Origin of the sequence: Larkinella sp. (assembly GCF_965227735.1) — a bacterium.
Taxonomy (GTDB): domain Bacteria; phylum Bacteroidota; class Bacteroidia; order Cytophagales; family Spirosomataceae; genus Larkinella.
Map to the genome: position 1 here is coordinate 3,402,362 of NZ_OZ245776.1, position 57,671 is coordinate 3,460,032.

55 protein-coding genes and 2 pseudogenes (2 of these 57 running past the window's edge) are annotated in these 57,671 nt (G+C 51.6%); 16 read left to right on the forward strand and 41 right to left on the reverse strand.

The annotated features are described in order from the left end of the window. From ACO064_RS13035 to eno, 5 genes are all read right to left on the reverse strand, one after another. Positions 1–908: the start of a UTP--glucose-1-phosphate uridylyltransferase gene (locus tag ACO064_RS13035; RefSeq protein WP_421827778.1), read on the reverse strand. Its footprint begins 2,431 nt before the window's first position; 908 of the gene's 3,339 nt are visible here — the first part of the coding sequence; it begins with the start codon at positions 906–908; the stop codon falls past the left edge of the window. Positions 909–911: 3 nt separating this feature from the next. Next, complete coding sequence (locus tag ACO064_RS13040; RefSeq protein ID WP_421827779.1) at positions 912–1,862, reverse strand: UTP--glucose-1-phosphate uridylyltransferase; 951 nt, start codon at positions 1,860–1,862, stop codon at positions 912–914. Positions 1,863–1,909: 47 nt separating this feature from the next. Next, positions 1,910–2,416: a low molecular weight protein-tyrosine-phosphatase gene (locus ACO064_RS13045; protein WP_421827780.1), complete on the reverse strand. Its 507-nt coding sequence runs from the start codon at positions 2,414–2,416 to the stop codon at positions 1,910–1,912. 61 nt (positions 2,417–2,477) lie between these two features. Further along, positions 2,478–2,789 (reverse strand): FtsB family cell division protein, encoded by a 312-nt coding sequence (locus ACO064_RS13050; protein ID WP_138993107.1) that lies wholly within the window; start codon positions 2,787–2,789, stop codon positions 2,478–2,480. Positions 2,790–2,876: 87 nt separating this feature from the next. Beyond that, a complete protein-coding gene (gene eno, locus ACO064_RS13055; protein WP_421827781.1) occupies positions 2,877–4,154 on the reverse strand; it encodes a phosphopyruvate hydratase in 1,278 nt (425 codons plus the stop codon). Positions 4,155–4,423: 269 nt separating this feature from the next. Between eno and ACO064_RS13060 the strand changes: the two genes are divergently transcribed. Further along, positions 4,424–7,327 (forward strand): ATP-binding protein, encoded by a 2,904-nt coding sequence (locus ACO064_RS13060; protein ID WP_421827782.1) that lies wholly within the window; start codon positions 4,424–4,426, stop codon positions 7,325–7,327. A gap of 42 nt (positions 7,328–7,369) precedes the next feature. Next, positions 7,370–7,666, forward strand: a complete 297-nt coding sequence (locus tag ACO064_RS13065; RefSeq protein ID WP_421827783.1) for a hypothetical protein — start codon at positions 7,370–7,372, stop codon at positions 7,664–7,666. Here the strand turns inward: ACO064_RS13065 and ACO064_RS13070 are convergent. The 34 genes from ACO064_RS13070 to ACO064_RS13235 form a co-directional block, all read right to left on the reverse strand. After that, on the reverse strand, positions 7,663–8,859 hold the full coding sequence (locus tag ACO064_RS13070; RefSeq protein WP_421827784.1) for a DUF1624 domain-containing protein: 1,197 nt from the start codon (positions 8,857–8,859) through the stop codon (positions 7,663–7,665). The two genes, ACO064_RS13065 and ACO064_RS13070, sit on opposite strands and share 4 nt — an antisense overlap. 110 nt (positions 8,860–8,969) lie before the next feature. Beyond that, complete coding sequence (gene carA / locus ACO064_RS13075; protein WP_421827785.1) at positions 8,970–10,085, reverse strand: glutamine-hydrolyzing carbamoyl-phosphate synthase small subunit; 1,116 nt, start codon at positions 10,083–10,085, stop codon at positions 8,970–8,972. Positions 10,086–10,179: 94 nt separating this feature from the next. Further along, a complete protein-coding gene (rplQ, locus tag ACO064_RS13080; protein WP_421827786.1) occupies positions 10,180–10,947 on the reverse strand; it encodes a 50S ribosomal protein L17 in 768 nt (255 codons plus the stop codon). A 4-nt stretch (positions 10,948–10,951) separates the two neighbouring features. Further along, the gene (locus tag ACO064_RS13085) at positions 10,952–11,941 is read right to left on the reverse strand and encodes a DNA-directed RNA polymerase subunit alpha (RefSeq protein WP_114406365.1); all 990 of its coding nucleotides are present in this window, start codon (positions 11,939–11,941) and stop codon (positions 10,952–10,954) included. A 135-nt stretch (positions 11,942–12,076) separates the two neighbouring features. Continuing rightward, positions 12,077–12,682: a 30S ribosomal protein S4 gene (gene rpsD / locus ACO064_RS13090; RefSeq protein ID WP_114406366.1), complete on the reverse strand. Its 606-nt coding sequence runs from the start codon at positions 12,680–12,682 to the stop codon at positions 12,077–12,079. Between the two features lie 115 nt (positions 12,683–12,797). Continuing rightward, positions 12,798–13,193: a 30S ribosomal protein S11 gene (gene rpsK / locus ACO064_RS13095; RefSeq protein WP_114406367.1), complete on the reverse strand. Its 396-nt coding sequence runs from the start codon at positions 13,191–13,193 to the stop codon at positions 12,798–12,800. Positions 13,194–13,281: 88 nt separating this feature from the next. Further along, positions 13,282–13,659, reverse strand: coding sequence for a 30S ribosomal protein S13 (gene rpsM, locus ACO064_RS13100; RefSeq protein WP_114406368.1), 378 nt, complete (start codon positions 13,657–13,659; stop codon positions 13,282–13,284). A gap of 9 nt (positions 13,660–13,668) precedes the next feature. Next, entirely contained in the window at positions 13,669–13,785 is a 117-nt protein-coding gene (gene rpmJ / locus ACO064_RS13105; protein WP_091512700.1) for a 50S ribosomal protein L36, read from the reverse strand. A gap of 117 nt (positions 13,786–13,902) precedes the next feature. After that, positions 13,903–14,121, reverse strand: a complete 219-nt coding sequence (gene infA, locus ACO064_RS13110; protein ID WP_114406369.1) for a translation initiation factor IF-1 — start codon at positions 14,119–14,121, stop codon at positions 13,903–13,905. 3 nt (positions 14,122–14,124) lie between these two features. Continuing rightward, on the reverse strand, positions 14,125–14,937 hold the full coding sequence (map, locus tag ACO064_RS13115; protein ID WP_421827787.1) for a type I methionyl aminopeptidase: 813 nt from the start codon (positions 14,935–14,937) through the stop codon (positions 14,125–14,127). Positions 14,938–14,941: 4 nt separating this feature from the next. Further along, a complete protein-coding gene (secY, locus tag ACO064_RS13120) occupies positions 14,942–16,255 on the reverse strand; it encodes a preprotein translocase subunit SecY (RefSeq protein ID WP_421827788.1) in 1,314 nt (437 codons plus the stop codon). An 85-nt stretch (positions 16,256–16,340) separates the two neighbouring features. Continuing rightward, positions 16,341–16,787, reverse strand: coding sequence for a 50S ribosomal protein L15 (rplO, locus tag ACO064_RS13125; protein ID WP_114406372.1), 447 nt, complete (start codon positions 16,785–16,787; stop codon positions 16,341–16,343). A gap of 4 nt (positions 16,788–16,791) precedes the next feature. Further along, a complete protein-coding gene (rpmD, locus tag ACO064_RS13130; RefSeq protein WP_114406373.1) occupies positions 16,792–16,971 on the reverse strand; it encodes a 50S ribosomal protein L30 in 180 nt (59 codons plus the stop codon). 23 nt (positions 16,972–16,994) lie between these two features. Further along, the gene (rpsE, locus tag ACO064_RS13135; protein WP_114406374.1) at positions 16,995–17,510 is read right to left on the reverse strand and encodes a 30S ribosomal protein S5; all 516 of its coding nucleotides are present in this window, start codon (positions 17,508–17,510) and stop codon (positions 16,995–16,997) included. Between the two features lie 8 nt (positions 17,511–17,518). Then, positions 17,519–17,875, reverse strand: a complete 357-nt coding sequence (rplR, locus tag ACO064_RS13140) for a 50S ribosomal protein L18 (protein ID WP_114406375.1) — start codon at positions 17,873–17,875, stop codon at positions 17,519–17,521. A 31-nt stretch (positions 17,876–17,906) separates the two neighbouring features. Next, complete coding sequence (rplF, locus tag ACO064_RS13145) at positions 17,907–18,464, reverse strand: 50S ribosomal protein L6 (RefSeq protein WP_421827789.1); 558 nt, start codon at positions 18,462–18,464, stop codon at positions 17,907–17,909. A 9-nt stretch (positions 18,465–18,473) separates the two neighbouring features. Continuing rightward, positions 18,474–18,872 (reverse strand): 30S ribosomal protein S8, encoded by a 399-nt coding sequence (gene rpsH / locus ACO064_RS13150; protein WP_421827790.1) that lies wholly within the window; start codon positions 18,870–18,872, stop codon positions 18,474–18,476. A gap of 104 nt (positions 18,873–18,976) precedes the next feature. Continuing rightward, positions 18,977–19,246 carry a 30S ribosomal protein S14 gene (rpsN, locus tag ACO064_RS13155; protein ID WP_114406378.1) on the reverse strand — a complete coding sequence of 90 codons (270 nt, stop codon included), beginning with the start codon at positions 19,244–19,246 and terminating at the stop codon, positions 18,977–18,979. 20 nt (positions 19,247–19,266) lie between these two features. Next, positions 19,267–19,821 carry a 50S ribosomal protein L5 gene (gene rplE, locus ACO064_RS13160; protein WP_310588217.1) on the reverse strand — a complete coding sequence of 185 codons (555 nt, stop codon included), beginning with the start codon at positions 19,819–19,821 and terminating at the stop codon, positions 19,267–19,269. Positions 19,822–19,859: 38 nt separating this feature from the next. Then, positions 19,860–20,198 carry a 50S ribosomal protein L24 gene (gene rplX / locus ACO064_RS13165; RefSeq protein WP_114406380.1) on the reverse strand — a complete coding sequence of 113 codons (339 nt, stop codon included), beginning with the start codon at positions 20,196–20,198 and terminating at the stop codon, positions 19,860–19,862. 3 nt (positions 20,199–20,201) lie between these two features. Next, a complete protein-coding gene (rplN, locus tag ACO064_RS13170) occupies positions 20,202–20,570 on the reverse strand; it encodes a 50S ribosomal protein L14 (RefSeq protein WP_111626186.1) in 369 nt (122 codons plus the stop codon). A gap of 2 nt (positions 20,571–20,572) precedes the next feature. Further along, positions 20,573–20,836 carry a 30S ribosomal protein S17 gene (gene rpsQ, locus ACO064_RS13175; protein ID WP_421827791.1) on the reverse strand — a complete coding sequence of 88 codons (264 nt, stop codon included), beginning with the start codon at positions 20,834–20,836 and terminating at the stop codon, positions 20,573–20,575. A gap of 17 nt (positions 20,837–20,853) precedes the next feature. Continuing rightward, positions 20,854–21,048: a 50S ribosomal protein L29 gene (rpmC, locus tag ACO064_RS13180; protein WP_114406382.1), complete on the reverse strand. Its 195-nt coding sequence runs from the start codon at positions 21,046–21,048 to the stop codon at positions 20,854–20,856. A 6-nt stretch (positions 21,049–21,054) separates the two neighbouring features. Next, entirely contained in the window at positions 21,055–21,483 is a 429-nt protein-coding gene (rplP, locus tag ACO064_RS13185) for a 50S ribosomal protein L16 (RefSeq protein ID WP_114406383.1), read from the reverse strand. Between the two features lie 49 nt (positions 21,484–21,532). After that, a complete protein-coding gene (gene rpsC, locus ACO064_RS13190) occupies positions 21,533–22,471 on the reverse strand; it encodes a 30S ribosomal protein S3 (protein WP_138993096.1) in 939 nt (312 codons plus the stop codon). 12 nt (positions 22,472–22,483) lie between these two features. Continuing rightward, positions 22,484–22,873 carry a 50S ribosomal protein L22 gene (gene rplV / locus ACO064_RS13195; RefSeq protein ID WP_114406385.1) on the reverse strand — a complete coding sequence of 130 codons (390 nt, stop codon included), beginning with the start codon at positions 22,871–22,873 and terminating at the stop codon, positions 22,484–22,486. Positions 22,874–22,949: 76 nt separating this feature from the next. After that, the gene (gene rpsS / locus ACO064_RS13200) at positions 22,950–23,228 is read right to left on the reverse strand and encodes a 30S ribosomal protein S19 (protein ID WP_114406386.1); all 279 of its coding nucleotides are present in this window, start codon (positions 23,226–23,228) and stop codon (positions 22,950–22,952) included. Positions 23,229–23,235: 7 nt separating this feature from the next. Continuing rightward, the gene (gene rplB, locus ACO064_RS13205) at positions 23,236–24,060 is read right to left on the reverse strand and encodes a 50S ribosomal protein L2 (RefSeq protein ID WP_114406387.1); all 825 of its coding nucleotides are present in this window, start codon (positions 24,058–24,060) and stop codon (positions 23,236–23,238) included. Between the two features lie 42 nt (positions 24,061–24,102). After that, entirely contained in the window at positions 24,103–24,396 is a 294-nt protein-coding gene (gene rplW, locus ACO064_RS13210) for a 50S ribosomal protein L23 (protein WP_114406388.1), read from the reverse strand. A gap of 6 nt (positions 24,397–24,402) precedes the next feature. Further along, entirely contained in the window at positions 24,403–25,029 is a 627-nt protein-coding gene (rplD, locus tag ACO064_RS13215; protein WP_421827792.1) for a 50S ribosomal protein L4, read from the reverse strand. A 3-nt stretch (positions 25,030–25,032) separates the two neighbouring features. Next, on the reverse strand, positions 25,033–25,653 hold the full coding sequence (rplC, locus tag ACO064_RS13220; RefSeq protein WP_421827793.1) for a 50S ribosomal protein L3: 621 nt from the start codon (positions 25,651–25,653) through the stop codon (positions 25,033–25,035). A 339-nt stretch (positions 25,654–25,992) separates the two neighbouring features. Next, entirely contained in the window at positions 25,993–26,298 is a 306-nt protein-coding gene (gene rpsJ / locus ACO064_RS13225; protein WP_114406391.1) for a 30S ribosomal protein S10, read from the reverse strand. Between the two features lie 145 nt (positions 26,299–26,443). Then, positions 26,444–28,546, reverse strand: a complete 2,103-nt coding sequence (gene fusA, locus ACO064_RS13230) for an elongation factor G (protein WP_421827794.1) — start codon at positions 28,544–28,546, stop codon at positions 26,444–26,446. A gap of 184 nt (positions 28,547–28,730) precedes the next feature. Further along, positions 28,731–29,801, reverse strand: coding sequence for a helix-turn-helix transcriptional regulator (locus tag ACO064_RS13235; protein WP_421827795.1), 1,071 nt, complete (start codon positions 29,799–29,801; stop codon positions 28,731–28,733). Positions 29,802–29,923: 122 nt separating this feature from the next. Between ACO064_RS13235 and ACO064_RS13240 the strand changes: the two genes are divergently transcribed. From ACO064_RS13240 to ACO064_RS13265, 6 genes are all read left to right on the forward strand, one after another. Then, the gene (locus tag ACO064_RS13240; RefSeq protein ID WP_421827796.1) at positions 29,924–31,450 is read left to right on the forward strand and encodes an RtcB family protein; all 1,527 of its coding nucleotides are present in this window, start codon (positions 29,924–29,926) and stop codon (positions 31,448–31,450) included. Between the two features lie 142 nt (positions 31,451–31,592). Continuing rightward, positions 31,593–32,003 (forward strand): hypothetical protein, encoded by a 411-nt coding sequence (locus ACO064_RS13245; RefSeq protein WP_421827797.1) that lies wholly within the window; start codon positions 31,593–31,595, stop codon positions 32,001–32,003. Positions 32,004–32,201: 198 nt separating this feature from the next. Next, complete coding sequence (locus ACO064_RS13250) at positions 32,202–33,452, forward strand: TolC family protein (RefSeq protein WP_421827798.1); 1,251 nt, start codon at positions 32,202–32,204, stop codon at positions 33,450–33,452. Between the two features lie 4 nt (positions 33,453–33,456). Beyond that, the gene (locus tag ACO064_RS13255) at positions 33,457–34,542 is read left to right on the forward strand and encodes an efflux RND transporter periplasmic adaptor subunit (protein WP_421827799.1); all 1,086 of its coding nucleotides are present in this window, start codon (positions 33,457–33,459) and stop codon (positions 34,540–34,542) included. A 3-nt stretch (positions 34,543–34,545) separates the two neighbouring features. Further along, positions 34,546–37,659, forward strand: a complete 3,114-nt coding sequence (locus ACO064_RS13260) for an efflux RND transporter permease subunit (RefSeq protein ID WP_421827800.1) — start codon at positions 34,546–34,548, stop codon at positions 37,657–37,659. 58 nt (positions 37,660–37,717) lie between these two features. Beyond that, the gene (locus ACO064_RS13265) at positions 37,718–38,215 is read left to right on the forward strand and encodes a hypothetical protein (protein WP_421827801.1); all 498 of its coding nucleotides are present in this window, start codon (positions 37,718–37,720) and stop codon (positions 38,213–38,215) included. Positions 38,216–38,231: 16 nt separating this feature from the next. Here the strand turns inward: ACO064_RS13265 and ACO064_RS13270 are convergent, their stop codons facing one another. Both ACO064_RS13270 and ACO064_RS13275 read right to left on the reverse strand, forming a co-directional pair. Next, the gene (locus tag ACO064_RS13270) at positions 38,232–40,547 is read right to left on the reverse strand and encodes a BamA/TamA family outer membrane protein (protein WP_421827802.1); all 2,316 of its coding nucleotides are present in this window, start codon (positions 40,545–40,547) and stop codon (positions 38,232–38,234) included. After that, positions 40,544–45,553: a translocation/assembly module TamB domain-containing protein gene (locus ACO064_RS13275; protein WP_421827803.1), complete on the reverse strand. Its 5,010-nt coding sequence runs from the start codon at positions 45,551–45,553 to the stop codon at positions 40,544–40,546. The genes ACO064_RS13270 and ACO064_RS13275 overlap by 4 nt, the downstream gene beginning before the upstream one ends. Positions 45,554–46,170: 617 nt before the next feature. On the opposite strand from ACO064_RS13275, the gene ACO064_RS13280 reads away from it, so the two are divergent. The 8 genes and pseudogenes from ACO064_RS13280 to ACO064_RS13315 all read left to right on the forward strand — a co-directional run. Further along, complete coding sequence (locus tag ACO064_RS13280; protein ID WP_421827804.1) at positions 46,171–46,779, forward strand: RNA polymerase sigma factor; 609 nt, start codon at positions 46,171–46,173, stop codon at positions 46,777–46,779. Between the two features lie 497 nt (positions 46,780–47,276). After that, positions 47,277–48,392 (forward strand): FecR family protein, encoded by a 1,116-nt coding sequence (locus tag ACO064_RS13285; protein ID WP_421827805.1) that lies wholly within the window; start codon positions 47,277–47,279, stop codon positions 48,390–48,392. A 219-nt stretch (positions 48,393–48,611) separates the two neighbouring features. Continuing rightward, entirely contained in the window at positions 48,612–52,061 is a 3,450-nt protein-coding gene (locus tag ACO064_RS13290) for a TonB-dependent receptor (RefSeq protein ID WP_421827806.1), read from the forward strand. A gap of 72 nt (positions 52,062–52,133) precedes the next feature. Next, a pseudogene (locus ACO064_RS13295) lies at positions 52,134–52,817 on the forward strand (RagB/SusD family nutrient uptake outer membrane protein); the annotation flags it as partial. Between the two features lie 189 nt (positions 52,818–53,006). Beyond that, positions 53,007–53,837 (forward strand): annotated as a pseudogene (locus ACO064_RS13300) (RagB/SusD family nutrient uptake outer membrane protein); the annotation flags it as partial. 243 nt (positions 53,838–54,080) lie between these two features. Next, positions 54,081–55,067 (forward strand): hypothetical protein, encoded by a 987-nt coding sequence (locus tag ACO064_RS13305; RefSeq protein ID WP_421827807.1) that lies wholly within the window; start codon positions 54,081–54,083, stop codon positions 55,065–55,067. Positions 55,068–55,091: 24 nt separating this feature from the next. Next, entirely contained in the window at positions 55,092–57,311 is a 2,220-nt protein-coding gene (locus tag ACO064_RS13310; protein ID WP_421827808.1) for a PQQ-binding-like beta-propeller repeat protein, read from the forward strand. Positions 57,312–57,349: 38 nt separating this feature from the next. Then, positions 57,350–57,671, forward strand: the beginning of a protein-coding gene (locus tag ACO064_RS13315; RefSeq protein ID WP_229317402.1) for an enolase C-terminal domain-like protein. It continues 1,049 nt past the right edge of the window; only the first 322 of its 1,371 coding nucleotides appear in the window; the start codon lies at positions 57,350–57,352; its stop codon lies off the right edge, out of view.

Genomic DNA, 57,671 nt, shown 5'->3' on the forward strand with positions numbered 1-57,671 from the left:
ATACCCATGCCCGGTGCCACGATTCGGGACAGAATATCCGGCAACGACTGGTTCGTATTTTCGAACGAAGGCGGAATGAGACCAGAGGCAATAACACCGGCTTTCACCAGGCTCAGGTAGTCATTCCCGAAATTGAACAAATCGGCGAGATCGGCAATGTCTTTCGTGGTGTTTAAGTCGATGCTCGTCAGCCGTAAAACCGGGTCCGGTATCACGCGAACGTAGCAGTTCAGCGGGGGGCGAATGTCGGCATCGCGGCCGAAAACGCCCAAATCAATGGAGATATTGACCACGCGTGCGCCTTCCGGATAATCCATTCCGAGGAAGAAAATATCCGACCAGCCGCTGTGCGTCAAGTCCATCCGCACGGACGTCTGTTCGTGCAGGATGGGATAAAAGAGTGAATTCTCCGGGCGTTTCAGCAATGCCGGATGAACCCGGATCGGGTGTTCTTCGCGGTGACCGACCCGAAACATCCACTGGTTTCCTTTGCTGGAACGCACGCTTTTCCGAACCTGCCCCGCCAGAATCTGGAATGATAGATGGTGGTAGCTTTCGGCCAGGGCGCTGAACAAGGCCGCATTCGGACCTTGTTTTTCCAGTTCGTGTAGAAAGGTAGCGATGGCCTGTTCAAACCGGCGGGCGAGTAAATCCTCAAAACCGGCGTAGGGCACTTTCCCGGTTGCTGGTGTTTCGGACGTTTCCATCAGGAAAAACCGGAAGCCCGCATACAGGAACAGAATGGCTCTTACCTTATCGTATAAACTCGGTGTCGATTTCCGAAATTCATCCAATTCGCGCAACAGAACCAGCAACTCTTTCCCCGACAACCGGCGACTTATTTCGTAAAAAGAACGGTTGCGTTTGGCGGGATCTGTCGAAGTAATCGTTTCTATGAAAACGTTCATATATCAGACAGTTCTGCTGTTTGCTTCGGCCAGTAATTCCACCATTGTCGACAGGATATCACTGTGGGCATCGCCCGCTAATCCCAACGCAATCTGAGCGCGTAACAAACCGTGTTTCCGGCTTAAATCGTAGCGATTGCCTTTTACTTCCAGTGCCAGATAGTTTTCCGTTTCGGCCAGTTCCTGCAGGGCAGGCGTCAGCAAAATATTGCTGCTGTTCTGGTCGATGTATTTCTGCAAAATGGAGAAAATGGCGGGCGTAAAAACGTGCATTCCGAAGAAACAGAGGTAATACCCGGCCCGTAAACCCGGCGTCTGAAGTTCGAGTTCGGCCACACTCAGGGGCGGTTTTTCAATAATTTTCTCAATCTGATAGACGCCCGAACGATTGGCGGCCTGTTTGCCGGTCAGTGTTCCATAGCGACCGATCTGGTGTTCGATGGTCGGATTGACGGCCGAAACCGAGCAGTTTTCCTGCGAAGCCAGTTCCAAAAGCTGGGCCGCGCAGCTTTTCAGTTTGAGATTGGAAACATAAAGATAATCTCCCAAAAGCAGCAGAAAGGGCTCATCGTTCACAAAATCCCGGGCGCAGTAGACGGCATGGCCGTAGCCGAGTGGTTCTTTTTGTTCGGCAAACTGAACCCGATCCAGCAAATGATCGATTTTCTCGGCTTCTTTCTTTGCCCAGTCGACGCCCTTGAATGAATTGAACAAATTATCCCGCAGAGAAGCAAAGGCTTTGAGATAGCGGTCACCGTCGCCGGGCGCACAAACCACACACAATTCTTCGATTCCGCTGGCAAACGCTTCTTCAGCAATAATCTGGATCACCGGTTTATGCAAACCGTCGGTGTCGATCACCGGAAGCATGGCTTTCTGAATGGTATCCGCAACCGGATAGAGCCTTTCGCCACGGGCGGCCGCCGTAATCACCGCTTTTTTAATTCTCATCATTTACGAAGCTAATTTTAAGATGGTATATCGTTGAGTAGTTTTCAATTTTACTCCGGTTTTAGCGCATGTTGCTCTACCAGGTAATTCAGTAAATTTTCGCAGCAACGGGACACAATCTGATAGACTTGTTCAAAAACCGCAGCATCTTCATAATACGGGTCTGGTACACTCAACCCATTCGGCCCGGAATCCGGCTGGGGATCGAATTCACGCAGTAAAACCGTGTTTTCTTCGCTGTAAAGTCCGGTGCTCCGGTGGCTGAAATACTGAATGGCATCATAATTCGCTTCGTCCATCGCCACGAGATAGTCGAACTGCGACAAATCTTCGCCCGACAGCTTACGGGCGCGGTGGGTCAGTTTAATGCCGTGTTCGAGGGCGTTTTCACGGGTCCGGCGGTCGGGCAGGTCGCCAATGTGGTAGGAGGAGGTGCCGGCTGAGTCGCACTGAATCGACGCTTCCAAACCGCGTTCTTTGATCAACTGCTGAAAGACGCCTTCCGCCACCGGCGACCGACAAATATTTCCCAGACAGACAAAGAGAACGTTAAGCATGATGATGGGTAATGGACGATGGGCCATTGTCAATCGTCAATGGCCGATGGTCACTAAAGGTCTACTTTTCAATCGGTTCATTTTTCTCATTCACCAGCACATAAACATCCTCATTGGGCTTTTTCATGAGGTAGTTTTCGCGGGCGTATTTTTCCTGCAAACGGGGATTGCCCAGAATGGACTGGCGCTGAATTTCTACTTCCTTAATTTTTTCGTCGTAATAGACCAGATCCGTCTCCAGATCGCCCAGTTTCAGGCTGTTGCGGACCTGAGAAATGATGTCGTTGGCGTCAAAAAACAGCATCCAGATCAACAATCCCACACCCGTTGCGAAATAGAAGTTTTTGACGACTCGGAGGATTTTGGTCAGCATGGGATTTTGAAATAAATGCCCCCAACCACCTAAAGGGAGCTTTCAGCATCTGGCTTTTTTAGCTCCCTTTAGGCGGTTGAGGTAGTATTACATTTTGATTCCGGGGAAATACGCGATTTCGCCCAGTTCTTCTTCAATGCGAAGCAACTGGTTGTATTTCGCCATCCGATCCGAACGGGACGCCGAGCCGGTTTTGATCTGACCCGTATTCAGGGCCACGGCCAAATCAGCAATCGTTGCATCTTCCGTTTCACCGGAGCGGTGCGACATGATGTTTTTATACGAATTGCGTTTCGCCAGGTTAACCGTGTTGATGGTTTCCGTCAGCGAACCGATTTGGTTTACTTTCACCAGAACGGCGTTAGCGATGCCCTGATCGATGCCCTGCTGCAGACGCGTAACGTTCGTCACAAACAAGTCATCCCCAACGAGTTGGGTTTTCTTGCCGATCAGTTCGGTTTGCTCTTTCCAGCCACTCCAGTCGTCTTCGGCCATGCCGTCTTCGATGGAGATAATCGGATATTTGTCAACCCACTCTTTCCAGTAGTTCGCCATTTCGGATGAGCTGAGTTTGTCGCCCGTCGATTTTTTGAAATGGTACGTTCCGGATTCGGCATCGTAAAACTCCGACGCAGCGGCATCCATGGCAATGTAAATATCCTGACCGGCACGATACCCGGCTTTGTCGATGGCCTGCAGAATGATCTGGATAGCCTCTTCGTTCGAGGGGATGTTGGGAGCAAAACCGCCTTCGTCGCCCACGTTGGTCGACATGCCTTTGCTCTTCAGTACTTTTTTCAGCGAGTGGAACACTTCCGTTCCCCAACGCAGGGCTTCCGAGAAACTGGGTGCGCCAACCGGCATCACCATAAATTCCTGGAAATCAATCGAATTATCCGCGTGGCTACCACCGTTCAGAATGTTCATCATTGGCACGGGCAGCGTGTTGGCGTTGACACCACCGATGTAGCGGTACAGCGGCAAACCGGCTTCCTGAGCAGCCGCTTTGGCTATCGCCATCGATACGCCCAGAATGGCATTGGCTCCCAAACGACCTTTGTTCGACGTACCATCCAGTTCAATCATAATCCGGTCGATCATGCTCTGATCGAACACCGACGATCCTACCAGTTCCGGGAAGATCAGTTCATTAACGTTCTGAACCGCTCTCAATACGCCTTTGCCGACGTACCGCTTCGGATCATCGTCGCGCAATTCGACGGCTTCGTGTGAACCGGTCGAGGCACCCGATGGAACGGCCGCACGGCCCAAAAAACCGTTTTCGGTACGAACATCGACTTCCACGGTCGGATTGCCTCTCGAATCCAGAATCTGTCTGGCATGAATGGACTGAATAATACTCATTGTGTCTGAAAAAGTTAGTTAGTATTCTGTAAACGAAAAGGAACAAGTGCGCAGAAAATTCCCTGAGGATTCTTAAATGGCACTGTTACCATTTGCTAACAATCGGTTATAGCACGATTTTTGCCATACAAAGTAAGTGATTTTTTCGGTTTGTAGGGAATGCCCGATGAATTAAGCCATTCGGTATTACGCAATTATTACCCGACGATTTAACCATCCGGCCCACGTATTCGTGGTGTCTCAGCGGGAAATGAGGTATGCAGATTTTTATGACGCCCCTACGAAGCCCACGGGTCTTGCTGCTGGTGTTTTATTTGAGTAGCCAAACCCTGGTTGGTCTGGCTCAGAAAAACCGTGTCTACACGGCCCGGGCCGGCGTCATGGACCTTTCTTCCTACTCCTATGGTGCTTCGGAACCGGTAGCTCTCGTGGGCGACTGGTTTTTTAAATGGGATCAATTTGTCGATTCAGCCCGCGTCGTCACGAACCAAACCCTGATACCAGTACCCGGAAACTGGCATTCGTATACCGGCAGTTCCACCTTATTTCCCCAGGATTTGGGCCACTGCACCTACGGGTTGCGGATTATCCTTCCTGATTCAGGAAAAGTATGGTCGCTGCGCCTTCCACCAATCCGAACCGCGTATACGTTATATGTCAATGGTCAGTTGGTGACCCAGACCGGCCGGGTGGCAACCGACCGGAGCATGAAACCGGAGATCAACGCGAAAGTCGTTTCGTTTCTGGTACCGGGCAAAGAAGCGTTCCTGTTGCTGCACGTTTCCAACTATTACTTTGCCTACGGTGGCATCTGGAAAAGCCTGGAGTTGGGCAACCCGGTGGTTATTGCGCAAAGCCGGGAACGAAGCCTGTTGCTTTCTTCCTTCATCGTGGGCGCTCTATTCATCATTGGCCTGTACCACTTTGTGCTCTATGCGCTTCGTCGAAAAGACCGGGCGCCCTTGCTGTTTGGCATCCTCTGTGTACTGGCCGCGTTTCGGGAGAATTTCAATTCGGAGAGTCTTTTTTTTCTGGTTTTTCCCGAAGCAGACTGGGTGCTGGCCAACAAGGCACTCTATGGCGCCTTTCCAATTGGGATCATCGGCATCACGCTTTACCTGCAATGCCTGTTTCCGGGTACTATTTCGGCTTTGGCCCGGAAAAGCATTTTTGCTCTGAACGTGGGCTTTCTGGCGCTGGTGCTTCTCACACCACCCCCGATCTACGCAGCCTGGGGTACCCTCATCAGTCCCCTCGCGACGGTCGAATGCGGTTATTTTTTCTGGATTGCGTTTCAGGCTTCCCGGCAAAAGAAAGAAGGCGGTTTCATCCTTTTTTGTGATATGATCCTGCTGACGGCCTGTGTGATCAACGACACCCTGTATCAGGCCGGTCTCATTCACACCTATTTCCTGCTTTCCAGTGCCGTGGTCGTTTTTACCCTCTGTCAGTCGCTGTTGCTGGCAATCCGTTTTTCTACGGCTTTCAAGCGAACGGAAGCATTGACGGTGGAATTGAAAACGGCGAACCAGCTCATTGAGCAAATGGCCCTGAAACGGCAGGAAGCCGACCGGCGCAAGGAGGTGGAAGAAGTAAAAAACCGTTTTTTCTCCAACATTACCCACGAATTCCGGACGCCACTCACGCTGATTATCTCCCCCATCGAGCAACTGCTGCCCCCACAGGGGAAAGGGTTTTCTGTTGAAAATTCCGTTCTCCAAAATACGCTGACCACCATCCACCGCAATGCGCGCCAGTTGCTTCAACTGATCAATCAATTGCTGGATCTGTCAAAGCTGGAATCCGGCAGTCTGACCATTCAGGAATCGCAGGGCGATGTGGTTCATTTCCTGAATGATCTGGTCAACTCATTCCGGATAACCGCCGAAACCAAACGGATTCAATTGACGTATCAACCCGGTCCCCTGCCAGACCAACTGCTGTTCGATGACGACAAATGGGGAAAAATCAGTTACAATCTGCTTTCGAACGCCTTGAAGTATACGCCCGGCGGAGGCTCGGTTGAGGTCAAATTGACCGCTGAGCCAATGCAGGCGACTGGGTATCTGATTTTGCGGCTGTCGGTTTCTGATACCGGAATCGGTATTGCTTCGGACCAGCTTCCCCACATTTTCGACCGCTTCTATCAGATCGATGCTTCCCGGACCCGCTCTTTCGGCGGAACCGGCATCGGGTTGGCGCTGGTGAGAGAATTGACGGATCTGCTCAATGGCACAGTTAGCGTGGAAAGCGAAGTTGGCAAAGGCACAACCGTAACCGTGGAGTGTCCCGTTCGTCTTCCCTTCGCCGATCATCCAACACTGAACCCGGTTACCTCCCAGACCCTCTGGCCGGAAATTTCGCCCCCCTTCGTAGCTCCGTTACCCGATAAAATCGCTTCTATCAACGAAACGCTCCCGCTCATTCTGGTCGTGGAGGATAACCCTGCCCTGCGCCACCTGATCGCAGCCGGACTTGCCAATACCTACCGGGTGATTGCAGCCGCTGATGGGCAGGAAGGATGGAAATTCTGCCAGGCGGAATTGCCCGATCTGGTGCTGAGCGACATCATGATGCCGGAAATGGACGGGCTTCAACTCTGTCGGCTTATCAAGCAAACGAGCCAAACGAGCCACATTGCCGTTATTCTGCTGACCGCCAAAACCGCTTCCGAAAGCAAGCTGGAAGGCCTTTCGGTGGGAGCCAACGATTATTTAACCAAACCCTTCGATCAGCGGGAATTGCAACTTCGCGTGGCTAACCTGCTCCACTATCAATCGACGTTGCGTAAATTTTACAACCTCCAGTTCAGCAAACCCCAAACGACTGCGCTGCCAGCCTACGAAAACGCTTTCCTAAGTCAACTCTACCAGGCCCTTGAAAAGCACATCGACGATGCCAAACTCTCCGTCGACGACCTTGCCGTGGAGGTGTCGATGAGTTCCCGAACCCTCAATCGCAAACTGACGACCATGCTGGGCATGACGGTCAGTGAGTTTATCCGCAATTACCGCCTTCGCAAAGCCGCCGATTTGTTAAAAGCTGGTTATCCGGTTTCGGAAACCGCCTATATGGTTGGTTTTGAGAGCCCTTCCTATTTTGGTCAATGCTTCAAAGACCTCTTCACTTTATCACCTTCTGAGTACATCCGGAGTATACTGTCTGAAAATTGAGTGTAATTGTCCGAAAATTGCGAGTCTGTTTGGGGCAAAATCATGAATATTGCAGCCTACTATTTTCTCTGTTCTGATCATGCATTTGTGTACGAGCCATCCAACAATGGCTCGTACCTGCCATTTTTTTCTTTTTATATGGAGCATTTATTCGCTGAATCGAACACGTGGGATATAGGCATCGATCCATCCCTGGACATCCCTTCCGAGGAAACCTACCAACGTTATCTAGTCAATTTGCATTACCAGACCATCGAATACCAAAATTATTCGGCGCGGTTTTCACCCAAGCAAACGGCTAAACTTCAGTGGTTTTCAACCGACATTGCCCTGGCTTAAAGATAGCTCCAGATCGGGCTTCGACTCTGGTTTTTGATTCGGCCATACCATCTGCAGAGTGGATACATGACCAATACGACCAGTATCCACACGCCGTAGGTCAAACCAAGTGACAAACCGTGGTTTGGCATCATGCCAGCGGTCTTATTCTGAAAATCAATAGCCGACCACGGAATACCATCTGACAACAGAAGCACAATCGCCAGGACGTGAATGATGAAGAAGTGAACTACGAAGTAGAAGAGAGGAACACGGCCATAGACCACCAAAAACGGCATCCAGTTGGTCCGCTTGCCCTCCAGCCAGCTCAGCAGCAAAATGGCCGGTCCCAGCGTAATCAGGGTGTATAGCAACGATGGCGGATATTTGGTAAGGTTGATAAATGAAAAGAACGTAAATAACGGCGTTTTCTGTATAGTCCACGGAACAGGATCACCGTAAACATTCAGGGTGCGAATCAGAATAAAAACCGTTACAGCACCGAGTCCGATCCACTTAAGCATTCTCCGGCGCTTCTCAGGCCCAAAATCAGGGCTAAACAATTCCCCTAAACAATAGCCCAGCAGTATAATGCCGATCCACGGAAGCACCGGGTAACTCGTAAAGGCGATCCGACCCGAACCGAGGGGAATGGCATTGCGCTGGTGCAACATCGACCAGATGAGGTCCATCACGGTGCCGGGTTGGAAGGAAACGCCGTCCAGCGCATTATGCCCGAATAAAATCAGCAGACCAATGGCTAAAAGGATTCTTTGGGGCAAAAATAGCAACCCACTCAAAACCACCATGCCGAAGCCCGTTGCCCAGACGACCTCCAGAGCGGTTACGGAGAACGTTAGGTCGAACCATATTGTCAGGTTGACGACGGTTACATCAAAAACCATCAACCATAGACCGCGCGTCAGCAGAAAAACACTCAGTTGCGATCTGGTCTTTTTGCGGCTCATCAAATAAGCTGATGTTCCCGCCAGAAAGACAAAAGTTGGCGCACAGAAATGCGTTATCCAGCGCGTTATGTAAACGATCGGCGTGATGGTATTCAAATCCGTGGCATCATAGAAAAAACCGTTGTAGTGAATGAAATCACGGGTATGATCCAGTGCCATAATGACCATCACGATGCCTCGCACCGTATCGATGCTCAGAATGCGGGCGGCTACACGATTCAGAGGCAGGGTGGCCGTAACTGACATGGCATGAGGGGATTAATTATTTACTCACAAGTTAGCTTTACAGGCAACCCGGAGCAAACTCCGCCAACAAGAGGCATAAAAAAAACCGGTCATTGACCGGTTTTTCATTCTTATCGTGCTTCGACCTCGATCAGTTTCACAAAGTCATCGAATAAATACCGGGAATCGTGGGGACCGGGCGAAGCTTCCGGGTGATATTGTACCGAGAAGGCCGGGCGGTCTTTCCGACGAATCCCTTCGATCGTTTTATCGTTCAGGTTAACGTGCGTCAGCTCAATATCCCGGTTTTCCATCACCTCATCTGCCCGCACGGCGAAACCGTGGTTCTGTGACGTCACTTCACACAGGCCCGTGATCAGGTTTTTGACCGGATGGTTCAAACCCCGGTGACCATTGTGCATTTTATAAGTCGTAATGCCACTGGCCAGCGACAGAATCTGGTGTCCGAGACAAATGCCGAACAGCGGTTTATCGGTTTCCAGCGCCTGCTTTACAGTCTGAACGGCGTAAGGCATGGCGGCCGGGTCGCCGGGGCCATTGGAGATAAAATAACCGTCCGGGTTCCAGGCATTGATTTCTTCAAAAGGCGTTTTGGCCGGAAAAACCCGGCAGTGCGCTCCCCGGCTTGCCAGGTTATTTAGAATGCTTTTCTTGATTCCCAGGTCCAAAACCGCTACTTTAAAATCGGCACGACCGGCATCGCCTGCTTCGTATATCTGTTGGGTACTTACTTCCGACGAAAGCTCCAGGCCTTCCATGTCCGGAATCTGGTGCAGCCGATCGAGCAGAACGGCCGGGTCCAGAATTTCGGAGGAAATAATGCAGTTCATAACGCCTTTATCGCGAATGTGCCGCACTACCTGCCGGGTGTCAATCCCGCTGATCCCCACAATGTTAGCCCTTTCAAAGTATTCCTGCAAGGAGGTATCAGCCGTATGGCGTGAATGAATCTGCGAAAAGAAATTACAGACCATGCCCCGGATTTTTACACTTCCGGACTCCTCCTCATCCCGGTATTGCACCCCGTAATTACCAATGTGAGACGTTGTGTTAACGATCACCTGACCATAATACGAGGGATCGGTATAAATCTCCTGGTAGCCGGTCATGCCCGTGTTGAAGCATATTTCACCACCTGCCGTCCCGATTTTGCCGAGAGCCGTTCCCCTAAACACGGAACCATCTTTCAAAACCAGTAAAGCATCTGGTTGCTGAACCTGTTTCATGAATTACGTTGGAGTTTTTGAGTTAAAAAAAAGGGTTAACCCGTTACGGTTAACCCTCTATTTGGTATTTGAGTTCGCTCTTCACAATGATTAATTAGCTGGGTCGACCGCCGTTCAATTCATCCTGCAAGGTCTTTAACTCGTCGAATTTGCCATCGCGGGCCAGAGCAGCCTGTTGTGGCCATGTTTCCGGCGTGTGTGAAGCAAACTGAGATCCGGCGTTATCAAGGATTTCCTTGATGGCTTCCGGGGTCATGTCGGCCACCTGAGCGAAGGTTGTTACACCAGCGGCTACCAGCACTTCAGCGATCTTCGGGCCAACGCCCTCGATCAGAGCCAGATCATCGGCCGCAGCTTCAGGGGCTGTTTCGACGGCGGGAGCGGCTTCGGTTGTTGCTTCAGCTACCGGTGCGGCTGCAACAGTTTCATCGGCTTTCCGGCCACCCCGACGACCGCGACGGGTCCGGGTTGCTTTTTGCTCATCAACGGCAGTCAACATGGTTTCGTTGAAGTCTACCAGTTCGATGATGCAGGTTTCGGCGTTATCACCCAACCGGTTTCCCAGTTTGATGATCCGGGTGTAGCCCCCCGGGCGGTTCGAGATTTTGTCCGATACAACGTTGAACAGTTCTTTCATCGTCTCCTTGTTCTGGAGGTACGAGAAAACAACCCGGCGGTTCTGATACGAATCGTCTTTGGCGCGGGTCAGCAGGGGTTCAACATATTTCCGCAATTCTTTCGCTTTGGCAACTGTCGTCTCGATGCGCTTGCTCAGAATCAGCGAGGATGCCATGTTCGACAGCATTGCCGTCCGGTGTGAATGGGTCCTGCTAAGGTGATTATTTTTTTTACCGTGTCTCATGGTATCAGTCCTCGTCTAATCTGTATTTGGTAATGTCCATGCCGAAAGTCAGGTTCTTTTCGGCCACCAACTGTTCCAATTCAGTCAGCGACTTCTTACCGAAGTTTCTAAATTTCATCATATCTGAAATCTCCAGTTTCACCAGGTCGCCCAGTGATTTTACATCGGCAGATTTCAAGCAATTGTAAGCCCGTACGGACAAATCAAGATCAGCCAGCGGGGTTTTCAACAATTTCCGCATGTGCAGCATTTCTTCGTCAACGACGTTATCTTCTTCTGCTTTCGCGGTTTCAAACGTCATCGTTTGATCGGAGAACAACATGAAGTGTTGAATCAGAATGGTAGCTGCGCCTTTCAGGGCTTCTTCCGGGTGAATGGAACCGTCGGTTTCGATGTCCAGCAACAACCGCTCGTAGTCGGTCTTTTGCTCAACCCGCGTATTTTCAACGCTGTAACGAACGTTCTTGATCGGCGTGTAAATGGCGTCGATTGGAATGTGTCCGAAAGGCAGTTCGTTGGCACGTGGTTCGTCGGCCGGCACATAGCCCCGGCCTTTCTCCACGTGAATTTCCATTTCCAGTTCACGCGTATCGTCGATGTGACAGATTTCCAATTCAGGATTCAGTACTTCAAACGACGCGCTAAATTTTGATATGTCGCCGGCTTTTAACACCGACTGATTTTTGATCGTAACGGTAATTTTGTTGTCGACCATGTCCGAAACTTTCTTGAACCGAACCATTTTCAGGTTCAGGATAATTTCGGTAACATCTTCAACGACGCCTTCTATGGATGAGAACTCGTGCAGTACGCCAGGGAATCGTACGCTGGCAATGGCATAGCCTTCCAGCGATGACAGCAGAATTCTCCGCAACGCATTCCCTATGGTCACGCCATAGCCCTTTTCGAGTGGCTTGAACTCAAACAACCCGTGAAAGTCGTCAGCTCGCTCCATGACAACTTTATCGGGCATTTGGAACGCTAATATTGACATACGAATTTGTTTTTAACCGTTCAACTAATGAAATACAGTTTACAGTTTTCGGTATACGGTTTGTGCAGGGTAGCTGTTACGGTTGCTTTGCAATCTAACTGAAAACCGAAAACAGTATACCGAAAACCAAAACTGTTACTTAGAATACAATTCAACAACCAGTTGCTCGTTTACGTTCTCAGGAATCTGATCACGTTCCGGGTAGGTGGTAAATACCCCCTGCAATTGTTGTTGATCCCATTCCAACCAGTTGTAGCGCTTCGGATTCCGGGCCGACAGGCTGGTTGTCACGGCTTCGAGTGACTTCGATTTCTCACGAATGCTGATCAGTTGACCGGGTTTCAATGAGTAAGAAGCTATATTGACCACTTCGCCGTCAACGGCAATGTGTTTGTGGGAGACTAATTGGCGGGCAGCCCGGCGGGTTGGAGCGATGCCCAGACGGTAAACCGTGTTATCCAGACGCGCTTCGCAAAGTTTCAGCAGGTTTTCACCGGTGATGCCTTGCTTAACAACGGCCCGGTGGAACAAGCCCCGGAACTGACGTTCCAGAATACCGTAGATGTATTTTACTTTCTGTTTTTCCTGCAACTGAACAGCGTATTCCGACTGTTTCCGTTTCCGGCCGCGTCCGTGTTGTCCGGGAGCGTAGGCTTTCTTTTGCAGGGCTTTGCTGGGGCCGAGAATCGGCTCACCAAACTTGCGGGAAATTTTGGCCTTGGGGCCTGTGTATCTTGCCATTTGTACTGAGAATGAATAACGAAAAACGATGAACAGACACAACCCAATGTCGCCTGCCCGTATTCATTAAGTGAAGCGGGTTGCTTAACGCAATCCGCAGAATTGAAAGTAATGCTTAAACGCGACGGCGTTTCGGCGGGCGGCAGCCGTTGTGGGGTAGTGGCGTAATGTCTTTGATGGACATCACTTCGATACCGGTATTCTGGATCGTCCGGATCGCAGATTCACGACCGGAACCCGGACCTTTCACGAACACTTCTGCTTTGCGCATGCCCAAATCATGGGCTACGGTAGCACAGTTCTGAGCGGCAGTCTGAGCAGCATACGGCGTGTTTTTCTTAGAGCCTTTGAAGCCCATTTTACCGGCCGATGCCCACGAGATTACCTGCCCCGAGCTGTTGGTAATTGAAATGATAATGTTATTGAACGAAGCCCGGATGTGTACCTGACCAACGGGTTCAACTACTACTACCCGTTTTTTCGCTTTGTCTTTGCGTTTTGCCTGAGCCATTTCTAGTTGATCGTTTAACGTTCAACGTTTAAGGTTTAAAGCATTTTGCGAAAAACCTTAAACGTTAAACCCCAAACCTTAAACTCAATTATTTAGTTGCTTTTTTCTTATTTGCTACCGTCTTACGCTTACCTTTCCGCGTACGGGAGTTGTTTTTCGTGTGCTGGCCACGAACCGGCAGGCCTTTCCGGTGACGCAGACCCCGGTAGCAACCAATGTCCATCAATCGTTTGATGTTCAACTGGACTTCCGATTTCAGTGCCCCTTCAACCTTGTGTTCTGCGCTGATGATGGTCCGGATGGCATTCGACTCTTCGTCGTTCCACTCGCTCACCTTTTTATCAACAGATACACCTGCTTTATTCAGAATTCTCTGCGCTGAGCTACGGCCAATGCCAAAAATGTAAGTCAACGAAATTTCACCGCGTTTCCGGTCGGGAATATCAACCCCTGCAATACGTGCCATATTCAGTGATTAACCTTGTCTTTGTTTATACCTAGGATTCTTCTTATTGATCACGTAAAGCTTCCCCTTCCGGCGGATCACCTTACAATCAACACTGCGCTTTTTAATCGACGCCTTGACTTTCATGGTTTTACTCCGTTTATGGTTTTCGGTTTTCGATTTTCGGTTTTCAGTTTTCAGTAGTTGATGTAGAATGCGTCAGCCAACTGAAAACCGTAAACTGTAAATGTAAACTGTAGACCCTTATTTATACCGATAAACAATTCGTGCTTTGGACAGGTCATACGGAGACATTTCCAATTTTACCCGGTCACCGGGCAGAATTTTGATGTAATTCATCCGCATTTTCCCGGAAATGTGAGCAACTACTTCATGCTTGTTCTCGAGCTGTACCCGGAACATGGCATTGGAGAGTGCTTCTACAATGGTACCGTCTTGTTCGATGGATGTCTGTTTTGCCATTCGTTACGCTATGGTCACTTCGTTGACTTCAATCATTAAGCTGGTATTGGCCGTTACTTCTTCAATGTACTGAAACGTCGTCAGAATTTCGGCCTGGCCTTTCCGAACAGCAATTGAGTGTTCGAAATGCGCAGACGGTTTGCGGTCAACTGTTCGAATGGTCCAGCCATCCCGTTCCTGAACAATGCTTTTCTTACCGAGGTTCACCATCGGCTCAATGGCCAGAACCATACCTTCTTTCAGCTTGACGCCCTGTCCACGTTTACCATAATTCGGAACTTCCGGCCCTTCGTGGAGACTCTTTCCGACTCCATGACCGACCAACTCCCGAACCACTGAATACCCGAATTTCTCCACATGACTCTGCACTGCATACCCAATGTCGCCAATCCGGTTTCCCTCCGTTGCTTTTTCAATACCGCAATACAGTGATTGCTTGGTACGGATCAGCAGGTCACGAACTTCCTGGCTAATGTCTCCAATGGGATAGGTATAGGCACTATCACTATGGTATCCGTTCAGTTTTACGCCACAGTCGATCGAAATAATATCACCTTCTTTCAGTTCGTACTTACTCGGAAAACCGTGTACGACCGTCTCATTGACCGAGATACACAAAGCGGCCGGGAAGTTGTTGAATCCCTTGAAAGAAGGAATACCACCGTTGTCGCGAATATATTCTTCAGCCACGCGATCCAGTTCTTTCGTAGTCACACCCGGACGAATCCGTTTGGCTACTTCGGCATGTGCTTTGCCAAGAACCTGTCCACTGATTTTCATCAGCTCTATTTCGGCGTCTGATTTCAGGTAAATCATTTCGTTAAGCTGTTATGCTCTCCGTGCGACCCGTTACCCGCCCTGACTGCATCAGGCCTTCGTAACGACGCATCAGAAGATAACTTTCAACTTGCTGCAACGTATCCAGCACCACGCCCACCATAATCAGGAGTGACGTTCCGCCGAAAAACTGCGAGAAGTTGCGCGTCATTCCCAACAGAGACGCAACAGCCGGCAAAATCGCTACAATAGCCAGCATAAGCGCTCCAGGTAACGTAATCCGGTCCAGAACCTGACCGATGTATTCAGAAGTCATAAAACCGGGTTTAACGCCGGGAATAAAACCTCCGCTTCGTTTCATGTCGTCGGCAATCTGATTCGGGTTTACCGAAATTGCCGTATAGAAAAACGTGAAGACGATAATCAGAACGGCAAACAGCACATTGTACTGCCACGAGGTATAATCGGCGAAAACCGTTTGTACCGAACCGGCGAAATCACTCTTCTCCGCAAACAACGAAGCAACCAGCGATGGAACGAACATCAGCGCCTGGGCAAAGATGATCGGCATAACACCGGCAGCATTCAATTTCAGGGGAAGATACTGACGTTGACCGCCCACGACCTTGTTCCCAACCACCTGCTTGGCATACTGAATTGGAATCCGGCGAACCGCCTGCGTCAGGACAACCGCACCCATTACCACAAAGAACAGGGCAACGATTTCAAGGACGAACAGTAAAGCTCCGCCTGAACCACGGGACAAAGCTTCTCCATATACGGCACCTGGGAACCGCGATACAATACCGATCATGATCAGCATCGAAATCCCGTTCCCGATTCCCTTGTCGGTGATGCGCTCACCCAGCCACATACAAAAAATGGTACCGGCCGTTAAAACAACAACAGACACAATATTGAATGTGGCCTTGCTGATCATAATGGCTTCGCCCGGGATGGTAGTCGTCAAATACGTAATCGCCTGAGCCGCCGTCACGAAAATGGTCAGGATACGGGTGATCTGATTCAATCGCTTCCGACCCGACTCACCTTCTTTCTGCATTTTCTGAAAGTAGGGCAGGGCCAGGGTCAAAAGCTGAATGGCAATCGATGCCGAGATATACGGCATGATTCCCAAAGCAAAAATGGATGCTTTGCTAAAGGCTCCCCCCGAGAAAGTTTCCAGCAACCCCAGGAGTCCCTGCGGATTGAGGTTCAACTTCGTCGGATCAATCCCTGGCAACACAATTTGAGACCCTAGTCTGAAAACCGTCACAAACAACAACGTGTTGAGAATGCGGGTTCTCAGTTCCTCGATCGAAAAGATATTCTGAAGGGTCGTGATGAATCGTTTCATTAGTGTATCAAGCTGCTCGTCCGAAAAAAGTCACCAAATTTACGAAGAAATATTGGCTAAATCTACTCATGGACGAACAAGCCGATTAGAGCTTGATTGCTTTACCGCCTGCTTTCTCAATTGCTTCAATCGCTTTCTGCGAAAAGCCATGTGCTTTCACTTCCACGACTGACGAAATTTCACCCCGGCTCAGAATTTTTATTTTGTCGTTTTTACCGGCCAAACCGTGTTGCATCAATACATCGATATCGATGGACGTAACGCCGGCACTTTCAATTAACTGTTGCAGTGTGTCTAGGTTAATCGGCTTGTATTCAACCCGATTGATATTCTTAAAGCCGAATTTCGGTACACGGCGCTGCAAAGGCATTTGACCGCCTTCGAAGTTTTTCTTGGCGCTGTAACCGGAACGCGACTGGGCACCTTTGTGGCCACGGGTGGATGTTCCACCCATGCCAGAACCCGTACCCCGACCTACTCGCTTGCGCTCCCGGACTGATCCTTCCGCAGGTTTAAGTGTATTCAGACTCATAATTTTAAATTTCTTCTACAGTAACTAAATGTTGAATTTTACGGATAATTCCACCGACGGCGTCATTGTATTCCAATGAAACGCTGCGGTTGATTTTCCCCAGACCAAGCGACTTGATCGCCAGTTTCTGTGTTTTCGGCCGCTTGATAATACTGCGAACCTGTGTTATTTTAACCCGTGCCATGTTCTTGCCGTTGTTAAGGATTCTTATCCGTTAAAAACTTTGCTCAGTTTCACCCCACGCTGGAAAGCGACCTGATGCGGAGCGCGCATTTTCAGCAGCGCGTCGATGGTTGCCTTCACCACGTTGTGCGGATTGGATGAACCCTTCGATTTTGCCAATACGTCGCGGATACCGGCACTTTCCAATACCGCACGCATGGCACCACCGGCGATAACGCCCGTACCAGCAGAAGCGGGTTTCAGCAGCACAAATCCACCGCTGAACTTACCTTCCATCGCATGAGGAACCGTATGCTTCAGCAGCGGAACCTGAACGAGGTTTTTCTTTGCATCTTCGATTCCTTTGGCAATCGCATCCGTTACTTCGTTCGCTTTGCCGAGGCCGTAGCCAACCACACCGTTGCCGTCGCCGACGACGATAATGGCCGCAAAGCTAAAACGCCGACCACCTTTCACCACCTTGGCAACGCGGTTGATAGCAACAACGCGTTCTTTCAGTTCAGACTCGTTAACTTTAGCAGGTCTTGTATTGGTTACCATTGTTTTGCTTAGAATTTAAGGCCTCCTTCTCTGGCGCCGTCGGCCAAAGCTTTCACCTTACCATGATATAAATAACCATTCCGATCAAAAACTACCTTGGAAATACCGCTGGTAGTTGCTTTCTCTGCCAAAGCCTGTCCAACCTGTTTTGCCAGTTCGACGTTAACGCCTTTCTTATCGTTGCCGGTGATTTCGATCGATGAAGCACTGACCAGGGTGTGGCCTTTCTCATCATCAATGATTTGGGCGTAGATACGGGCATTTGACCGGAAGACGGATAGTCTCGGCTGGTCAGCCGTTCCGGAAACTTTATTCCGGATATGATTTTTAATACGCAGTCTTCTGCTTTCTTTCGTGACAGCCATTTTCGCCTGTGCTTATTATATGGTTCACCTATTACTTCTTGGAAGCAGACTTACCAGCTTTCCGACGAATTTTCTCGCCCACAAACCGGATACCCTTCCCTTTGTACGGTTCAACTTTCCGCAACGAACGGATTTTAGCCGCTACATCGCCGATCAGTTGTTTGTCGATTCCTTCCAGAATGACTTTCGGGTTTTGCCCTTTTTCCGTTATGGCACTTACTTTCAATTCCGTTGGGATGGCCACGTAAATGTCGTGTGAATACCCCAGCGTCAATTGCAGAATGTTGTTCGTTGCAACGGCTTTGTAACCAACCCCGACGATTTCGAGTTCCAACTTATAACCGGTGCTGACACCCGTTACCATGTTGTTGACCAGGGCGCGATACAAACCGTGCAAGGCTTTGAAACGCTTCTGGTCGTTCGGACGAACCACCTTCAGTTCTCCGTCGGCGATCTCTAATTTGATATCCGGGTTGATGCTCTGCGACAGTTCCCCTTTCGGGCCTTTCACCGTAACTGTGTTACCGTTCTCGACCGAAACTGACACTTTCTCGGGCAGTGCAATGGATTTATTACCTACGCGTGACATAGTTTCTGATTAATATACGTAACACAACACTTCACCGCCTACGTTCAGCGACCGGGCTTCCTTATCCGTCATCACCCCTTTTGAGGTTGAGACGATGGCGACACCTAAGCCATTCAGAATCCGCGGAATGTCCGTAGCTCCTTTGTACTGACGCAGACCCGGGCGGCTCACACGCTGCAAATCAACGATGGCAGGTTGTTTCGTAACCGGATTGTACTTCAGTGCAATTTTAATACTTCCTTGCGGGCCCGTCTCATCGAACTTGTAGTTCTGGATGAAGCCTTTATCAAAGAGTACCTTAGTGATCTCCTTCTTTATATTGGAAGCAGGAATTTCCACGACCCGGTGCTTGGCGCGGATCGCATTTCTGATGCGAGTCAGATAATCTGCTATGGGATCAGTATTCATTTCCTCCTGATTAGTAACTGCAAACCTCGCTGACGGATTAGCCGTTTTGAACGGGCCTGCAAAATTAGGGAATTGTTTCGATAATCGCTAAGATGGCGTGAAAGTTACCAGCTTGCCTTTGTTACACCCGGAATCTTACCGGCCGATGCCATTTCACGGAACGTCACGCGGGAGATACCAAATTTCCGCATGTACCCGCGAGGGCGGCCCGTTAACTTACACCGATTGTGCAGACGTACCGGCGAAGCATTCTTCGGCAGTTTGTCTAACCCGAGGTAGTCTCCGGCAGCTTTCAGTGCGGCACGCTTGGTAGCGTATTTCGCAACTAAGGCAATCCGCTTACGCTCTCTTGCTTTGATGGATTCTTTTGCCATGTTTTTGTGCGCGTTATGCGTTATTTTTTACCACCGGCGAAGGGCATGCCCAGGGCCTTTAGCAATGCAAAGCTTTCTTCATCCGTGTTCGCCGTCGTGACGAACGTAATATCCATACCTGAAATCCGACTTACTTTGTCAATCGTAATTTCGGGGAAGATAATCTGCTCCTGGACACCGAACGTGTAGTTACCGTTGCCATCGAAGCCTTTGTCACTAATTCCTTTGAAGTCACGAACGCGCGGCAGAGCGACAGCGGTCAGACGATCCAGAAATTCGTACATCTTCTCTCCGCGCAGGGTCACTTTAGCGCCGATCGGCATGCCTTCGCGCAGCTTAAAGTTAGAGACGGCTTTTTTCGCAATGGTTGCCACTGCTTTCTGGCCTGTAATCATCGTCAGTTCTTCGACACCTACATCGACTAACTTTTTGTCAGCGACGGCGGCCCCAATCCCCTTGTTTACAACAATCTTAGAGAGTTTCGGTACTTGCATAATGCTTTTGTACTGAAACTTTTCTTTCAATTGGGCCACGATCTCGTTGGTATATTTCTCTTTCAGCCTCGGTGTTGCCACTTTCGTATCTGTTTAATACGTTCCTGATTTCTAATCAATTAGATAAAATTACCGGTCTTTTTCGAGTACCGTTGCAACTTATCCTTGTCATTCAGTTTGCGGCCGGTCCGGGTCGGTTCGTTGGTGGCGGGATCAATCACCATCAGGTTGCTGATGTGGATCGTTCCTTCGCGTTTCTCCAAACTTCCCTGGGGGTTGGCTGCGGAGGGTTTCACATGTTTGGTGATCATGTTCACTCCTTCAACCACGGCGCGTTGCTTATCGACCAAAACGCGCAGGATGGTGCCGGTTTGGCCCTTCGAGTTACCAGAGAGCACTTTCACAGCGTCTCCCTTTTTGATGTGTAACTTCGCAGGCTTGTCTGCTACTTTCTTCATGGGTTACAATACTTCTGGAGCCAAAGAAACGATTTTCATAAACTGCTTCTCGCGCAATTCGCGGGCAACTGGCCCAAAAATGCGGGTACCGCGCGGCTCGTCATTGTTGTTCAGCAGGACGGCTGCGTTGTCTTCAAACCGGATATAAGAACCGTCTTTCCGACGAATTTCTTTCTTGGTGCGAACGACTACCGCCTTCGAAACAGTACCTTTCTTCATGTTACTTGAAGAAAGCGCCTGCTTAACCGTCACTACAATTTTATCTCCAACCGTAGCGAAACGCTTGCCGGTTCCACCCAGTACCCGAATACAGAGTACTTCTTTGGCACCGCTATTATCGGCTACGCCCAAACGTGATTCTTGCTGGATCATGATTACTTCGCCTTTTCAATGATTTCGACTAATCGCCAACATTTGTTCTTGCTCAGCGGACGGGTTTCCATGATGCGAACCGTATCACCGATTCCACATTCATTCTTTTCGTCATGAGCCATGAACTTCTTCGTACGGTGCATAAATTTTCCATAAATGGGGTGCTGCACTTTCCGATCGACTGCAACCGTGATGGATTTTTCCATCTTGTTGCTTACTACCTTACCAATTCTTTCTTTTCTTAAATTTCTGTCTTGCTGCTCCATGAGTCGATACCGTTTAATTAGCTGGCGTTTTCTTTAACAGTCAGCTCGGTCAGTAATTGAGCAATCAATTTACGCGTGGTGCGAATCCGCATCGGGTTTTCGATGGGCGAAATGGCGTGCGCAAACTTTAATTTTTGCAAGCGATCTTTCTCAGCCGCTACCTGCTCATTCAATTGTTCAACCGTCAGCGACTTGATCTCGTTCTTTTTCATGACTGATTAGTCTTCTGTTTCCTGATAATCCCGACGAACAACGAATCTTGTTTTAATCGGTAACTTTTGAGCCGCCAAACGCAGAGCCTCATTGGCTACGTCCAGGGGAACACCAGTTGCTTCGAACAGAATGGTGCCCGGTTTTACGGCAGCTACCCAATACTCAGGTGCTCCCTTCCCTTTACCCATCCGTACTTCGGCTGGTTTTTTCGTGATCACCTTGTCTGGAAAAATACGGATCCAAACCTGGCCTTCACGTTTCATGGCACGGGTGACGGAAATACGGGCCGCTTCAATCTGACGGGCTGTAATCCAACCGGGTTCCAGCGACTTGATGGCAAACGATCCGAAAGCGATTTGGTGACCCCGTCCGGCAATGCCTTTCACACGGCCTTTCTGCTGCTTACGAAACTTGGTTCTTTTTGGTTGTAACATCTTTAGTCGTATCTAAAGGACGTGCCTGGTATGACGTCCGATGTTCTTACTATCTTTTGCGTGGGCCACCACCTTGGCCTCCGCCACCGCCCGGCCGCGGGCCTCCGCCCTGACCACCACGTTGACCTCCGCCCTGTCCGCCACGTTGACCACCACCGCCTTGTCCGCCCTGACCACGCGGAGCGCCACCACCGGCACCGCCACCACGGTTCTGATCATTGCGTCCCCGGCGACGATCACCCCGGTCGCCTTCACCACCGCGTTCTCCGCGACGGTCTCCGCGATCGTTGCGACGATCACCCCGGTCGTTACCGCGATCCGATTGAGCTGCGGTAATTTGAGCCGCTGGTGACAAATCACGTTTGCCGTAAAGTTCACCTTTGAATACCCAAACTTTGATACCGATTTTTCCGTAGATCGTTTGTGCTTCCGAGATTGCGTAGTCGATATCGGCCCGAAGCGTGTGCAGTGGCACCCGACCTTCTTTGTACTCTTCCGTACGGGCCATTTCAGCACCGCCCAGACGACCTGATACACGAACTTTGATTCCCTGAGCACCAACCCGAATCGCTGAGCTGATCGCCTGTTTCATCGCCCGGCGGTAGGAAATCCGCGCCTGCAATTGTTGGGCAATCGTTTCACCGATCAGTTTAGCATCGATTTCCGGACGTTTGATTTCGAAAATGTTGATCTGAACGTCTTTACCGGTAATTTTCTTTAGCTCTTCCTTGATCTTATCGACTTCGCCACCGCCTTTACCGATCACAATACCCGGACGTGCCGTGTGAATGGTCAATGTAATGCGCTTTAACGTCCGCTCGATAACAACCCGGGCTATCGATCCTTTCGGAATCCGTGCCTGAATATATTTTCTAATTCTTTCGTCTTCAACCAGCTTATCAGGAAACTCTTTGCCGCCATACCAGCTTGAATCCCATCCTTTGACGATACCAAGCCGAAAACCAACGGGGTTTACTTTTTGTCCCATTTTATTGTCTTGTTATTCTGCGTTTTCTGTTGAAACTACTGGTGCAACCGTAAGAGATCCGGCGGCACTCTCAATCACGATCGTGACGTGGTTGGAGCGTTTGCGAATCCGGTGACCACGACCCTGTGGAGCAGGACGCAGACGTTTCAGCATCCGACCGCCGTCGACGAAAATCGTCTTTACGTACAGATCAGCGTCTTCGGCGCGTTCATCTTCATTTTTTTGCTGCCAGTTAGCAACCGCCGAGAGCACCAGCTTTTCCAGCAGCGCTGCACCGGCCTGGGGTTGATAACGCAGAATACCCAATGCTTTGCTAACCTTCTGACCCCGGATCATATCGGCTACCAGCCGCATTTTACGAGGAGACGAAGGCACATTTTTTAGCTTTGCTACTGCTTCCATTTTTTTATGGTTTGTAGTTTATGATTGATAGTTTATGGATGAACTATAAACCGTAAACCAAAAACTGAAAACTGTTTTACCGTTTGCCTTTGTCTTTCTTCGCAACGTGCCCCCGGAAGTTACGGGTAGGCGAAAATTCGCCTAATTTATGACCCACCATATTCTCGGTGACATACACGGGAATGAACTTGTTGCCATTGTGCACGGCGAACGTATGGCCAACGAAATCCGGAGAGATCATTGAACGGCGGGACCAGGTTTTGATTACAGACTTTCTGCCTGCATCGTTCATGGTGTCCACCTTCTTTTCCAGACGAAAATCTATGTAGGGACCCTTTTTGAGTGAGCGTGCCATCTACCTCTTATTTTTTTCGTTTACTAATGATCAGACGATCTGAATATTTGTTCACCGGGCGGGTCTTCTTGCCTTTTGCGTACAGACCGGTACGTGACCGGGGATGACCACCGGAAGCCCGGCCTTCACCACCACCCATTGGGTGATCGACGGGGTTCATGGCAACACCACGGACGCGGGGACGAATCCCTAACCAGCGGTTCCGACCGGCTTTACCCATGCTCACGTTCATGTGATCCGGGTTAGAAACCGAGCCGACCGTGGCCATGCAGGTTCCCAACACCATCCGCTGCTCACCCGAAGGCATCCGCAGAATGGCATATTTGTCTTCACGGGCTACCAACTGGGCGTAGGTTCCGGCGCTGCGAACCATTGCGGCTCCTTTACCAGGCTTCAGCTCCACGTTGTGAACGATCGTACCAATCGGCATGGCCGACAGCGGCAGGGCGTTTCCCACTTCCGGTGGAACGGACGGGCCTGAAATGACCTGCTGTCCAACCGTGATGCCCTGAGGGGCAATGATGTAACGCTTTTCCCCATCAACGTAGAACAACAGAGCGATCCGGGCCGAACGGTTAGGATCATACTCGATCGTTTTAACCGTTGCCGGTACATCAGCCTTATCGCGTTTGAAGTCGATAATCCGATACTGTTTCTTGTGACCGCCACCAATGTAGCGCATTGAACGGTGACCCTGGTTGTTCCGGCCACCTGATCTCTTTATCGATACCAGCAGACTCCGTTCCGGTTTGTCCGTCGTAATCTCGGCAAAGTCCGGGGCCACGCGAAAACGTTGACTCGGGGTTGTTGGTTTCAGTTTCTTAACTCCCATGATTCCTAACTACTTCGTTTAGTCGTTCGTGGTTGGGTTGCCTTATGCTTCAGCGTAAATATCGATGATCTCTCCGTCGGCAACCGTCACGATTGCCTTCTTCCAGGTTGACGTCCGGCCTGCCGTAACGGCGCCTTTCTTCGTGCTCTTCGACTTCATGTGTCCGAAGCAACGCATCGTATTGACTTCCTTCACCGTGACGCCATACAATTTCTCGACAGCCTTTTTGATTTCGATTTTATTGGCATTCATCGACACCTCAAAACCGTATTGTCCCTTCTTATTCTGGGCCGTCACTTTTTCGGTAATGATCGGTCTTTTCAGTACGTTTTCCATAATCAATTACTGGAGAAGAGATTCTAGTTTCGACAAAGCCCCTTCAGCAATCAGCAGACGGTCGGCGTGCATCAGATCATACGTGTTCAGGCTGTCGGCCGTCACGACTTTCGCTTTTTGCAGGTTGCGGCTCGACAGAACCACGTTGGTGTCTACCTCGGGCAGAATCAACAACGTTTTTGTGTTCAAAGCTTCAAAACCGGTCAAAAACTCAATGTATGACTTCGTACGTGGGCCTTCCAGGGTAAAGTTTTCCAGAATGGAAACGCTGTTTCCCTGTGCTTTGGCGGCAAGCGCTGATTTACGGGCCAGTTGCTTTACTTTCTTGTTCAGTTTGAACGAGTAGTCACGCGGACGGGGACCGAAGATGGTTCCACCGCCAACGAATACCGGCGATTTGATGGAACCGGCACGAGCACCACCCGTACCTTTTTGCTTCTTGATTTTACGGGTCGAGTGAGCATTCTCGGCACGTTCTTTTACTTTGTGCGTTCCCTGACGTTGGTTGGCCAGGTATTGTTTCACGTCTAAGTAGATCGCGTGCTCGCTTGGCTCAATTCCGAAGATCTCATCCGACAAGGTGATTTTCTTGCCTGTATCTTCGCCTTTCGAGTTATAAATTGCTACCTCCATGATTTACTTATCTAAAATGAGGAACGAATTCTTGGCGCCCGGAACCGAGCCGCTCACTACGATCAGATTTTGCTCTGACAGTATCTTCAAAACACGAAGGTTCTGAACTTTCACCCGGTTGCCACCCATGCGACCGGCCATCCGGATGCCTTTGAAAACCCGCGAAGGGAATGAACAGGCACCGATAGAACCCGGGTGACGAGCGCGGTTGTGCTGACCGTGGGTTTGTCCACCGACACCACCGAAACCGTGACGTTTCACAACGCCCTGGAATCCGCGACCTTTAACCGTTCCGACGACATCGACGAAATCGCCTTCGGCAAAAACATCCGCAGCTTGCAGGGTTTCTCCCAGGCTCAGCTCTTTCTCGAATGTTTTAAACTCAACTAACTTGCGCTTTGGCGTCGTACCGGCCTTTTTAAAGTGCCCCAGCAATGGCTTGGTTGTACGTTTTTCTTTCTTCTCGCCGTAACCCAACTGAACAGCCTGATAGCCGTCGTTCTCCTGCGTTTTTACGTGTGTAACAACACAGGGACCAGCCTCAATAACTGTACATGCCAGAGCCTGCCCGTCAGCATTGTACAGACTGGTCATCCCAATCTTCTTTCCAATTAAACCAGACATAAATAAGTGGTTGTAAAGCAGGAATTTATAGTTTCAACCCGAAAAAATCGGAGTGCAAAGGTAGGAATTACTAATTTTTATTCCAAACCGTATTTTACTTTATTCCAATGATTCCGAGCAAATTAAAAACAAAAAAGGCCAGGCGTGTTCCACCTGACCTTTTCGCTCGGTTGACACAAATGCATGTGTTACCGTACTAAATTAGTCAGATGCGGTTTCCGTGAAGGACCTTCACCCGAGGTATGTCTTTGTACTTAATTCTAAATTCGGCTTGCAAAGGTACGCTATTTTCTGGCTTCAAAAAACTTTTTCAACAAAAGTTACTGAAGATTCTTAGCGTTATACTTTGATTTCAACGTCGACCCCGCTCGGCAGTTCCAGTTTCATCAGGGCATCGACCGTTTTGGCGCTGGTTGAGTAAATATCCACCAACCGCTTGTAGGTGCAAAGCTGGAATTGCTCCCGTGATTTCTTGTTTACGTGCGGAGAACGGAGAACCGTGAAGATTTCTTTCTCGGTTGGCAGGGGAATCGGGCCGCTCACAATGGCACCCGTTGATTTTACCGCCTTAACAATTTTTTCAGCCGACTTATCGACCAGCATGTGGTCGAAGGACTTCAGTTTAATCCGAATTTTTTGATTCATGACAAGTTGTGGTTCTGGTTATTGCGACCGGCAGTTAACCGACCTGTGATCCCCGGCCGAAAGAACCATTTACTCCGGCAACGGTTTTATTTGATGATCCATGAACGATTCCTTACAGAACCGTTCATGGGTCATTTGATATTAATTAAGCTCTAACAGCTCCTTTAGCCTTCGCTACGATCCCTTCTGCCAGGTTGGTTGGCACCTGTTCGTAGTGCGAGAAGGTCAGGTTGGCCGTGGCACGGCCGGATGACATCGTCCGCAGATCCGTTACGTAACCAAACAGTTCCGACAGCGGAACATCCGCTTTGATGACCTGCGAACCAGCCCGCGAATCCATACCTTTCATGATCCCGCGACGACGGTTCAGGTCACCCGTGATTGGACCGGTATATTCTTCCGGCGTCAACACTTCAACGGCCATGATTGGCTCCAGCAGTTTCGGACCGGCGTTCTTGGCCGCTTCCCGGAAGCCCAGACGGGCTGCCAGTTCGAACGACAGAGAGTCGGAGTCAACATCGTGGAAAGAACCGTGGAACAACCGTACTTTCATTGAATCCAGTGGGTAACCCGCCAGCGGACCCGTTGACATCGCTTCCCGGAATCCTTTTTCGACCGATGGGATAAATTCGCGTGGAATAACCCCGCCCACGATGCCGTTTACAAATTCCAGACCGGTTTTGCCTTCTTCACCCGGCATGATTTCGAACACGATGTCGGCAAATTTACCCCGACCACCCGTTTGCTTCTTGTAAAGTTCGCGGTGTTCGAAGCTCTTCGTCAACGTTTCTTTGTAAGCAACCTGCGGAGCACCCTGGTTGACTTCCACTTTGAATTCACGACGCATCCGGTCGATGATAATTTCAAGGTGCAACTCACCCATACCGCGGATAATCGTCTGACCGGTTTCTTCATCCGTTTCCACTTTCAGGGTCGGATCTTCTTCGATCAGTTTACCAATGGCTTTCGAGAAGTTATCCTGGTCAGCCGTTTTCTTCGGTTCGATGGCGTATCCAATAACCGGATCCGGGAAAATCATGGATTCCAGTACGATCGGATTTTTCTCATCACAAAGCGTATCACCCGTTTTGATGTCTTTGAACCCGACAACCGCCCCAATATCACCAGCCCGCAGTTTGTCGATCTGGTTTTGCTTGTTGGCGTGCATCTGGAAAATCCGCGAAATCCGCTCTTTGTTGCCCGAACGTGTGTTCAGGACATACGAACCGGAATCCAGAATACCCGAATAAACCCGGACAAAACACAGACGACCTACGTAGGGGTCCGTAGCAATTTTAAACCCTAGAGCCGTAAAAGGATCGGTTTCCGTCGGGTGACGAACCACTTCCTGATCGGTGTTTGGGTTGGTTCCTTTGATCTCCGGTTTATCGAGCGGAGAAGGCAGCAACGACATCACGTAGTCGAGCATCGTCTGAACACCTTTGTTCTTGAACGATGAACCACACAGCATCGGCACGATCTTCATTTCAATCGTAGCCTGACGCAGGGCGGTCAGAATTTCGTCTTCTGTAATCGACTCCGGATCTTCAAAATATTTCTCCATCAGCGACTCGTCGTAATCAGCGACGGCTTCGAGGAGTTTTTCGCGCCATTCTTTGGCTTCTTCCAGCATGTCGTCCGGAATCGGAACTTCCTGGAACGTCATGCCTTTATCGTGTTCGTTCCACTGAATACCGCGGAAGTTTACCAGATCGACGACACCTTTGAAGTTATCTTCGGCCCCGATCGGCAATTGCAGCGGCACGGCATTGCTGCCGAGCATATCCTTCACCTGCTGACAAACGTTCAGAAAATCAGCACCGGCGCGGTCCATCTTGTTCACGAAACCCAGACGGGCTACGTTGTAGTTGTTGGCCAAACGCCAGTTGGTTTCCGACTGAGGTTCAACCCCATCTACGGCACTAAACAAAAATACCAGACCATCCAGAACCCGCAGCGAACGGTTCACTTCCACCGTAAAGTCAACGTGACCCGGGGTATCGATGATGTTCACATGGTAGTTCTGGTCGCGGTATTTCCAGTTGACGGTAGTAGCTGCCGACGTAATGGTGATTCCTCGTTCCTGTTCCTGCTCCATCCAGTCCATGGTAGCGGCCCCTTCGTGTACTTCGCCGATTTTGTGGCTGACCCCGGAGTAATAAAGAATCCGCTCGGTGGTAGTCGTTTTACCGGCGTCGATGTGGGCAGCGATACCAATGTTTCGCAGGTATCGAAGATCAGTTGCCATAATGAAGTATAATTACAGAAGTTAATGTACAATTGCAGGGATCCGTAAAAGCCACTTGTTGGTATCAAAAAGGCACGTTTCGCGAATCAGAGCGCAAAGATAGGGAATCGGGGACGTAAAAGCAAAAGTATTGCAAAGACTATTGCAAAAGTTAATAGGCAGGAAATGAAAGCAATACCGGTTTTCAAACCGATTGTCCGGACGGTGCAGGTTCCACCGGCTTCGCTGGGCTTTCGGTGGCAGCGTAGGCATCCAGGCTCGCCCGCAGACGCTGCCGGATAGCCACACGAAGCCGTTCGGGGGCCAGAACGATCATCCCCTCCCCAAAACCCAGAATCTCTTTTTCCAATTCATAATTGTGTTGCACGCGAAGCTGGATGACGATACCCTCTGCCGTTCGTTCCAGCACCCGCTGAGACGGATGAAGCGGTTTGGTTTCCACATAGGGCGCTTGTAGACGGGTAACGAATAATTTTACCGGAATGGCTCTCAAGTTTTCACTAATGGTCACCCCGATCACGTCGCGGTAATACCCATCAGCATCCGTCATCTCATTCGGAATATAATCCGTATCGGGTGCCGGAATGATAGCCACCATGCGATCCAGCGCCAGGTGTATGATCCCTCGTTTATCTTTTCCTTTCTGCACACCGGCCGCAAACCAGCGGTTCTTAAACTCTTTCAACCACCAGACATGAAAGGTAAAGAGCTGCGGAGATCGTGCCACAAACGACTGGTACCGGATCTGAAGGGCCTTTTTCTGAATAACCGCCTGATAAAGTTCTTCTAGGAAATGCAGCCCTTTCAGCCCTTCGTTCTTCTCAAAATCAATAACCGGGGCCGACTTCCGGCCCGTCGAATACACGTGGTCTTCGAGTTTCTGAACCACTTCGTTCAGGGACGAAAAATGCGAAAATCCTTTAAATTGTTTCAGCATCTCAACAGCTTCGTTCATGCGCAGCAAATCGCCATCCGACAGCGGAATGTTGGTAATACTATAGGTAGGGTCTTCGTACGTATAATACTTTTTCTCCAGAACGACGATCGGCGCAAAATAACCGAGTTTGTCACTCCGCATCAGTTGCAGGTCGGCCTGAATGGTGCGTCGGCTGATTCCTTTGTCGATTCCCTCATACTCGTAAAGCGCTTCCGATACCGTCTCGATCAGGTCGTCCAGCGTCCATTTCCGTTGCCGGTTTCGCAGACAGGCATCCAGCGTTTTATAACGAATCAGCGCATTTCGGTTGACGGGCATGGTGCAATCTGATTTTTTTGAGAAAAATCGACAAATATTCTAAACTACGCAAAAACACTGCGCAGAAGCATTGAATCTTTGTCCCAGTCTGGTTCAGGAAGGCACTTTACTTTCTATAACTTATGGAAACCTCCATCTTACTTGAAGATATTCTATCCCTGGGACCCATCCCCGAAACCTTGCATACGCCCTTTCTGCGCGTGGCCAACGGGTTGCTGCAACGTGCGGATTACTCCAAAGAAAAAGTAATGGGTTTGCTGGCGCAAATGCTCCGCAACCCCAAAAAATTCGCTTTTTCCAAAAACAAGGTTACCAACCTGGCCCGGGCGGTTTACGAACTGAACAAACAGGGCATTGCCGTTCCGCTGAGTGAAACCGGTTTTACTTATCTACCGCCTGAACCTGCTCCTTATGCGCTGGATGCCAGCGAAAAGCAGGCAGATCGCATCTTCGATTTGCGCATCAATTCGTTGCCGTATGCGGTTTTTGGTCGTGAACAGATCGAGGAAGGCGCTCTGAAACAGATGGAAACTGCCGCCAGCCTGCCGATTTCGGTAGCCGGGGCCTTGATGCCGGATGCGCACCAGGGCTACGGACTGCCGATCGGGGGCGTTCTGGCGACGGAAGCCCATACCGTTATTCCCTTTGCGGTGGGTGTCGATATTGCCTGCCGGATGTGCCTGTCGGTCTTCGATCTGCCCCCGGCTTTCTTGAAACGCCAACCTGATCTCCTGAAAAAGTCGCTGGTGGAAAAAACCAAATTTGGGATGGGGGGCGAAACCCGCGACAAAATCGACGAAACCGTCATGGATTTGCCGGAATGGCAGGCCACCAAAGTGATCCGCGACCTGAAAGACAAGGCGTACCGGCAATTGGGAAGCTCCGGCACCGGAAATCACTTTGTAGAATGGGGCGTCGTGGAAGTCTACGAACCGGATGACCAACTGAATCTGCCACCGGGCGAATACCTGGCTCTGCTTTCCCATTCCGGGTCGCGCGGTTTTGGGGGAAACGTCGCCAATTACTATTCCAAACTGGCGATGCAAAGAACCCGGTTGCCCAAGCAGGCAGCGCATCTGGCCTGGCTGGATCTGAACACGGAGGAAGGGCAGGAATACTGGATTGCCATGAATCTGGCCGGGGCGTATGCCTCCGCCAATCACCACGAAATTCACCGCAAACTGGCGAAGGCACTGGGTGAAAAACCGCTGACGATGGTCGAGAACCACCACAATTTTGCGTGGAAGGAGCAATTGGCCGACGGTCGCGACGTCATTGTGCATCGGAAAGGAGCCACACCGGCCGGAGCCAATGTGCTGGGCATCATTCCGGGGTCGATGACCCAACCCGGTTTCGTGGTTCGCGGACGGGGTTATGCGGAATCGCTGAATTCGGCCTCGCACGGCGCGGGGCGGTTGATGTCGCGGACGCAGGCCTTCAATACCCTGACGCGCTCCCAATGGAACAAGGCCTTGAAAGAAGCCGATATTCAACTGATTGGTGGCGATCTGGATGAAGCGCCGATGGTGTACAAAAACATTGAAACCGTTATCGATGCCCAACGTGATCTGGTAGAAGTTCTGGCGAAATTTACGCCAAAAATCGTCCGGATGGCCGATGCGAACCGCAAGGAAGGGCGGGAAGACTAAGCAGCGTTGTTGCTTCGTCTTCCCACTTTTCATCCTCCGCTTTTTCACAAAGACAGCCTATTCCCAGGCATCCGCACAGGGGCATTTTGGGTGCAACCTGTTAATTTTCGGCAATTTACCGTACCTTTGTCGTACGGATTTTATGAAAAACCTGCGTCAGCTTCCTTTTCTGCACCGGCTTTTCTGTTTGTTGATGGCCATCAACGTCCTCAACTTCAGCATCGATGCCCCGGATCATCTCACCCTGTCTGCCAGTCAGAATACGGGTGCAGAAGATCTATCGGTCAACAAAATGGAAAGTATTGGCGAGGTTCTGCTTGAAAAAGTGCTGGCCATTCCCGATGCCGTTCCTGAACGGGACGATCCGGATCATCCGATTGCCGTTAAACTCGTCAAGACGGTTTATGACTGGACTGCCCCCACGGTGATGGTTCCGCTGCAGAAAATACCCATTAGTTTTTCCTTACTGATTCCCAGGAAGTATTTCTTCACGGCTTCCTTCTATTCGTCTCACTCTCCTGAGATCGATTCTCCCCCGCCCCAACGGGCCTGATCAATTCCCCTTTTGTGTGAAGAACTGACCGGCTGCCTGCATTCGGGTGTCGACGGTTTTCTTCTGGTTTTCGCATCCGCCGGTTGTCCTCATCCGCTGTTTTGCTGCGTCGGTTCTTCGTGGATCGGTCGCTCGCAGTTCTCCCGGTTCTGGTGATCGTGTGGTCATGCCATTTTTTTCTTACGATACCTTCAGATCATGATCAAATACGTGACCCTGGTGGTCCTGCTTTGGAGCGGGATGGCCCGGGCTCAGGACACATTGTCCATTCATCTCCGGCAGGCTGACAGCCTGTTTGTCGGGAGAAATCTGCTCGCACTGGCCGGGCGTTACCAGATTGAAGCCGCTCAGGCCGAGGTCATTCAGGCGGGTTTATTCGACAACCCTACAGTTACGGCAGAAATCAATGCCTACAACCCGGAACGGCGTCGGGCGCTGGACGTTGGCAGACAGGGGCAAAAATTCGTCGCGATTGAGCAACTGCTGTATACCGCCGGCAAACGCAACAAACGGATTGCGCTGGCGCAGGAATCGGCCCACCTGACCGAGTTGGGGTTTCGCGACCTGCTCCGGGCACTCCGTTTCGAGTTGCACACCCGGTTTTACGAAATGTACTTCCAGCAAAACACCCTGCGGCAATACGACCAGCAACTTGTGATTTTGCAGAATACGGTCAATGCGTTTGAGGAGCAGTACCAGCGTAACAACGTTTCGCTGCTGGAACTCCTGCGGCTCAAGTCCCTGCTCTTCCAGCTTTCGAAAGACCGTACCGAAATACGATCCCAGCTCCTTGATCAACAGCAGTTTTTGCAAACCCTGCTTTCGACCAATCAGCCCATCCAGGCGCTGGCCGATGAGGCCGCTCTGGCGCTGTTTCAGATGCCGGCACTTCCCCTGGATTCACTCCGGACGCTGGCCCTCCAAAACCGCCCGGATGTACAGATCAGCGAATCGCTCACCCGGCAGGCCCAGCTCAACTACAATCTGCAAAAAGCGCTCGCCAGACCGGATGTACGCGTCGGTGGCGTCTATGATCAGTCGTCCAATTACATCCAGAACTATACCGGATTGTCGGTGTCGATGGATTTGCCGCTGTTCAACCGCAACCAGGGAGCCATTCGGGCGGCCAAAAGCCAGATTGGGTACCAGCAGCAACTGCAACAACAGAAAACGATTCAGGTCGAAAACGAAGTAACGGCGGTTTGGCAAAAAATCCGCAACGCCGACCAGATGATCCGGTCGGTTGAAGGTCGTTTTGCGGAGCAATTCGAAGAGCTGAACAAGGGCGTGCTCGCCAATTTCATGAAGCGGAATATCCCCCTGTTGGAATTTGTCGACCTTTTCGAAGCCTATACGGAAAACATTCGGGATCTAAACCGCCTGAAAACCGATCGCATGGCGGCTTACGAGGAATTCAACTACGTCATCGGTACTAATCTGTCAAACTAATCAAATGAACAAAATCATCCGCATCACCTTCCTGCTGGCGGCAGGAATGGGACTATTCAGTTGCGATACGCCACCGGTTGCCGAAGAACCAAAAGCATTTATGCTGTCAGATACGATGCTGAAACGCATTCGGCTGGACTCGGTTGTGAACCAGCCCGTTCGAAACGAATTGACGCTGGTGGGCCGGGTCGTGGCCGACGAAAACAAAGTCATCAAGGTGTTTCCGCTGGTAGGCGGCAACGTCGAAACCGTGCCGGTTGAATTGGGCGATTACGTTCGGAAAGGGCAAACGCTGGCGCTGATCCGTTCCGGCGAAGTGGCCGATCTGGAACGGCAGATGATTCAGGCGCAATCGGGCTTGCTGGTGGCGCAGAAAAACCTGCGCATTGCCCAGGATCTGAACGAAAGCAAACTGAACGCCCAGCGCGACGTGGTTCAGGCGCAAAATGAAGTCAGCCAGGCCGAAGCCGAGCTGGCCCGGTTGCGGGAAGTCTTCCAGATTTATGGTCTGGGCAAAACCAGTAACTACACGGTAAAAGCGCCCATTTCCGGGTTCATCATCGAGAAAAACGTCAATCCCGGCCTGCAGCTCCGGGCCGATAATGCCGACAACCTCTTCACCATTGGCGAAATCAAGGACGTCTGGGTGATGGCCAACGTCAACGAAAGTGACATCGGACGGGTCAGAACCGGGATGGCGGCCCAAATCGAAACGCTGAGTTATCCCGATGCGGTTTTTCGGGGCAAGGTGGACAAAATCTACAGCGTGCTTGATGCCAACACCAAAGCCATGAGCGTCCGGATTCGACTGGCTAATCCCGATTACAAGCTGAAACCGCAGATGCACGCCACCATTCGGCTAACGCTGGAAACGGGCCGGCAACTGGCAACCGTGCCAACCGATGCGGTTATTTTCGATAGATCGAAAAATTACGTCGTCGTCTATCGCAACCGGAGCGATCTGGAAGTCCGGGAGGTGTCTGTTCACAAAACGCTGCGGGCGGTCACCTACCTCGACGCGGGGCTGAAGCCCGGCGAAACCGTGGTTTCCAAAAATCAGATCCTGATTTACAACGCCTTGAACAACTAACTCATGAACCAGTTCATTCGGAATATAGTCGGTTTTTCGCTCAAAAACCGGTTTTTTATCTTTTTCATGACCGCCGGTCTGGTCATCGCCGGGGTGTTCAGTTACCTCAACACGCCCCTGGAAGCCTTTCCCGATGTCACCAATACGCAGATCATCGTGGTGACGGAATGGAACGGCCGGAGCGCCGAAGAAATCGAGCGTTTCGTGACCGTTCCCATCGAAGTTGCCATGAATTCGGTGCAGAAAAAAACCAACGTCCGCTCTGTCACCATGTTTGGGTTATCGGTGATCAAAATCATTTTTGAAGATGAGGTCGAAGACTTTTTTGCCCGGCAACAGGTTAACAATCAATTGCGTAACATCGCGTTGCCAGAGGGAGTGGAACCGGACGTGCAGCCGCCGTATGGCCCGACGGGTGAAATTTACCGATTTACCCTGAAAAGTGACAAACGCGACAGCCGCGAACTGCTGACGGTGCATAACTGGGTGATCGACCGCCAGTTGCGGAGTGTTCCGGGCGTGGCTGATGTCGTGGCGTTTGGCGGCCGTCAGAAAATCTACGAACTGCGCGTCAATCCGACGCAACTGGCCAAATACGACCTGACCCCGCTGGAAGTGTACCAGGCCGTTACCCGCAGCAACATCAACGTCGGGGGCGATGTCATCGAAAAAAGCGGACAAGCCTATGTAGTTCGCGGCATTGGGCTGTTAACGTCCATTCAGGACATCGGCAACATCATCATCGAAGAACTGAACGGCAACCCGGTTCTGGTCAAAAACGTCGCGGAAGTGGCCGAATCGCAGTTGCCACGCGTGGGGCAGGTAGGATTGGATGACGATGACGACGTCGTGCAGGGCATCGTGGTGATGCGGAAGGGCGAAAATCCCAGCGACGTGCTGGGGCGCGTGAAGGCGAAAATCGAACAGTTGAACACGCGGGTGTTGCCGCCGGACGTCAAGATGGTGACTTTCTACGACCGCGACAACCTGATCGAGTTCTGTACGCACACGGTTCTGCACAACTTGACCGAAGGCATTGTGCTGGTAACGGTGATGGTTTTTCTGTTCATGGCCGACTGGCGCACCACGCTCATCGTTTCCATCATTATTCCGCTGGCGTTGCTGTTTGCGTTCATGTGTCTGAAATTGAGGGGTATGTCGGCCAATCTACTGTCGATGGGAGCGGTCGATTTCGGGATCATCATCGACGGGGCCGTGGTAATGGTCGAGGGAATCTTTGTCACCCTCGACCACCAGGCCCACAAAGTCGGCATGCCAAGATTCAACAAACTCGCCAAACTGGGGCTGATCAAAAAAACCGGTGGTGAACTGGGCAAGGCGGTTTTCTTCTCGAAGCTCATCATCATCACGGCCCTGCTGCCCATTTTCGCGTTCCAGAAAGTCGAAGGCAAAATGTTCTCTCCGCTGGCCTGGACGCTCGGTTTTGCCTTGCTGGGCGCGTTGTTGTTTACGCTGACGCTGGTACCGGTTTTGTGTTCCATTTTGCTGAAGAAGAACGTCCGCGAAAAGAATAACCCGATCGTCAATTTCTTCAACCGCATCGTCATGGCGGGTTTTGGCTGGTGCTACGGTCGGAAGAAGTTTAGCATCGTGGTCGCTTTGCTGTTGATGGGCAGCACGTTTTTCTCCGCCCGGTTTCTCGGAACGGAGTTTCTGCCGCAACTGAACGAGGGCGCACTCTGGGTTACGGCCGAATTACCCATGAGTCTGTCGCTGCCCGAAAGTGTGGAAATGGCCGGGCAGATCCGGCGCGATCTGAAGGCGTTTCCGGAAGTCAACCAGGTACTTTCGCAGGTGGGCCGTTCCAACGACGGCACCGATCCAAACGGTTTTTACTTCTGCCAGTTTCAGGTCGATCTGGCCCCCAAAGGCGACTGGAAGCGCAAAATATCGGTAGAAGAACTAACCGATGAAATGGATAAAAAGCTGCGGAATTATCCAGGGATAGTCTACAATTATTCGCAACCCATTATCGACAATGTGGCCGAAGCCGTCGCTGGTTACAAAGCCAGCAACGGCGTAAAAATTTTCGGGCCGGATATTTACAAGCTGGAAAAATACGCCGATCAGGTTCTGAACGCCATGAAAGACGTCGAAGGTGTCCGGGATTTGGGCGTGATCCGCAATGTCGGGCAACCGGAGATCAGCGTGTTGTTTCACGACCACAAAATGGCCTTGTACGGCGTCACCACGGCGGATGCGCAGGCCGTGATCGAGATGGCGATTGGCGGAAAAACCGCATCGGTTTTGTACGAGGGAGAGCGTCGGTTCGACATTCGGGTCCGGTACCAGGATGAATACCGCCAGAGCGAGGAAGACATCATGAGCCTGATGGTTCCGACCCTGAAAGGGGGACTGATTCCGTTGCGGGAAATTGCTTCGCTCAAGAAGCAAACCGGCCCGGCTTTCATCTATCGCGACATCAATCAGCGGTTTATCGGTGTCAAGTTTTCAGTGCGCGGACGTGACCTGGGCAGCACCATTGCCGAAGCTCAGAAAAAAGTCAATGCGGCCCTCAATCCGGGCAAAGATTATTCGATGGAATGGGTTGGGGAGTTTGAAAACCAGGTGCGGGCCACCGAGCGGCTGGCGCAGGTGGTTCCGATCAGTCTGGCAGCCATTTTTGTCATCCTGTTCATCACCTTCGGTAATACCAAAGATGCGGGACTGGTGCTGCTTAACGTTCCGTTCGCACTGATTGGCGGTATTCTGGCGCTCCACGTGACGAGCATGAATTTCGGCATTTCGGCGGGGGTGGGCTTCATTGCCCTTTTCGGGATCTGTGTGCAGAACGGGGTCATTCTGATCTCGGTCTTCAACAAAAATCTGCTGGGCCGGATGTCGCTGGACGAGGCCATTCGGGACGGGGTGCAATCGCGCATACGCCCCGTCGTCATGACAGCGCTGATGGCGGCCATCGGGCTACTCCCGGCTGCCCTTTCCACCGGCATTGGATCGGAAACCCAGAAACCGCTGGCGATTGTCGTCATCGGCGGGCTGATCACCGCCACCGTTTTGACACTGCTGGTTTTCCCCATCATCTACCGGTTTTTCTACCGCCACCGGGTTCACCGGCTCCAGGATCTGGATGAATAATCAGGTTAATCAACCAATAAATAGTCAAGTTTTAATTTTCATTTAAACACATCGAAACATGAAACGCAATCCCATCATTTCCCGTCTAAAAACCCTTTTCAGCATTCTGGTTCTAGCTACAATCAGTTTCAATTGCCAGGACAAAGCCGGTGCGGATTTAATTAATGAGGCTGCTAGTTCGGGGGTATCGCTGGGGGCTTACAGTGGCTTCAAAACGGCGTTTCCCAACGTCCAATCGGTGACCTGGACCCATTTGCAGGAGCGGATTTGGGAAGCCCGTTTTACGGAAGGAACCACCGCGAAAGCGGCTCTCCTCCAAACGGATGGACTGGTGATCGAGCAGGGCGCGCTTCTCAAGCCGGATTCATTACCGGTAGCAACCCGCACGTATATGAGCGGAACCTTTCCCGGAAGCAGTATCCAAACGGTTTTGACAGACGACAATGACGAAGCGAATAAGCCATTTCGGGTTATCCTGCTGGATGCACCGAATGCCCGGATTTTGCGGGTGCTTTTCGACAGCGATGGAACCTTTCATTCCACAACCGAACTCTGACAGACGAATGCCGGGGTTAGAACGGATAGCCCACGGCAACATTGAGGATCAAATTCTCCCGGCGCCAGGCCCGGTTGCCGGGAGCAATTTCGTCCGCAACCCATTGCTGCCCTTCCGGCAACCACGGTTTGCGAAGCGGAAACGCCAGGTCGAACCGAACAACAAAGTAGGATACATCTACCCGGAGACCCACCCCCGTGCCGACGGCCAGCTGTTTGTAAAAATCAGATTTAAACTGTGTTCCAAGCCCGTACAAGGTGTTATCGGAGTACATCCAGACGTTGCCGACATCCAGAAACAAAGCCCCCTGAAGGTATTTACTGAACTTGGGGCGAAGTTCGGTGCTGAACTCCAGCTTAATATCGCCCCCGCCGTCCTGAAGCTGCACCGTACCTTCCAAATTTCGGGTAAAAATCCCGGGACCAACCGCCCGGGGGCGGAAAGCCCGCAAACTGTTGGCTCCCCCGACAAAATACTGCTTCACAAAAGGCAATTCCGTGGAATTGCCGTAGGGAACGCCAAACCCGCCAAAAAACCGGTTGGCCCAGGTCAAATTTTCCGATACTTTAAAAAAATGCCGGCTGTCGACATCCATCCGAAAAAACTGCGAATAGGGTACACCAAAAATCGCTTCCCGCCCTTCTTCGTTGGTTTTGCGCGTCAGCCACGAGGCCAGATTACCGGCGGGTTCAATATTAACACTCAACCGTTGCGTATACGCGGAGGTAGTGCGGGGTGATGAGCTGAGATTATATGTATATAACGTACTCAGAATAAGCTGTTCGGAGCGAAGAATATTGATATACTGTTGCCGCGTGCTGGGGTCGTCTTCCAGGGCGAAGAATTTTTCGGTAAAATTGGATGGCAGAACGTAGTTGATGCTGATGGGCTGAAAAATATGCTCCGTTTGCGGATTGCTCCGCCACGAATAGCCAAATGTTGTCAGGAAAGAATTCAAGTGGTACAATTCACCCCGAACGATCAGATCATAGCCCAACGAAACGATGGTTTGGGGCAGGGCCTGTCCACGCTGGTAATATTTAATGGGAATCGGCGTAACCAGCCGGGGAAACGTCAGACTGGTCTGAATGCCGTAGCGGTAGTTGGCAACACCCTGCCCACGCGCACCCACCTGGAATTCAATCCCGGCATTGGCACTGATGGTAAATAAGTCGGACCGGCCAAATACATTGCGGTTTCGCCAGTTTAGGGAAAGTTGCGATCCTACAAGGTTATTGGAGCGGCTGGTGCCGGCAATTTCCAGCCGGGCCGATTTTTTAGGATAGGGCGTCAGAAAATAATGCACATCCAGCACCGCCGAATCGCCCTGCTGACTGGCTTCAAACCGGTTACGGACAAATTTAAACGAACCTACGTTGATAAACCGTGACAACGTCTGGTCCTGCGCCCGGCTATTGTACCGCTTTCCGGGTTGCAAAGCAATAATGTCCCGAAACAACTTGGGATTGTAGATACCGGCAGGATCGACAATATTCAGTTTACCAAATTTAACCGCCTGGTTTTCTGACGTGTCCGTTTGGGTTGTGTTGGAGGAAAGACTGTAATTGGGATAAACATAAATATCCCGGATCGAATAAGGAAGCAAAGCCGCTGGTGGCGTTTCGGGCTTGATGGCCAGATAAAGGCGGGTCCGGTGTTTTCCCAGGGCACTGTCGGCCAGAACCGCGAGGTAATCGGGCTGAAAATAAAAAAAACCCTGACGCTGTAAAGCCTGCGTGATTCGTTCCCGCTCCAGCTTGATCAACTCGAAGCGGTAGGGGTTGTCTTTCTTGAGCAAACTGCGTTTTCTGACCTCTACCATCGGTTTCCGCAGCGAAGTTGAATCCATCAGAAAAGCCACCGAATCGATGTAATACCGGGGCTGCACCTGCACCTGATAAACCCCCGTAGCCTGATAGCCGTCTTCCTTTAAACTACCCGAAACCGTCGAGCGGAAGTATCCTTCATTTTCCAGAAATCCCATCCAGATCAGTGCATTGGACGACAACGCTTTGGCACTCGCAAAAACCGGTGGCTCTCCGGCTTTCCGCCGAAACCATGCCCGGAACCCCTTCTCTTTTTTGGGTTCGCCCATCAGGTAATACAACCCGACTTTATACGGATAGCCGAACAATCTCTTGTTGGGTTTCGGCCGCGCCATGTCGGCCAGCGCCGTTTCAATCTGGCCTTTTTCAGTTTTGGAAACGGTCGAATCGACCTGAACATTGATTTCCGTATCGACGTACAATTTCTCGCCGGGCGGAATGTGTCTGGCAACGTGGCAACCCGTCAGAATCAGGAAAAAAGATATGTATACTAAACCGTTTCTCATTGATTCACTTTTTCCTCCGGTTTTTTAAAGATTTCACTCAACTGGTTGTAATCGACGGTGATGACAAAGCCAATACCGGTTTCGATCACATAGCCTTCCAGAACCGCCTGGTAATCACTCTTGCGATACCCCCGCATCATATAGCGACCGTCGCGGGAAAGATTATAGTTTAACGACAGGTTATCAAAGACTTCGTTCGGATTTCGGGTAATGGTATTGTTATTTTTTTCCAGCACAAAATTGCGCCCCACCGAAACCGTCAGCCGTCCATTCAGGAAACTGCGGGATACGCCCACGTTTAAATCGGTTCGGGAACCCACCGTGTTGTTAGACTGTGCCGACTGGCTCGACGAAAGCAGGTTGAAATCGACATCGAAACCTTTTAACAGACTGGAAGCGAACCGCTCCAATTGATCCGACAGAATCTTGCTGACGCTGTTCCGGGCAATTTCTTCGGTATTGATGCCGCCACCAGACGAACTGGAGGACGTTTCGGCAATAAAACTCCCCAATACCATCAGCCCGAAAACCTGCTTATTCAACTGGGATGGATCGTTCCGCAACTGCGTCAGCTTGGAATTGACCGCGTCGATCACCGTACGGGAAGCCAGAAAATCTTCCTCCGGCATCACAATGTCGAAACTGATGTCGGGGGCTGCCAGACGGCCTTTCATTTTTAGCAGGACGTTGAACGGTATTTTCTGCTTGGACGCTGTCCGCATTTGCTCGCTGGTTTCGTTGGCAATCAGGTTCGAGGGAACCGCCGTGGTCTGATAAACCGCCGTTATATCTAAATCCGCCCGCAGCGGGTCACCCGTCCAGGTAATAAAACTTCCTTTCTGGATTGAGAAGGTCCGTTTCAATACCTGATAGGTCAACGAATACTCTCCTTCCGTAACGTCATACCGACCGAGCAACGAAATCGCCCCGCTCTGGCTCACACCGACGTTCAGGCGGGCATTGCCTTTGATGCGCAGATTGTCGCCGTTGAGTTCATCGACAACGACGGTAATTTCGGATTTTTCGTTGACTTCCAGGCTCAAATCGATCTGGGCATTGCTCAACTCTTTGAAAGCCCGGCTGCGCAGGGCCGTGTCGGGCCGGGCCATCACCAGGTATTTTCGCAACGCCAGGGTATCATTGTGGTCGATGAAGGTAACAATCTCGCGGGCTTCGTTCGCCGACGCCGTCTGATCGGGCAACACCATCGTCACCTTGCTGTCATCTTCCAGTTTGATCGAACCACCGATGGTGGGGCTGGTTCCGCTCCCGCGAATACTGAGGTCGGCGCTGATAGCGGCATTTCCGTACGCCAGATCGTTATCTTTCCGGGTCGCATTCAACACCTGAAATTTCGTGGCGTTGATGCGCAGGTTGTACGCTACATCGGGCAGTTTACGGAGCGTTATCGTTCCATTGGTGGTCAGACTGCGGTTTAACGCATCCCGCACGTTAAAATCCTGGAACGTGATCACCTTCTCGTTGAAACGAATGGTTTCATTATCGATTTTATACGTAGCATTCAGATACGCTACGTTGAAAGCCAGTGAATCGAACGACATCGAACCGTTCATCCGGGGCTGGTCCGTCGAACCGGACACATCGACCTGCCCCCGCAACCGGCCCGAAGTCTGCCGCAACTGACCAAAGCTGAATGCTTCGATCGTTTGTGCGCTCAACTGTTCCAGATCGATCTTGAAATCCAGGGCATTCGCCGGGTCCGACGCCTTATAAAATCCCGTCACCCGCGCACTATTTCCCGAACCTTTCAGGGCAATATCGGTCGAAATCCGCTGATCCGTCGTGTTTTCAAAACTGGCGGTCAGATTTCCCAGCGGTTTCGCCATCACCTTCAGGCTATCGACTGTTACATTGCCGGTAAACGACAGATTGGTCATCACGTTCCGCAGGATGACATCACCATTCAGCAAACCGCTCGCCATCGTGGTGTCCTGATTGGCGAGTTTCGCCATGTTCGTCAGGTCAATATTTTCCACTTTCACCTCCAGGGGCGCATTGGGTTGCGGAACGATGCTGTTGACCAGTATCTTCTGCGAACCGGTTTGGAGCAGGAATTTATTGGCTAAAATACCGTCCTCGCTGTATTGAATGTACCCCGTCGTGTCGCTCGTCCAACGCTGGTAGTTGGTCATCATCCCGTCCGGATTAAACCGGAACTGATAGGCCCGGTCGGCAACGCCCAGATTTCCGGACAGTGCATACCAGGCCCGGCCCGTGGAATCTTCCGAGATAATATCGAAATGCAGGCGGTTTTTGATGGCTTCCCCGTTGAATCGGGTCACGTTCAGATCGACCTGATCGGTGTGAACCGCATTGACCTGGCTCCGGATCAGCAAACGGTCATTGACTGCCTGAAGGCCCATCGTTACGGTTTGGAACCGCATGGTATCGTACTCGATCGTACCGGTTTTCAGCAAAGCCGACAGAGTGGTATCTTTTGTATTGTCAATGTACGCTTTCAGGGTAACGGGGTCCATTTTGGTCAGGGCTGGCACAAAAGCCATCAGCAGCGGGTGCTGGCTGACCGTCATGTCGATGTTGAACCCGTAAGGCGGATTGACCGGCTTGTATGTCAGGTCGGGCAGTTTGATGTATTTGCTGAATTCACCCACGACAATGTCGTACAGTCGGGTGTAGTCAAACTGGCCGTCGAGCTTCAGAGTTGCAAACGGCAGTTTGGCTTCCACGATTTTCCGAACGCCTTCCGGAGCAGCTTTGACATAAAAAGAATCCAGCGGATACGTTTTGCCATTGAAACGCACAACCGTTTCCCGGGCCGTCAGCGTACCCACCGGATTAACCGGGTCGGTGGAAGCGAAATCAAACCGCATCCGGCCTTCGACGCTGAGCGGATCGTTGTAAAACTTCAGCGCCTTTACGTCCAGTTTCTCAATCACCAAACCGCCTTTCACGCTGGGATAGTCTTCCAGCAAACTGACCACTGAATTCAGGGCCAGCTTGGCGTTCGGATCATCCAGTGTGCTTTTGGCCGTCAGGATGCCTTTGTCCAGTTCACCTTCCGCGGCAAAATTCTGGTAATTATATCCGTTCAGTTCCGCCTGCCGAACGTTGAGCCGGAACGCGGTTCGCATGGTTTTGACGTCGATTCCCTGCCCATTAACGGTCGCATCAGCCGTAATGCTGCCGATCATGGCCTGCTGATTCAGCCAGCGTCCGGCTTCAAAATTCGCCAATGCCAGCGTTCCCCGGTAAGCCTGATTTTTCCCGGCCACAAAGCCCCGCACATTTCCGTCAAAATCGACATTTCCCCAGTCGGTTTGCAACGCAGAATTGAGGTTCAAATTATCGAGTTCGCCCTGAAACCGGCCCGTTAGCCGCAGCTTCGGCGGAAGGTTGAATGAATCCGGTAACGTTCCTTTTGGCACCAACTGCCGAATATCGCGAAGCTGCGTTGAACCTTCGGTCAGGTTAATGTCCATCGCCATCCGGTCGACATCGGTCACGTTGCGCAGCCGACCACTGGCCCGCAGGCGGGTGCCCGACAACATATCGAGTTCAAATGTCGGAATGCTCAGATTCGCCAGCGTTCCCCGCATCAGGGTGTTGACCCGAATAACCGCCTGACGATTTCCGGCAAAAGGCGCGGTAGTCGCCAGAAAAGGCGCCAGTTGCAGAATGTCCGCCACCGCCAGTCGGCTTTGTTTCAGATTGACCCGGATCCCCACACGTCCGGCTTCGCGCGGACGGCTGAGTTGCCCGATGGAATCATACCGCAGAATGAGTTGATCCCGGATGAGTGTCTGGGGCGTTTGAACCAGAAGCCGGTTGATCGACGTCAGCGTATCGCTGTAAACCACATCGGCATCGAGCCGCTGGAGTGCAAAACCGCTTTGATCCCGGAAACGGCCTCCGCGAAATTTCCCGGAAATAACCTGCGGACTGTATTGCAGCGTCTGCGCCGTCAGCGATAAATCCTGCAAATCGAGGTGCCCATAATCCAGACCGGTTTTCTGTTTAGGCTGGTTTTGATCGTCGAACCGGATGCGGTTTTTAGCCAGTGCCACCCGCCCGATTCTGGCCCGCCAACCGCCCGAATCGTCGGCGGTGGCCGTGGTGGCTGTGGGCGGAGTCGTTTTTCCGGTAGGTTTGGTCAGAATAGCCGAAATATCCGAATTTTCGAGTTCCAAAGATTTGATGCCGATGCGCTGCCCGTCCAGATACAGATAATCGGCGTTCATCGCCAGCCGCCCGACTGAACCCTTGGTTTGAAAATCAGCCTCTTCCACCTTAACATCCCAGCGCGCCCGGGTCAGTTTCCAGTTGCCCAATTTGAGATCCATCGTATCGCCCGGTGCCGACGTATCAGGCGTTTCCGGGGTAGGAATTGCCGGATAAAGCCGTGTGTTGGCCACCAGTCCGTCGATCGTCACATCACGAAGATGGTATTGGGATTTGTCAACGTTGGTTTTGTCGAAGTTAGCCCGCAAAGTATCGACGTAAGCACCGACTTCCGCGCCCACCACATCATCTTTGTAGCGAATCCGAACATCTTTCAGCGTAATACCGGACAAACTGATGTCCAGCGGAGCCGCCGTGGTGTCGACGGGTTGGGGTGGCCCGCCCGTGTCGAAGGCGTCGATGATGTATTGAAAATTGAAAGCCGTATCGGGCAGTGTGCGGTTCAGGTTTACGCTAACCTTCTCCAGTTCGATCTGGTTAAGCGCAACCCGATTCTGCAACAAACCCATCATGTCGAGGTCAACCCGAAGTTTCTGGCCCGCCAGAAGGGTATCGCCTTTAGGGGTAATAAACAGCACGTCTTCCAGCGCAACGTAATCCGGAATTTCGTAGGTAATGCGGCCAATCCGAAAAGGGCTTTTTATTTTTCCGGCGAGGTAGTTGTTGACCTGACGCGTCACAAACTCCTGGCCCCAGGTTGTCGTACCGATCACACCGAGGAACCCGATTACCAGAAAAATCAGTGCCAGTATGGCAAGAGAAAAAAACGTCAGAAATTTTTTCACATTCCTTAAATCAGTCACCGGATAACCAACCGCCTACCCTGTTTTCTGCCTTTGCTACTTACTCAATACGTACTTTAGACGCCGAATGTTGAACGTGGGATCATATTTGTACAAAAAAAACAATAGAGACGGTGTCAATAATCCGGCCAATTTCCTTCTTTAATAAACCGCCCAGAAAGTGTTTATGTTATCGTTTTGTTCCTTCTTGGTTCTATTTTACTTTGAAAAAAAGCCTTTTGCAATCAAATAAGGGATAATCAGCCAGAGCAGGCCTTTGATGAGAAAGAAAAAAAAGCCCAGCCAGCCGACGCGCTTGAGCCATATTTTGAAACGGTTATTCATGGTGTGGCTATTCGTTTGATCAATACCGTTGTCGAAACCGGAAGTCCTGAAAGCAATATTCCATCAAAGGTAGCGAACTGTCGATGTATTGAAAGCTGTCTCCCCATTTTTGCTGCTTTTCCCGCATCTCAGCCCTTGTCCCGCGTTTTATCTGCTCCATTGACCGCCATATTTTAAATTCTTTTAATTATAGATTTCATCCACAAAATACCATCTGTGTTAAAATAACACTACATTTGGTACAATTAAAGTTAGTCCTTGACGGTCATCATCCATTGGAACGCTTTACAGCCGCTGAGTATAAAAATCTTGCCCCCCAGGAGCTATGGCAACGCTTCAAAGCCGGTGACGAACTGGCTTTCGGCGAACTGGCTCAGGGGCACTACCGTAGCTTGTATAACTACGGTTCGCGGCTGACTGCGGATTCGGAACTGGTTTGGGATACCATCCAGGATTTACTGCTGGAATTGTGGGACCGGCGGGCTACGGTCAGCGATGCGGTTTTTGTCAAAACGTATTTACTGAAAGCCCTGCGCTATAAACTGCTGAAAGCGCTTCCCCACCATCCGTCGGTTCAGTTCGACGAATCAGAGCCAGCCCAGACACTATTTGCCGATTCCATCGAACAGAAAATTATCGATGACGAAAGCCAGACCGAGCAAACCCGCCTGTTACACCAGCTCATGGCTTCCCTCTCCAAACGCCAGCAGGAGGTGCTTTACCTGCGGTTTTACCAGAATCTGGAAAACCACGAAATTGCCCTGATCATGGGGCTGGAGCGCCAGAGCGTCGCCAACCTGCTCCACCGAACCTTCAAGGAACTCCGCCACCAATGGTCGTCCAGCCTGCTTGTGGTTTTACTGGGAATGATACGGTTATCGTAACAAAATATCATTCTACGGAACCAGGATTTTGGGTCTTCTGCGGACGCGGTGACTACAAAATGGATCATCCCTCCGGGACTCATCCGCCTATACAATCGGACACGGTGGCTACAAAATGGATTATCCCGATGGGATTGTTTTTGATTTTCCTGCCGGGGTTCGATTTTGCCATCCCGTAGGAATGGGGCATTTTGTAGCTACCGTGTCCGAGTATAGGCGGATGAGTCCCGGAGGGATGATCCATTTTGTAGCCACCGTGTCCGATTGTATAGGCGGATGAGTCCCGGAGGGATGGGACATTTAATAACCAAGCGATGGGCCATCCGTCCAGGATTTTTTGATTTTCCTATGTAAGAACCATTACCTTCCACTTCACAGCTAAAAGCTCAGCCAACCAATTATTGAACTCTTCTCAAAAATAATTTTACTTTTTTTTGAGTATTGCCCCTCCCTCTCCGGCACTATGGAAGTAGAAGCCCTAGAATACTATTTTCTCAATGATTAATTACAGAACGTACGAAGCTGAAGACTTCCTGTTCGATGAATCCTTCCGGCAATGGACGGCGGAGTCCTCTCCGCAAGCCGCCCTTTTCTGGAACCGGTGGCTGGCCCAGAATCCAGACCGCGCCGACGTGGTCCGGCAGGCCCAGGAACTGGTTCGCGCGCTGGAGGATCATTACCGCGACGATGCCACCGAAAACCGGCTGGCGGACGAGCTGAACCGGCTGGTTGGAAAAGCCGTCGAACACCGGGATGCGGAACTGGACGGGCCGGTTCGGCCGCTGGGGCAACGGTCGTGGTGGCGGTGGGCGGTGGCGGCTTCCGTTTTGCTGATCAGCCTCAGTACCTGGCTTTACGTGAACCGGGCTCCCAAACCGGCAGCAGACCCGTATGAATACCTGACCAAAACCGTTACCATACCGCTGCAGGAAAAGGTCAATACCGGCTCCAAAGCGATCAATATTCTGCTGAGCGATGGCAGCGTCGTAACGCTGAACCCCAACAGCCGCCTAAGCTATCCCGAGCGGTTTGACAACACAACCCGCACGGTTTACCTCAGCGGTGAGGCCTTCTTCGACGTGATGAAAAATCCGGCCAAACCGTTCTTGATTTACGCCAACCAAACGGTCACTAAAGTACTGGGAACCAGCTTTCTGGTTCGCGCATACACAGGCGAAAAAGACGTCACCGTGATGGTGAAAACCGGTCGGGTTTCGGTCTATTCGCAGAAAGATTATGAGCAGGCGCAGCAATCCGGTCTCCGGCGCGTCGAAGGCGTGGTGCTGACGCCGAATCAACAGATGACGTATAACCTGGAAGAGAACAAGCTTGTGAAAGCACTGGTGGCAAAACCGGCGGCTTTAATCGCCAACCGGCCCAGCCGCGAGCAGGTGTTTGAGGATGCGCCAGTGGACAAAGTGTTTTCCAGCATCGAGCGTATGTATGGCATCAAACTGCTTTTCGATGAGGAAGCCCTGGCCAACTGTCTCGTGAACCTGACCTTTAACGAAGAAAATTTGCTGGAACGGCTGGATGTCATCTGCCAGACCATCGGCGCGTCGTATGAAGTGCTCGACGGCCAGATTGTGATCACCAGCAAAGGATGCCATTGAAGTACCTATTCCTAAACCCTATACATTTTACGCGTACCCCATCTCTATCCCTAATCCCATTCGCCTATGATTGAGTAACCCCCTTTCACAAAAAAAGGTCAATGATGGTTCCAGCATCACTGACCCTAACAGACCCCTTTTTAAGCAACCTCATCCAGGATGAAGAAGGGTATTTTTTGTCTATTCGAAACCCCAAACAGCCAAAAAACAAGCAAAAGTATGAAAAAACTTCGACAACCGCTTAGCCTGTTGCGTAGCTTTATGAAATTGACTTTCTATCAGTTACTCCTGGCCGCGATCTTCACCGGGCTCGCTTTGGCCCGTCCCGTGGAAGCACAGCGAATCATGGATCAGCGTGTCACGATCCAGGCCACCAACCTCCCGATGAAGGCGGTTTTGAACCAGTTGGGGAAACAGGCCGACGTTCGTTTTGCCTACCGCTCGGCCCTGGTTCAGTTGAATCAGCGCGTGTCGTTCAACGCCAGCAACCAGCCGCTGAGCGAAATCCTGGACAAATTGTTGAAACCGCTGAGCCTGACGTATTACGTCAAAGGGCGGCAGATCATTCTGAACCTGGAGCCCCTGCCGGTTCCGTCGGCCGATGAGCTGTTGCGCAACCACGATGCCGCAGCGGTGGATCAGAACGTATCCGGAACGGTTTCGGATGAAGCCGGGGTGCGGCTGCCGGGCGTCAGCGTGGTGGTGAAAGGCACCACCCGTGGCACCACAACGGACGGTAACGGGCAATACCGCCTGACGATGCAGACGGGCGATGCCGTTCTGGTGTTCAGTTTTGTGGGTTATACCTCCCAGGAAATTGCCGTCGGAAACCGTACGGAGGTCAATGTTAGCTTATTAACCGATACGAAGAACCTTAGTGAAGTCGTCGTGGTCGGTTACGGTACCCAAAAACGGTCGGATCTGACCGGATCGATCTCGTCAGTCAAAGCAGAAGAAATTAAAAACCTGCCCGTCCGGAGCGTCAACGAAGCCCTGCAAGGCCGGGCCGCCGGGGTGCAGGTAACGCGACCAGACGGCACGCCGGGTGGAGGTTCTGACATTGTCATCCGTGGCATCGGCTCCATTGGCGGTATGGCTCCCTTATACATTGTGGACGGTATCCGGATGGGTGCGGGCAATAACTTCAACCTCCAGGACGTCGAATCCATCGAAGTGCTGAAAGACGCCAGCGCGGCTGCCATCTATGGGGCACAGGCTGCCGGGGGCGTGGTGCTGGTGACGACGAAGCGCGGCACCAAGATGGACAAAATGAGCATCAACTTTAATGCGTATTACGGCGTTCGGCAACCCCGGAATCTCTACCAGATGCTGAACACGGCGGATTATATCAAAGCCAAACAAGCCTTCGGCGTCAACACGAGCGGGTACGGTGATCCGGCTACCTTACCCAATACCGACTGGGCCGATGAAATCTTTCAAAACGGCAAAGAGCAGAGTTATTCGCTTTCACTGGCAGGAGCCTCCGCCAAAGCCAATTACTACCTCTCGGCCAATTACCAGCGCGAAGACGGCACGATCATCGATAACTCGTTTCAACGCTGGGGGATTCGGTCGAATGCGGATTTTAAAATTAACAAACGCCTGAAAATCGGCGAAACGCTGTTTGCCTGGCGGACCAGCACCAATCCGGCGCAAAGCACGACCTACCCTTTTCGCTCGGCTCCGCTGGTTGCGGTCCGCGACGAGACCAATCCGTTCGGCGGCTGGGCCAAAACCGGTTCGTTTTTCACAGGACCCAACCTGGTCGGCTGGGAAGCGATCCATCACCGGCTCAGCGATCAATATGCCCTTGAAGGCAATATGTACCTTGACTGGGAAATCGTCAACGGGTTGAATTTTCGCTCGACATTCGGGGCCTCCATTTTCAGTGGCCGCGACTACACTTACCGCGAAGCCCACGACTTTGGGGTGGTCCGGAACGCACTGGCCTACCTGACCCGAACGCAAACGAACCAACGCAACCTGACGGGAAACTTCGTGTTGACGTATGACAAAACCATTGGTCAGCACGAGTTTAAAGCCATGGCGGGTTACGAAGCCTATCAGCAGGATCTGAGCAACCTGTCGGCCGAAGCGCAGGGGTTTCAAATCGTTACGTATAACCTGGGCCTGAGCACCGACCCCAGCACCTACCGCGCCAGTGGTGGCGAATACCCCCAAACCCGGCTCTTGTCGCAGTTTGGCCGGATCAACTACACCTACGCCGGGAAATACCTGCTGACGGCCAACGTCCGCCGGGATGGTTCCGATCGATTTGGTCCCGCCAACCGCTGGGGAGTATTCCCGTCGTTTTCGGTAGGCTGGAAAGTAACCGAAGAAGCGTTCATGCGGAATATTCCGGCCATCTCGAACCTCAAGCTCCGCGCCAGCTACGGCAAATTGGGCAGCACCAGCAACATTCCGCAGTTTACCTATCAGGCGTCTTACGGCGGAACGGGTGGAACGAACATCCACGGTTTGCCGGACGGCAGCCGTTCCAAAGGTTACGCGCTGACCGCCCAATTACCCAACGAAAACATCAAGTGGGAAGAAGTGAAACAGACAGACATCGGCGCCGACATCGGGCTGTTCAACAACCGCCTGAATGTGACCATCGACTGGTATAACCGCCAGACTCAGGACATGATCTACCAGGTGCCGGTTCCCCGGTCAGCGGGTTTTGCGGCCTCTACGGTGTACACCAACATTGGTCAGATGAGCAACAAAGGGCTTGAGCTGGCCATCGACTACCGGGGCAAAGTGGGGGCTTTTACCTACAGCGTTGCCGCCAATGCCGCCTTCAACAAAAACCTCGTCAAGCAACTGAGCGGTACGAACAACAACCCGATCAACGACGGTGCTGGGGGCGATTACCTGGAAAGCACCATTGCCCGGACGCAGGCCGGCTACGCCATGAGCCAGTATTTCGGGTATATCACGGAAGGTATTTTCCAAACCGATGCGGAAGTGGCTACGCTGAACCAGCAAGCCCGGGAAAAAGCGGCCGCTGCCGGCAAACCCACCACGGGCGTGGTATATCAGGCGGCCGGAACCGGTGCCGGTGACCTGAAGTTCAGGGATGTGAACGGCGACGGAAGAATCACAATCGACGATAAAACCTACATTGGTAACCCCTGGCCCAAAATGACCTACGGTTTGACGCTGAATCTGGGCTGGAAAGGGTTCGACGTGTCGGCTCTGTTTCAGGGTGTGCAGGGACTGGATATTTACAACGCCAACCGCTACTATACGCAGTTTTTTGTGGGCGATTACAACACCACGGGCGATATTTTCCAGACCTCGTTTTTCAACGGAAATGGCCTGACCGACCGGCCGCGCGTTGGCTACCAGGATGCTTCCGGCAACTACGTGCGCGATCCGAATTCCAATTATACCCGCATCTCGGACTATTACGTAGAAAACGGAGCCTATCTGAAATTGCGGAATCTTCAGGTGGGGTATACGCTGCCGTCGGTGATCACCAACAAGATCAAAATGGGTAGCATCCGCATTTACATGCAGGGGCAAAACCTGATGACGCTGACGAAATATTCGGGCCTGGACCCCGAGGTGATGGGGCGCAACGGAACGACCGGCCGCGGAATCGATGCGATCTATTCCTACCCGCGCACCACGCTCCTGTCGATGGGCATCGATGCCAGTTTCTAATTCTCCAGACCTTACTCAGTTGATACAACTATGTTTCATACGATGAAGCCATTTCTGAAACTCACCCTCTTTATGGCCCTGCTCGGTTTGGCCGGCTGTAAAGAAGATTTTATCGATGTGACCAATCCCGGTGCGCTTTCCACTGACAATTACCCCGGTTCGGTGACGGATCTGGAACAATTGCTGACCGGTGTTTACGGGACACAACACTCTGCGGGTTTATTCGGCCATAACATTTACGGGAAAGCCTATTACATGTGGGACCATACTGCCGACCTGAGCTGGCAGGGAACACCGACCTGGATTCAGCTCGGGCAAAACAACTCCCAGCCCAACGACGGTTTTCTGTCGGAAACCTGGCGGGATACCTGGAAAGGCGTTCAGCGGGCTAATACGCTGTTGGTCAACATCGAAAAATACCGCCCCAAGGCAACTTCGCAAACCGATAAAGCGGCTATTGACCTGATGAAAGGGCAGGCTCTTTTCCTCCGCGCCTGGTATTATCAGTACCTGATCACGATCTGGGGGGAAGCCATGATCATCGACGGCCAGGGGGGCGACAAACTGGGCGTTCCCATCATCACCGAAGCCTCGACCAGCCTGGATCAGACGCAGGTGGAACGGGCTACGGTGAAGCAGGTCTGGGATTTTATCATCACTGATCTGAAAGCGGCAGAAACGCTGCTGGCCGGCAAAACCTGGACGGGTGCCAACGACAAACACAAAATCAGCGGCTGGGCGGTCAAAGCAGCCCTCGGCAAAGCGTATGTCTACACCCAGGACTGGACCAACGCAAAAACCTCGCTGGCGGATGTGATTACCAACAGCGGTAAGTCGCTGGTTTCGTTCGATGTCTACAAAACCATGTTCAACGGCAAAAACGAATTCAACTCCGAATCGTTGCTGGAAATGAACCTGAACGTGGATATGACCGCCCGAGGCAATACGGAAACGTCGATGGGATCGAGCATTGGAATGGTTCTGGCCCCCACCTACGTGAGCGACAACAACCTGCCTGCGGCTTCGGCCTGGTCGAACGTGTTTCCGCACGCCAAAAATCTCGCCCGGTTTGGCTTCAATGAAGGCCATTACTTCAAAGCCGGTACCACGCAACCGCTGGCCACCAACATCGATCCAGCCTACATCACCCGCTCAGTGCTGGCGCGTCAGAACAAAACCGTGGACCCGCGCCTGTGGGTGGCCTGCTGGCAGCCTTACGTGGATAGCATGACCGTAAGCGGCAAAAAACGACCAATTTCGCATTTTCTCGACATCAGCGAAATGGACATGGAAGCCTGGAGTTTCCGGAAATACCTGACGGTCGACGCTACCGAAACCGAAGTCAACATGGCCAATGGCAACAACATCCTGCTGTTGCGGTTAGCCGACGTGTATCTTCTGTATGCCGAAACGCTCATGCGTACCGGAGACAATGCCACGGCGCTGGAATATGTCAACAAGGTGAAACGGCGGGCTTACGGCTATCCGATCAATACCGCGTCGCCGGTCGATTACAAGAGCCTGACCGATGCCACGAAAGCCACCGATGCGGTTCTTAAATCCGATCCGCTCAAGTATGAACGCTGGGCGGAATTGTTCGGCGAAGGCCACTGGTGGATTGATGTTCGTCGCTGGCAGTTGGGGGCACAGGAAGCAGCTTATTACCAGCGCATTCGGGGCGGAACCATTCAGTGGGAAGCCACCGATTACGCCCAGCCGATCCCCATCGATGAGATCAACTCGAACGTCAAGATGAAACAAAATCCGGGGTATTGATCAATTCATTCAACCCTAAAAGGTCTATTGTGACGCCGAATTACCCCGAAGGGGTGTCCTGTTAATAGCCATCCGAATTATGATTTTATACAAGCTCCGGAGGAGCGTCCTGGATAGCGGTTTGGGATTCAGGACGCTCCTCCGGAGCTTAAAACAATTGATCGATCCGCTGTTGCTATTAACAGGACACCCCTCCGGGGTAATTTGGCTGCATAACCGAATCTATTGGGTTTAGTTTTTCTTATGAAGAAAATCGTCGTTTTTTTCGCCATTCTCCTCAGTTTCACCAGCGCCACCCTCCTGCCGCCGTTCCCCCAAGCGGAGATAACCAACGGGATACTCCGAGCGAAACTGTATCTGCCTGATTCGGTAAGCGGTTATTACCAGGGTGTCCGGTTCGACTGGTCGGGCGTGATTGCCAGCCTGGACTACAAAGAGCATTCATTTTTTGGTCAGTGGTTCGAGAAATACGATCCGAAACTACACGATGCCATCAGCGGCCCGGTCGAAGAATTTACGCCCATTGGCTACGACGAAGCCAAACCGGGTGACGATTTCCTGAAGATTGGCGTCGGTTCGCTGCGCAAAGCAAAGGACTCGCCCTACCGGTTTGCGATGCCGTACGCCATTGTCAATCCCGGAAAATGGGCGGTAAAAACCGGTCGCGATGAAGTCGTTTTCACCCACGAACTGACCGATGCCGCCGGGTATTCCTACCGCTACCAGAAAACCGTGAAGCTTTTAAAAGGCAAACCGGTGCTGGTGCTGGAACACAGCCTGAAAAATACCGGAAAGAAAACCATCGAAACGACGGTGTATGACCACAACTTTTTCATGCTCGACAACCAGCAAACCGGTCCCGCTATTTCCGTTACGTTTCCGTTTTCGTTACAGGTAAAACCCACGCGGGGCATCGGCACCTTCGCCGATGTTCAGGGCAACCGGTTTGTGTATCTGAAAGAAATACCCAAAGGTGAAAGCACCCATTGCTACCTGACCGGTTTTGGCGACACGGCCAAAGACTATGATTTCCGCGTTGAAAACACCAAAACCGGGTCCGGCATCCGGGTGGTTGGCGATCAACCCATTGTGCAACTGGCCTTCTGGTCGATTCACACCACGGTGTGTCCCGAGCCTTACATCAAAATCAAAGCCGAACCAGGTCAGACGTTCAGGTGGAAAATTTCGTACGACTTTTATACACTGCCCAAAACCGCATCGACTCACTAATCCATCTTTTTTCTGGATATCATCATGAAGTATGCGCTACAAAGTACAGTGCTGGGGCTATTGATTTTGGGCATTTCGGCCAAAGCTCCAAATTGGGAAGGGAGCGACACTAACCCGCCAACGAATCAGGACTGGCCCTATTATGGTGGCAATAAGGCCGGAAACCGCTACTCTTCCTTAACTCAAATCAATCTTCAAAACGTAAAAAACCTCAAAGTAGCCTGGACCTTCGACGCGGCTGGTGCCGATGGCCAAGCCGGAAGGCCGCTCGAAATTCAGTGCCAGCCCATTGTAATCGACGGAGTTCTCTACGGCCTGACGCCCATGCTCAAGGTGTTTGCGGTCGATGCCGGAACGGGGAAACAACGCTGGCTTTTCGATCCGTTCAAGAACAAATCACCCCGGTTTAACCAAAGTCGGGGCGTTATGTACTGGGAAAACCGCGACGGCGGACCGGGCACCGACAAACGCATTCTGTTTTCTGCCGGTTCTACACTCTATGCGCTCAATGCGCTGACGGGCGAACCGGTTGCCGGTTTTGGAAAAAACGGCGAAGTCGATTTGCGGGAAGGCCTGCAGGACGAATCGAAGCGGGACCTGAGCAAACTGTCGGTGACCTCCACGACGCCGGGCGTTATTTATAAGGACATTCTGGTGCTGGGGTCGGCGGTTTCGGAACAGGGCGATGCGGCACCGGGCCACGTTCGGGGCTTCGACATCCGCACTGGAAAAGTGCGGTGGGTTTTTCATACTATCCCGCAACCGGGTGAAAAAGGCTACGAAACCTGGCCCAAAGACGCCTACAAACGCATCGGCGGGGCTAATAACTGGGCGGGTATGGTGCTCGACGAAAAGCGCGGTACGGTTTATTTCGGAACGGGTTCGCCTTCCGTCGACTTCTACGGCGGCATTCGGGCGGGACAAAACCTTTATTCCGACTGCATTCTGGCGCTGAACGCCGAAACCGGCAACATGCAGTGGTTTTACCAGACGATTCACCACGATTTGTGGGACCGCGATCTGCCCTGTCCTCCCAACCTCGTAACGGTGAAGCACAACGGGAAAACCGTCGATGCCGTGGCTCAGACGACCAAAGACGGGCTGGTGTATGTCCTGAATCGCGATACCGGCGAATCGCTTTTCCCGGTAGAAGAACGCAATGTCCCGACCTCGCCCGCCCTGCCCGGTGAGGTTCCGTGGCCGACGCAGAAATTTCCGCTCAAACCCGCCCCCTTTGCCCGGCAGGTTTTCACCGAAGCCGACATCACCACGCGGACGCCCGAAGCGCACGCCTTCGTCAAAGAGAAGTTTCTGAAAACCCGCTCCGGTGACAAATTCATGCCGCCCAGCCTGGAAGGGACGTTATTTTTCGGCATTGGCGGTGGCGCCGAATGGGGCGGAAACGCCAGTGATCCACAGGGAATTCTGTACCAGAATTCGAACGAAATGGTCTGGGATTTGCGAATGTCGGATCTGGCCGCCCGAAATGCTGAAATTGCTTCGAAAGGAAAAACGCTGTATCAGGCCAATTGCATGGCTTGCCACGGTCCCGACCGCAAAGGCAGCGGACAGGAATATCCCAGCCTGGTCGATCTGGGTAAGCGGCTTTCGGGCCAGGAAATCAATGCGGTTTTGCGATCCGGCCGGGGACGGATGCCATCGTTCCAACACCTTTCCGACCAGGACCGGTTTACACTTGTCCGGTATTTGCTCAATGCCGACACCAAAACCGCCGAACCCAAACCGGCCGAAAGCCAGGATCAGCACAACGCGCCGGTTTTGACCGGAACCAACGAAAAAGTAGATTTCCCCTATATCCCGCCTTACATCAACAATGGCTACACCCGGTTTTTTGATCCAGACGGTTATCCGGCCGTCAAACCGCCCTGGGGAACGCTGAACGCCATCGATTTGAACACCGGTGAATACCTCTGGCGGGTTCCGCTGGGCGAATTTCCGGAATTAACGAAAAAAGGCGTTCCGATTACGGGTACCGAAAATTACGGCGGTCCCATCGTGACGGCTGGAGGACTGGTTTTTGTTGCCGGGACCAAAGACGAACGAATCCGGGCGTTTGATAAAAAAACCGGCAAAGTCGTCTGGGAATACCAGCTTTTGGCGGGCGGTTTTGCCACGCCGATCACGTACCAGGTTGGCGGGAAACAATACGTGGTCATTGCCGCCGGTGGTGTTAAAAACGGTCACAAACCGGGTGGTTCATACATGGCCTTTGCCTTACCGTAAACCTATTCACATTTGCATCTAAACCCTTATCTGTAACCATGGAAAAAAACGAAAACTTCGCCGAAATGAACAGCCGTCGCGAGACGTTGAAAAAGATAGGTTTCGGCTCCTCAGCCGGTTTGCTGGGCTTGTTTGGGGGGATGTCGACCGCCGAAGCCCGCGAACGGCAAGGCACACCCTCCTACGCCAAAGCGATGGCACCGGTCAAAATCAAATCGGTGAAAGCCATCGCCACGGCCCCCCAGGGTTCCAACCTCATCGTCGTCAAAGTTGAAACGACCGAGCCGGGTTTATACGGTTTGGGCTGCGCGACGTTCACGCAACGGGCCGCCGTGGTCATCGTCGCCATCAATACGTACC

Excerpts from the sequence above, each read along its gene's own strand:
- ACO064_RS13040 (WP_421827779.1), bottom strand. The coding sequence starts at position 1,862 with ATGATGAGAATTAAAAAAGCGGTGATTACGGCGGCCGCCCGTGGCGAA.
- ACO064_RS13045 (WP_421827780.1), bottom strand. The coding sequence starts at position 2,416 with ATGCTTAACGTTCTCTTTGTCTGTCTGGGAAATATTTGTCGGTCGCCG.
- ACO064_RS13050 (WP_138993107.1), bottom strand. The coding sequence starts at position 2,789 with ATGCTGACCAAAATCCTCCGAGTCGTCAAAAACTTCTATTTCGCAACG.
- eno (WP_421827781.1), bottom strand. The coding sequence starts at position 4,154 with ATGAGTATTATTCAGTCCATTCATGCCAGACAGATTCTGGATTCGAGA.
- ACO064_RS13060 (WP_421827782.1), top strand. The coding sequence starts at position 4,424 with ATGACGCCCCTACGAAGCCCACGGGTCTTGCTGCTGGTGTTTTATTTG.
- ACO064_RS13065 (WP_421827783.1), top strand. The coding sequence starts at position 7,370 with ATGAATATTGCAGCCTACTATTTTCTCTGTTCTGATCATGCATTTGTG.
- ACO064_RS13070 (WP_421827784.1), bottom strand. The coding sequence starts at position 8,859 with ATGTCAGTTACGGCCACCCTGCCTCTGAATCGTGTAGCCGCCCGCATT.
- carA (WP_421827785.1), bottom strand. The coding sequence starts at position 10,085 with ATGAAACAGGTTCAGCAACCAGATGCTTTACTGGTTTTGAAAGATGGT.
- rplQ (WP_421827786.1), bottom strand. The coding sequence starts at position 10,947 with ATGAGACACGGTAAAAAAAATAATCACCTTAGCAGGACCCATTCACAC.
- ACO064_RS13085 (WP_114406365.1), bottom strand. The coding sequence starts at position 11,941 with ATGTCAATATTAGCGTTCCAAATGCCCGATAAAGTTGTCATGGAGCGA.
- rpsD (WP_114406366.1), bottom strand. The coding sequence starts at position 12,682 with ATGGCAAGATACACAGGCCCCAAGGCCAAAATTTCCCGCAAGTTTGGT.
- rpsK (WP_114406367.1), bottom strand. The coding sequence starts at position 13,193 with ATGGCTCAGGCAAAACGCAAAGACAAAGCGAAAAAACGGGTAGTAGTA.
- rpsM (WP_114406368.1), bottom strand. The coding sequence starts at position 13,659 with ATGGCACGTATTGCAGGGGTTGATATTCCCGACCGGAAACGCGGTGAA.
- rpmJ (WP_091512700.1), bottom strand. The coding sequence starts at position 13,785 with ATGAAAGTCAAGGCGTCGATTAAAAAGCGCAGTGTTGATTGTAAGGTG.
- infA (WP_114406369.1), bottom strand. The coding sequence starts at position 14,121 with ATGGCAAAACAGACATCCATCGAACAAGACGGTACCATTGTAGAAGCA.
- map (WP_421827787.1), bottom strand. The coding sequence starts at position 14,937 with ATGATTTACCTGAAATCAGACGCCGAAATAGAGCTGATGAAAATCAGT.
- secY (WP_421827788.1), bottom strand. The coding sequence starts at position 16,255 with ATGAAACGATTCATCACGACCCTTCAGAATATCTTTTCGATCGAGGAA.
- rplO (WP_114406372.1), bottom strand. The coding sequence starts at position 16,787 with ATGAGTCTGAATACACTTAAACCTGCGGAAGGATCAGTCCGGGAGCGC.
- rpmD (WP_114406373.1), bottom strand. The coding sequence starts at position 16,971 with ATGGCACGGGTTAAAATAACACAGGTTCGCAGTATTATCAAGCGGCCG.
- rpsE (WP_114406374.1), bottom strand. The coding sequence starts at position 17,510 with ATGGTAACCAATACAAGACCTGCTAAAGTTAACGAGTCTGAACTGAAA.
- rplR (WP_114406375.1), bottom strand. The coding sequence starts at position 17,875 with ATGGCTGTCACGAAAGAAAGCAGAAGACTGCGTATTAAAAATCATATC.
- rplF (WP_421827789.1), bottom strand. The coding sequence starts at position 18,464 with ATGTCACGCGTAGGTAATAAATCCATTGCACTGCCCGAGAAAGTGTCA.
- rpsH (WP_421827790.1), bottom strand. The coding sequence starts at position 18,872 with ATGAATACTGATCCCATAGCAGATTATCTGACTCGCATCAGAAATGCG.
- rpsN (WP_114406378.1), bottom strand. The coding sequence starts at position 19,246 with ATGGCAAAAGAATCCATCAAAGCAAGAGAGCGTAAGCGGATTGCCTTA.
- rplX (WP_114406380.1), bottom strand. The coding sequence starts at position 20,198 with ATGAAGAAAGTAGCAGACAAGCCTGCGAAGTTACACATCAAAAAGGGA.
- rplN (WP_111626186.1), bottom strand. The coding sequence starts at position 20,570 with ATGATCCAGCAAGAATCACGTTTGGGCGTAGCCGATAATAGCGGTGCC.
- rpsQ (WP_421827791.1), bottom strand. The coding sequence starts at position 20,836 with ATGGAGCAGCAAGACAGAAATTTAAGAAAAGAAAGAATTGGTAAGGTA.
- rpmC (WP_114406382.1), bottom strand. The coding sequence starts at position 21,048 with ATGAAAAAGAACGAGATCAAGTCGCTGACGGTTGAACAATTGAATGAG.
- rplP (WP_114406383.1), bottom strand. The coding sequence starts at position 21,483 with ATGTTACAACCAAAAAGAACCAAGTTTCGTAAGCAGCAGAAAGGCCGT.
- rpsC (WP_138993096.1), bottom strand. The coding sequence starts at position 22,471 with ATGGGACAAAAAGTAAACCCCGTTGGTTTTCGGCTTGGTATCGTCAAA.
- rplV (WP_114406385.1), bottom strand. The coding sequence starts at position 22,873 with ATGGAAGCAGTAGCAAAGCTAAAAAATGTGCCTTCGTCTCCTCGTAAA.
- rpsS (WP_114406386.1), bottom strand. The coding sequence starts at position 23,228 with ATGGCACGCTCACTCAAAAAGGGTCCCTACATAGATTTTCGTCTGGAA.
- rplB (WP_114406387.1), bottom strand. The coding sequence starts at position 24,060 with ATGGGAGTTAAGAAACTGAAACCAACAACCCCGAGTCAACGTTTTCGC.
- rplW (WP_114406388.1), bottom strand. The coding sequence starts at position 24,396 with ATGGAAAACGTACTGAAAAGACCGATCATTACCGAAAAAGTGACGGCC.
- rplD (WP_421827792.1), bottom strand. The coding sequence starts at position 25,029 with ATGGAGGTAGCAATTTATAACTCGAAAGGCGAAGATACAGGCAAGAAA.
- rplC (WP_421827793.1), bottom strand. The coding sequence starts at position 25,653 with ATGTCTGGTTTAATTGGAAAGAAGATTGGGATGACCAGTCTGTACAAT.
- rpsJ (WP_114406391.1), bottom strand. The coding sequence starts at position 26,298 with ATGAATCAAAAAATTCGGATTAAACTGAAGTCCTTCGACCACATGCTG.
- fusA (WP_421827794.1), bottom strand. The coding sequence starts at position 28,546 with ATGGCAACTGATCTTCGATACCTGCGAAACATTGGTATCGCTGCCCAC.
- ACO064_RS13235 (WP_421827795.1), bottom strand. The coding sequence starts at position 29,801 with ATGCCCGTCAACCGAAATGCGCTGATTCGTTATAAAACGCTGGATGCC.
- ACO064_RS13240 (WP_421827796.1), top strand. The coding sequence starts at position 29,924 with ATGGAAACCTCCATCTTACTTGAAGATATTCTATCCCTGGGACCCATC.
- ACO064_RS13245 (WP_421827797.1), top strand. The coding sequence starts at position 31,593 with ATGAAAAACCTGCGTCAGCTTCCTTTTCTGCACCGGCTTTTCTGTTTG.
- ACO064_RS13250 (WP_421827798.1), top strand. The coding sequence starts at position 32,202 with ATGATCAAATACGTGACCCTGGTGGTCCTGCTTTGGAGCGGGATGGCC.
- ACO064_RS13255 (WP_421827799.1), top strand. The coding sequence starts at position 33,457 with ATGAACAAAATCATCCGCATCACCTTCCTGCTGGCGGCAGGAATGGGA.
- ACO064_RS13260 (WP_421827800.1), top strand. The coding sequence starts at position 34,546 with ATGAACCAGTTCATTCGGAATATAGTCGGTTTTTCGCTCAAAAACCGG.
- ACO064_RS13265 (WP_421827801.1), top strand. The coding sequence starts at position 37,718 with ATGAAACGCAATCCCATCATTTCCCGTCTAAAAACCCTTTTCAGCATT.
- ACO064_RS13270 (WP_421827802.1), bottom strand. The coding sequence starts at position 40,547 with ATGAGAAACGGTTTAGTATACATATCTTTTTTCCTGATTCTGACGGGT.
- ACO064_RS13285 (WP_421827805.1), top strand. The coding sequence starts at position 47,277 with ATGATTAATTACAGAACGTACGAAGCTGAAGACTTCCTGTTCGATGAA.
- ACO064_RS13290 (WP_421827806.1), top strand. The coding sequence starts at position 48,612 with ATGAAAAAACTTCGACAACCGCTTAGCCTGTTGCGTAGCTTTATGAAA.
- ACO064_RS13305 (WP_421827807.1), top strand. The coding sequence starts at position 54,081 with ATGAAGAAAATCGTCGTTTTTTTCGCCATTCTCCTCAGTTTCACCAGC.
- ACO064_RS13310 (WP_421827808.1), top strand. The coding sequence starts at position 55,092 with ATGAAGTATGCGCTACAAAGTACAGTGCTGGGGCTATTGATTTTGGGC.